This window comes from Halalkalibacter alkalisediminis (assembly GCF_028610705.1).
Lineage (GTDB): Bacteria > Bacillota > Bacilli > Bacillales > Bacillaceae_D > Halalkalibacter > Halalkalibacter alkalisediminis.
Genome location: NZ_JAQQWT010000003.1, coordinates 57,672 through 109,311, shown reverse-complemented (window position 1 = coordinate 109,311; position 51,640 = coordinate 57,672). Strand labels below are relative to the sequence as shown.

The following is a 51,640-nucleotide window of genomic DNA, read 5'->3' as shown; positions in this document are numbered from 1 at the left end:
AGTGATCTTCTCAAAAAGGCGTGCAACGAGAGAAGCCAATGCAACTTAATCAAAAAAAGGTTGGTCTTTACCTTTTTGATCAAACTCAGCAATGAGCGGAGCTTGCGTAAAACGACACCACTTCTTCCAAAACAAAGGAGTATGAACATGTTAAAAACAATCAATTTACAGCTAGAAAAGCGAATGCCATTTTTGACTCCAATAAGTGTCATAATCGGTTTATTACTAGCAAGTTTATTAGACTCTTGGGTCTTAATGGTTCCTTGGATATTTGCATTCATAACGCTATCAAGTAGTGTTGGTATTAAATTAGAGAAACTGAAAAATGCCATCATGCATCCAGGTCCCATTTTTCTTTCGTTATTCATCATCCAAGTAGTAATGCCATGTCTAGCTTTAGGGGTAGGCCATTTATTTTTTTCAACTGATCAGCTCACGATAGTAGGGTTAATTATAGCTTTTATTATTCCTACGGGTGTAATTAGTCTCATGTGGGTATCGATCTATAAAGGGAATGCATAAGTAACATTGTTAATTGTTTTAGTGAACACGTTGCTATCACCAATACTGATCCCGCTTTCGCTTGCTATATTAGTTGGTACAAGTGTAGAAATAAACACCTTAAGTTTAATGAGTAGTTTATTTTGGATGATCGTGGTTCCATCATTACTTGGAATCGCTTTAAACTATCTTCCCTATGTGAAACATAAAGATGTTAAATCCACATTTGCACCATTTTCAAAGGTTGGACTACTTTTTGTGATTGCGATTAATAGTTCAGTAGCTGCACCGGTGATTACGCTTGAATGGAAGTTAATGCAGATTACGTTCGCGGTTTTCTGTCTTGCATCAATAGGGTATGTATTAGGAGCCTTGACTGGGAAAATATTAAAGCTAGAGAACGAAGTGATCATTAGCTTGCTATTTAATAGTGGAATGAGAAATATTAGTGTAGGAGCTACGATAGCCATTTTATATTTCCCACCCCAAGTATCCGTTCCGATTGTGTTGGGTACTTTGTTTCAGCAAACATTAGCTGCAGTTTATGGACGTATTCTCTCAAACTATCTAGAGAATAAAGAGAATAAAGAGAATAAAGAGAATATTAATCATGAGATGAAAATGATTAATTAAAAAATTGACAATTTAATAAACCTTCTATAAAATCATAAATAACAACGTTGTTATTCCACTCTAAGAAAAAACAAACCTTAGGAGGTCAACATGAGCTCAACTTATATTCTAGTTAACAAGACTGATAATGTTATTGTTACGTTGAAGGACTATGAAAAAGGGGAAGCCCTTACATTTGAAGATAAAGACATCATCTTAAAGGAAGATGTACCAGTAGGTCACAAGGTAGCAATTGAAGCAATTAATCAAGGTCAGGATATTATGAAATATGGTTTTCCAATTGGTCATGCAAAAGAAGCCATAGAAGTAGGTCAATGGGTACACACACATAATACGAAAACCAACTTATCAGGTACATTGGAATATTCCTATGGTCAAAATGAACCGGCTATTTCAAAGAAAGCCACGCAAGAAAGAACATTTAAAGGCTATGTACGCGCAAATGGTGAGGTAGGAATTCGGAATGAAATCTGGATTATTAATACAGTGGGTTGTATTAACAAAACAGCTGAGCTACTTGCAAAAACGGCAGATAAACAATTTGACGGACAGGGTATTGATGGTATTTATCATTACCCACATTTATTCGGTTGTTCGCAGCTCGGGGATGACCTTCATAATACGCAGAAGATTTTAAGTAACTTAGTTCATCATCCTAATGCTGCTGGTATTCTTGTTCTAGGATTAGGTTGTGAGAATAACCATATTGCTGAATTTAAAAAAGTAATTGGTGATTATGATGAGAACCGAGTGAAATTCCTTGGGGTTCAAGAAGCCGATGATGAGTTAGACGAAGGCTTAGAGTTACTAGAAGAATTAGTGTTATACGCACAAACATTTAAACGAGAAGAAGTTCCCGTTTCTAAGTTGAAAGTAGGATTAAAATGCGGAGGATCGGATGGGTTCTCTGGAATTACCGCTAATCCACTTGTAGGATCGTTTTCTGATAAGTTGATCTCCCATGGAGGAACATCTGTTTTAACAGAAGTACCAGAAATGTTCGGTGCAGAAACGATCCTCATGAATCGTGCAAAAAATGAAAAGGTTTTCAATATGATTGTAGATTTAGTCAATGATTTTAAAGAGTACTTTATTAAGCATGATCAAGTAGTTTACGAGAATCCTTCCCCAGGCAATAAAAAAGGTGGAATTACAACGTTAGAAGAAAAGTCACTAGGCTGTGTACAAAAAGGTGGTTTCTCGCCTGTTAACGATGTATTGCCATATGGAGGTCGTGTTACATCTCCGGGGTTAAATTTAGTACAGGGTCCTGGAAATGACTTAGTTTCCGTTACGGCATTAGCTGCTTCTGGTGCTCATATTGTTATTTTCACTACAGGTAGAGGCACTCCGTTCGGTGGACCTGTACCAACAGTAAAAATGTCTACGAACACACCACTTGCGGAGAAAAAGAAGAACTGGATTGATTTTAATGCTGGAGAGCTCGTTCACGGTAAAGAAATGGATGAAATGACAGATGAGTTATTCGATTACATTCTCGCATTAGCCTCTGGTGATGTTCGTACGAATAATGAAAGAAATGGATTCAAAGAAATTTCTATCTTCAAGGATGGCGTCATTCTATAAAAACTGTGTGTTTAGAAATAGAGACGAAATTTTTTAAAACGAAGGAGTGCTTACAAATGCAACCGTTAAATCGATCACTAAAAGCAGAAGATTTACCAGTACATGTCACCTATGAATATCAAGAGCATTTACCAGAAAAAATCATTCAATTCGGAGAAGGGAATTTTATTAGAGGATTTGTTGATTGGATGGTCCATGAAATGAATAAGCGAGGTTTATTTAATGGAAAGGTAGTTGCGATTCAGCCGACTCCACATGGAAAAGTGGTTCCTAAATTAGAGGCTCAAGATGGTTTGTATACTCTTGCTCTAAGAGGAATTGAAAATGGCGAGGTTGTAAAGAGCAATGAGATTATTTCTTCCATTTCAAGAGGGATCAATCCTTATAAAGATTGGAATCAAGTATTAAATTTAGCAGAGTCTCCGGATTTAGAATTTCTATTTTCTAATACAACAGAAGCAGGTTTGACATATTTAAAAGAAGACTATGACCCAAACAAATCACCATTATCTTTTCCAGGTAAAGTTACTGCCTTTTTGTATCACCGATACGAAGTAATGAAGGGAAAACCTAATGCTGGATTGGTTTTAATACCTTGTGAGTTAGTAGAAGGAAACGGAGATGTTTTAAAGGAGCTTGTTTTACGCTATGCACGTGATTGGGATTTACCCGTTGATTATGTGAATTGGTTAGAGGAACACAACCAATTTTGTAATTCATTAGTCGACCGTATTGTTACAGGTTATCCGAAAGATACAATTGACGATTATCATCAATTACTTGGCTACGAAGATATCCTGTTAACCGCTGGGGAGCCTTATCATATGTTCGCAATTGACGCAGGAGATGATGTTGCGAATCGTCTTCCGTTTCATAAGGCGGAGTTGAATGTAAAGTGGGGAGATGTCACACCTTATCGTGAACTAAAAGTTCGACTTTTAAATGGACCTCATACCATGATGTTTGCTGCTTGTTATTTATCAGGAGTAGATACTGTACTTGAGGCAATGGAAGATGAAACACTTTCTGAGTTTGTGAGAAACGGAATGACTGAAGAAATTTTCCCAACTGTAAAAATGGATGATGAGGAAAAACAGCCATTTCTTGATTCAGTTGTAGAAAGATTTTTAAACCCCTACAACAAGCATTACTTAGCAGACATTGGTATGAATGCAGTTTATAAATTCAAATCAAGGCTAATTCCATCGCTATTGGATTATGTAGAATTGAATCAAAAACTTCCACGGTCTATTGTTTTTTCACTTGCCGCGCTCATTACCTATTACCGAGCAGATCGCGTTGAGGGAGATTTCCTAGTTGGGAAAAGGGGAACGGATGAATATACGATTCGTGATAATAAAGAAGCCATTACGACATTTACAAATGTTTGGAATGAATTTGATGGAAGTGCAGTAGGAATTCAGGAGCTCGTAACAGAAGTATTAGCTGATGTTGAACTCTGGGGAATGAATTTAAATGAGGTTGAAGGTTTAAATGAAATGCTCATTACAGATACGAGTAACATCTTGCAACTTGGTATGAAAGAAAGCTTAAAAAGGTTGACTGAAATAGCAACAAAATAAAGGGCAAAAGTCAGACTGGAGATAAGTATGAATTTATTAAAGCAAATCACTGAAAGTGGAATTGTAGCAGTAATCCGTGGTTCAAAACCAGAAAATATCGTTAAAATAGGTAAAGCACTTAGAGAAGGTGGCGTAAAGGCACTAGAAATAACAGTGGAAACCCCAAAAGCTATGGCGATCATAGAAAAGGTAGCCTCTGAACTCGCAAATGAGGATGTCATTGTTGGAGCAGGAACTGTATTAGACCCAGAAACGGCTCGTGCAGCCATTTTATCAGGGGCTCGATTTGTATTCTCTCCTACAGTAAATCCTGAAACGATCAAGATGTCAAAACGCTACGGTGTATTAAGTATCCCAGGAGCATTCACACCTACTGAAATCCTTACTGCTTATGAAAATGGAGCTGATCTCATTAAAGTGTTCCCTGCTGGAGTTGTAGGTCCTTCTTATATTAAAAATGTAAAAGGGCCGTTGCCTCACATCCCATTGATGGTAACAGGTGGCATTGATTTAGATAATGCAGGGGCTTATATTAAATCAGGAGCAGTTGGTCTGGGTGTCGGAAGCACGCTCGTTCCTTCGAAAATCGATGAGGAAGCTTTACTTGCGATTACGGCAAAATCGAAGCTTTTCGTTGAAGCCGTTCAACAAGCAAGAAAATAACAGGAAAAAAGCTCCTGAACAAGTTTCAGGAGCTTTTTTCCATTAATGACATTTGTCTTTATTGAGTAAATAAATAAAGGAAGAATTGTTCTAGTTGAAAGTGGACAAATTCGCAGTTATAATTCAAAAATGCAATTAACTGTTTACTTAGGATGAGAGCCTTACCAACGGGACAATTCAAAAAAAAAATACGAATTTACCTAGGTTAGCCTTTTCGATTTCACATTACAATGCGAATCGTGTACAATAAAGTGAATCTACCCAAAAATGGAGGCTATACATATGAAAAAAGGTTCTATCTCTTTTGAAAATGGTGAAAAGCTTGTGATCGAGTTCTTCCCAGAAGCAGCACCTGGACATGTTGAAAATTTTGAGAAGTTAGCAAATGAAGGTTTCTATAATGGATTAACGTTTCACCGTGTAATCCCTGGCTTTGTGGCTCAAGGCGGTTGCCCTACTGGTAATGGAACAGGTGGCGCTGGCTATTCAATTAAATGCGAAACTGCTGGTAACCCACATAAGCATGTTGCAGGTTCTCTTTCAATGGCACACGCTGGAAAAGATACAGGTGGCAGTCAGTTCTTTATCGTGCATGAGCCACAACCGCATTTAGATGGTGTGCATACTGTATTTGGACAAGTTGTTGAAGGTCTTGATTCTGTGTACCGCATTAAACAAGGCGATACAATGCAAGAAGTTAAGGTTTGGGACGAAGAATAGAATAGGATGTAAAAGAGAAGGGCAGACTAAGTCTGCCTTTTTTATTTTTGAATAGAAGTGAGCTACCTGTACGACCAAGCTTGGGAAGGGGTTTTTTAGAATGGATCAAAGAACGGTTGATGTTGTCATAGTTGGGGGCGGGCCAGGAGGCTTAAGTGCAGCCTTAGTACTCGGACGTTCAAGAAGAAGTGTAGTCTTAATTGACTCGGGTCATCCGCGAAATGAGGTGACATATGAATCACATGGTTTTTTAACAAGAGATGGGATTAAGCCTTTTGAACTTCGAGAATTGGCGCTTGAACAAATGAATACCTATGCTAATGTAACGATTTTAAACGACTTGGTCGAAGAGGTCGATCACGATCAAAGTCAATTTAAAACAACGACCCAAACTGGTACAGTGATGTTTAGCAGGAAATTGATTTTTGCAACAGGGTTAAAAGAAGATATTCCTGATATACCAGGACTTGATCAAGTTTATGGGAAGTCGGTCTTTTCTTGTCCTTATTGCGATGGGTGGGAACATCGAGATCAACCTATTGCCATGATTGGTAACAAAAAAAATCTCATTCACTATGTCAGATTAATTTATAATTGGAGTAAGGACTTAGTTGTAGCGACAAATGGTCCTGCTTCACTAACAGAAAAAGAAAAACTCGAGTTACACGAGCATAATGTTCGTTTGATTGAAACTCCGATTAAAGAGGTTCTATCACATGATGGATTTTTAGACCATCTCGTTTTCAATGATGGGGAGAAGATAAATCGTAAGTCTGGATTCATTGTGAATACAGGAGCTAGGCAAGCAACGATGCTTCCAGAAAAATTAGGAGTGAAATTAAATGATCAACATGGATTCGAAACAAAAGAGCATGGAAAAACAAGTGTAGATGGACTGTTTATTATTGGTGACGCTGCCAAACGCTTTACTGGGTTAATGGGTGCGGCAAGCGAAGGATATGAAACAGGTGTCTATATGAATAAAGAATTTGTCGAAGAAGACTGGAATAAGCAACAATAATGGCCTGAACCTCCTAAGGAGGACAGGCTTTTATAATGTTCAGAATGTCTAAAATTGGCTTAGTGTGACTTTCTTAGAATAAAAGTGTCCACCTACATAACTAAATAAACTAACGTGCAAGAAAGGAATAACGAAGCCTCCAGCAACAAAAATAGATGCTGTTTTTTCATAAAAACGAAATTGAACTAAAAGGCGATATTCCAATCTGAACCTATTACTAATAATAGCCCACTTACGGAAATAAAGGTTACGAAACCGAGTAGGAATGTCTTTAATATATAATGATCTCCATCATTCATTACTATTCTATTTTATAACAAATGGAGCTACTAGGCTCGTTAATAAGCGGATGAATACGACTATTTAAGGTGAAAAAGAGTAGCTTGATGCACAGATTTTTAGTATGATGTGGTAAATATGAATAGAGGATTAGCAATAGGGGAAAAATAGATGAATCTTTTGTTCTAATTAACTTGAACAGGCAGATCTTTGTGGTTAAAAAGGGCTGCCTGTTTTGATGAAACCTAGTGTTTACTAGAGAGTAGGTGCGAATTTGTGTAAATACCGATATCCTAATTATTGGAAAAAGAAAGTAAGGCAAGGGGACACTTGGCTTTCACCAAGCAATCAAATCTATAAACAGAATGATTTAATCTTTATAGGTCAGATTTTGAATTCTTATTCAGGTCAACAAGAATCAGTTCGTTTGCTTTTTGAAGATATTAAAGCGGTTACAGGATTTGTGCAATATATATTCCTGCCAACGGCCTTTATCGGCTATTTTATGATTGAAGAGATGGATCCGAAAACAATTATGATTGGTGACGATTCCTTTTCTGAAATTTTAGATCAACTTCCTTTGAGAGAAGAATTAGATTCAAATACGATTGGTAAGATGAAGGAAATATTAGCAACTCTTGAGTCAAGTTGGGAGTTGGGTGAAAGAGAAACATTTTTAAAGTTAGAACAAGCCTTAAGACTGCTTGAGACCTTCTCCATTGATCACGTGATTACATCGTTCAATGTCCTAAAATCTCCAAGTGGCTTAGCAACTTGGTTAGTGAATGAATATGAGAATGAGCCCATTCTTGGAGTTCATTCGCTTGAACAAGAAGTGAATATGAACATTAATGAATTCATCCAGTTGAGTAAGGAAGCGGAATCCGAGCCTTTTCAATCGAAACGTTTTTTTCATAGTTTAGATGGTGTCATGATCTTGTAATGGTTGCATAGAAACCCAGTCAAACTAGTTGTTTTCTCCATAGACTATAACCATATAGTAAATCTAATGGAAAAGGAGAATGCAGAATGTATGAACATCGCAACCCAACAATTGGGAGAGATATGACAATTCCAGGATCTATAGGGAAGAAACCAAGTAAACCAGTGGAGAGTAAAAAGCCAGTATGTGAACAACCTGTTGAAAAGCCGATAGAAGATAAGAAACCAGATTGTAAGCCGGTTAAGGATAAGAAGCCAGTTGAAGATAAAAAACCTGTAAAAGATGATAAAAAAGCCCCAGAGGATGAGAAAAAAGTCGATCCTTGGGCAAGGCTTTTATTTGGCCCACCTAGACCAGCGAAACCAGTACAAACAGAGCCGACAGACGATAAAACAGAGAAACGTCCAGGCTTTTGGTGGATTTAATATTTGAAGTAGTGGCATCAATTAAAAAGACAAAGAGAGAAGCTTTTGCTTTTCTCTTTGTCTTTTTTACATGATTGGAGCGGTGGCTTGAAGATAATTTATATAAACCTGTTCAGTGATAATGCGGTACCCTTGATTATTCGGGTGTCTATCAAAAGATAGCAATGATTTTTCTTGATGGAGAAAAGGGGTATATAGATCAACATACGTGATAGTGGGAGATACAAAGGAGTGCAAGATGTGATTGTATTTTTGGAGGATGTAATGACTGTTAGGAAGGTTAGGTAAAGGATTATAAAGGCCAAGCAGCAAGTATGGCTACTACGAAAAATAAGTTAATTAAGCTTTTTAAAAAAATCTATACATTTACCCAAACATGTCGTTTTTAACTCGCATATAGTAACGAAGAATAGTAGTTAACTGCTATTTACTTGCTGGTTAAGGGAGGTGTTCTACATGTCTGGATACGCACACGGAGGTGGCTTTGCATTACTTGTTGTATTGTTCATCTTGTTAATCATCATTGGCGCGTCATACTGTAGCTACGGCTACTAATATGACTATTGACATGTAGGAATTGCTCCACTTTGACCATGGGGCAATTTCCTACTCCAATAAGAGGAGGATTTATATTGTTTGGAAAAGGATTTTTTCACAACATTGAAAAGAAAACTGGTGTTAAAATGACGGATGTTCTTAAATTAGCAAACTCATTTCAAAATGCTAATTTTAATGATGAACAAACGGTTAGACGAATTGTTCAAGAGGTATCAAAAGTTGCCAATAAGACGGTTACAAAAGAGATGGAAGAACAAATCGTACAAACGCTAGTAAATGATTCAAAGTCAGTTAACTTTGATACGGTTGCTAAAATGTTAGATCAGAAAAAATAACTTGTAACGTGAATTTGGTTACAAGTTTTCTTTTATAATTTTAGCCGTAACTTAACGCTATGTGGTCACAAACACAAAGACGTTAAAAAATCTTGCCTTACGTGAATGGACTTGCCCAACATGCAAAAGTCATTACCAAAGGGATATTAACGCAAGTATCAATCTTCGTAATGAAGCATTACGATTAACCGCAGACAAAGTTTAGCATCTTAATAGAGAATAGAATGATAATAAGGAAGATAGATATATTAAGTAATATGTCAGGGATGCTGATTGGGAGTTTTAAATAAAAATTGCATGCCTTATCTTAATGAAAAGAACACAAATCACCCTGTGATTTGTGTTACTTTTTATTTAAACAAACTTAGAGATACTCTCAATATCTTTACAATTAATAATGGTGCGGAGAGCGGGTTCAGGTGGAGAAACCATTGCACGTTGGTCAATGACAACACAATTGTTTTTCTTAACTTTAGCTATTGTACCTGTAATTCCTTCTCCGGATTTTGTGCGTATGGACACTCTTTTGCCTTCGAATTTCTTAATGACCTCGCAAATACAATCTTTTTTTGATTTAAGATGCTTAAGCTTCTTTAAATGTTTGAGGTCGTCTAGGTCATCTAATTTATCGAGATCTTTCAAGGGTTTCAACTTTTTTAGATATTTAAGATCTTTTGCGTGTTCTTTTTTAGAACATTCAGGATCTTTTGATGGTTCTAGTTTGTTTGGCTTCTTAAGACATTCTTCTTTTTTGTTATCGAAAAGGTCTTTTAATTCAATAGGTTTTAAACTAATCAAATCCTTGGCCGTTTTTTTGAATCGTTTATTGATATCCTTTTTATCTTTTGAGCATTTAGGTTTATCTATATCCTTTTCTTTATCGTTTTTTTGCTTTTTTTTCTGGATCTTTTTCATACAAAGTTCAGTGAATTTCTCTTGAAAGTCAAAATCTTTATCGATTCCAAGGTCAAGATCGAAATCCAAATTAAGCCCTAAGTCAAAATCAAAATCAATTTTCTTCTTGGCCATCGTTTAACCCTCCTTTCTTTACCTCTCAGAATAGTCTATTCACAAATATCCCGGATGGAAGGGTGTATGTACCTGAGTAAATGACCTATTTTCTGGGTCTTTGAGGATAACCCCATACTTTCCTTTTAATATATATGTTAGAAAAAATGATTGAAGTTTAAATGAAGAGGCTTTATACTGTAAATGATAATGATTATCGATATTGGTTGTGGTTAACTGGGGATTGTCATTTCTCTATTAGGAGCGCTATATTCTCTTTTTTACTCATGAAGGAAATGAATTGGAGGTATTCGCATGGTTCAATTAGCAACAGAAAAATTAAGCATTTCATATGGTAGTGCGGATATTGTTAAAGGGTTGGATTTAGAGATTCCAGAAGGAAAGGTAACAACAGTAATTGGACCTAACGGATGCGGAAAGTCAACGATCTTAAAAACAATGGCTAGAATACATGCTTCGAAATCGGGGGCTATCTATTTAGATGGTAGAGCGATTCATAAGGAATCAACAAAGACGATTGCGAAAAAGATGGCAATTCTCCCACAAACTCCAGAGGCTCCAAATGGATTAACGGTAGCGGAACTTGTTTCATACGGGCGTTTTCCTCACCAAAAAGGTTTTGGGAAATTGACGAAGGAAGATCGTCAAATGGTAAAGTGGGCTTTAGAAGTTACAGGAATGATTGATTATCAAGAACGCCCAATTGACGCCTTATCAGGTGGACAACGCCAACGAGTGTGGATTGCGATGGCTCTTGCTCAAGATACGGATTTACTCCTTTTAGATGAACCGACAACTTATTTAGACCTGGCTCATCAACTTGAAATTTTACAATTATTAGAGCGCTTAAACAAAGAGCAAGGCCGTACGATTGTAATGGTCATTCATGACCTGAATCATGCAGCACGTTTTGCTGATCATATGGTTGCCTTAAATAAAGGAACGATAATAAAAGAAGGAACACCGAAGCAAGTTATGACATCTGATGTTCTAAGGGATGTGTTTCATATTGATGCAGAGGTTGTGACTGATCCGCGGACTCATAAACCGGTATGTGTTACGTACGACTTAGTAGGACAATTGGGATAACTATACAAAATACATGTATTGCTAGGGGAGAAGATGATGGATAAGGTAGTCTACAAGCAGTTAGTAGATAAACATTTTTTTCTATCTAGTAAAGATCAGGAATCTGTTTATTATGAGAGCAAGTTAATAGATTTATTTGAAACGAACCAAGCTACTCTTTTCCTAGAACTGTATAGCAAACAAATGAAAGCTCTAAAGCCTCAAGTGCCAGCCACGTATTTCTTTAGTATGTTTGGAATTACATGTTCAGGATTTATTACGATGCTCACGTTGCATCAAGTGGTAACCCCATTAACTCTTAGCACTGTGAGTACTCAGTTATATAGAAATGAGAAATATCAGTTGGATTCAATGGTCTTTACACTTAATGGCGGGGACTGGCAAAAAGGAGATGGAACGGTAGAGTGGAAAAGGAAGCATATTTCCTCTCTTTTCACATCAACGATTACCCCGCTTTTAGATCATTTAGCCGATATTGTTGATATTCGACCGCGTGAACTTTGGGGACAACTGCTTCATGGTTTAGAATATGGGTGGAAGGTTGCATTGAACCTAGCAGAGACTGAAGAAGAACGGAGAAGGTTAAATCAAGACTTTCAATGGATTACGAAAGAGGCAAGTCAGGTTCTTTTTAATAGTTTGAAAAATAGATTAGATTTCCCTTACATTGAAATTGAGAATCCTACAACCCCTGGTTTAATGCAGAGAATGAAGCCAACTTGTTGCCTTTACTATCAAACTGTGGGGGCAAAGGCAAAGTGTTATACGTGCCCACGAATGACGCCGACTGAAAGAGAACGACGAAAAAAAGAGATTATTGCAGAGATCACTCAGTAGAGAGGTCTCTTTTTTATATGTAGTGAGAAACGTTTAACATGGAATTTCGTACTATAATGGTTGTATAATTACTTGGGTGAAAATTGTTTATTGGTTTTGAAACATTCTGTTGGTGGAAACGAAAGGAAATTATCTTGGCTTCAGATACATAGAGGGGGCATAAAGTGGAAGAATTTCCGTTTCAAGATACAGTAGAAACGGAAGAAGAATTACGTGCACTTATTGGTATGGCAAGTGAATTAGTGCGTAACAAAACCATTTCTTGCTTAGATGATCATTGCAAAAATTCCTGGGACGACCGTAGAGGGAGTTAGTCGGAGGTTACAAGAAGGCTATACGAATCGTCTCTATTAATCAAAAACGTCGTATGGACCATTGACGATCTAAGTTTTGGTCAATAGTAAAAACACGTGCATAACCAATAATCATATGTAACCTCCAGTAAACTTGTATATTTATATTGATTGCTAAATATTACCTTTATGTAATTGAATAATAAGTAACGACTGGTTGTTACTTATTATTCAATTACACACAAAAGGGAGTGAAAGAGATGAAGAAACTTAAAAAGTTGGTATCAATTAACACATGTATAGATGTGATTATGAGGTATCAAGCTTGTCTGTCAATTGTTTAGACTAAAATTATTAAAAGCGGAAATTAGGAGATGAAAAAGACACTATCAGTTCTAAGTGTGTTTACAATCCTTCTGATTAGTTTATTCGGAAATAGTTCTAATTCTTATGCAGCAACATCAAAAAACATTTGATTATGAAACAGAAGATGACTTATGGGATGGGGAATTTACTACAACAACGACATATGATGACATTGATATCCATATAAGACCTTCATATCGAGCAAATTCCTATGCAGGAGATCCCTGCAGATCCAAGTTATTTAAAAATACGTCTTTTCCTTTAAATATATTTTACGGACATTTCAACTTTATTACATAATCTATGGTTAGAGACTCTTCTTCATTCCCCATTCTCAATATTGCCGTAAAAAATACCGTACTTTATCGAATGCTTAAAGGAAGCTAAATAACCTTGTTCGTCTTTGTCCGGACAAAATAAATAAATCGGTTACTTATTCCTTAGCAGCCATCTCATCATGAATCTTTTCGAGATGCTCCCAATTCAATACCTGCTTGATTTCCTTGTAAACTTCTTCACCACTAAGCGTCATCCCATTTTCGATCCACCAATTTAAAACGCCTAGAGTAGCTCCGGCAAACGCGGCGATCCCAATTTCAGAAGAAGTAGAAATGGATGGATTTATATCGTCACTCAAAATATCCTGCTTCAAACCCATAGTCAATTCGTTTCTTATGATATACCTCAATGAATCCCTTTCTTCTAAGAAGAGCTGGGATAATAATCGTTTATATTTAAGCCCCACATTAAATAACTTTAAATGCACCTCTTCAAAGTTACTATCCGCAAAATGAAACTCCTCGGCAATTTCCTTTAGTGAATAAGCCAACAAATCAGGTTGCCGTAGTTCGAAACTCAGGATCACGGTCAAGAGCATCCATTAACGGGTTATACCCATCTTCTCTTGCTAACTTTTCGCCAATAACCACCAGATTTGTATGAGCATAAATAAAGTCTTCGCGAAATTCTTGATGACATTAGTCAGTTGTCAGCAAAAGTAAAAGGGCTAATTGTCGCCCCTACAAATAACGAATTTGCCAATCAGATTCTAACTGAAGATAGTAACAAACTTAGAGAAGTGATCTATGATTAGATATAACTCTCGGTTCTCAAGGAACCGTAGAGTTTTTTTGTTGTTGTTCTTGTCAGGCTGTTCTATAGTAAAATGAAAAGATCGAATAAGGGGAGAGTATAAGAGATGGTTGGAGTTGTTACAGCGAATTTCAGCTAGTATCATCTCATAATGATTAGCACCAGTGTCACGATTATGTAAATCTTAAACATCTTATAAATCTGTAACAACATAAACAAGGGGGGAAAAGTATGTGGGAACTGATATTAGTCATGCTAGAAGGCCTAGGGATCATCGTTACTGTGGCTTTTGTCATGACTCGCTTTAAATTTATCAGACATCTAATCGAAAAAAGAGAGATTTCCACACGTAACCAAGTGAGTGTGATTTTGATGTTTGGTTTTTTCGGGATCATCGGTACATACACAGGATTGACGGTTAACCCCGATCAAGCAACTTATATCCGCTGGGCTGTCGACTTAGGAGAAGGAGAAGCCATAGCGAATTCACGAGTCATTGGTGTGGTCGTTGCAGGCCTTTTAGGTGGGTGGAAGGTTGGGATAGGTGCGGGGCTTATTGCCGGTGTCCATCGTTATTTCCTTGGAGGCTTTACTGGTATTGCTTGTGGCTTATCCACGATTATTGCTGGGGCAATGGCTGGATACTTTTATAAAAAAAATAAAAACAATCGCATCATTTCCTTACAAACAGCTTTAATCGTAGGAATGTTAGCAGAAGCCGTTCAAATGGGAATCATCTTACTTGTTGCTAGGCCTTTTGATCAATCATTAAGACTAGTAGAAAGCATTGGTATCCCGATGATTGTAGCAAACGGAATTGGAGCAGCAATCTTCATTCTTATTATCCGTAATGTGATTCATGAAGAAGAAAAAATGGGGTCCATGCAGGCTCAAAAAGCACTAAAATTAGCTGATCTCACATTGAAATATTTACGGAAAGGATTAACTTCTCAGTCTGCACAACCAACATGTCAAATTCTCTTGAAAGAAGTAAACGTGGACGCAGTTTCGATTACCAACAAAGAAAAGATTATTGCGTATGTTGGGATAGGTGAAGACCATCACTTAATCAACGAAGATATTAAAACAATTGCCACAAAACGTGTTCTGAAAGAGGGGCAATTAGTTATTGCAGGCCCAGATGAGATCCATTGTGGAGTAGAGAATTGCAAACTCCATTCAGCGATTATCTCTCCTCTTAAAATTAAAGATGAAACAATTGGGACCTTAAAATTTTATTTTAAATCAGAAAAGGATCCATCTCCTACGACCATTGAGCTAAGTAAAGGACTTTCCACCTTACTAAGTCATCAATTAGAGTTATCTGAAGTAGATCGTCATTTAGAATTAGCGAAGCAAGCTGAAATAAAAGCCTTGCAAGCGCAAGTAAGTCCTCACTTCTTATTTAATGCGTTAAATACAATTGTTGCTCTTGTTCGAACAGACCCATTGAAAGCAAGAAAATTATTAATTTCACTCTCTCATTTTTTTAGACAAAATCTAGCGGGAACTACGGCTACAGAAACGACATTAGAGGAAGAGTTAAAGCATGTAAAATCTTATTTAGAAATAGAAGAAACTAGGTTCTCGGATAGACTAACGGTACAATATGTAATTGATGAGGAGGCATTGCCTATCCAAATTCCTCCAATGACGTTACAACCAATTGTGGAGAACGCTATCAAACATGGGGTGAAACAATTACACAGTAACAGTCGGATTCTTATCCAAATAAAGAAAGACAAAGGGGCAGTTCTTCTATCGATTAAAGATAACGGCAAAGGAATGAACAAGAAACGATTGAAAGAGCTTGGAAAAGAAGGACTGGAATCTGTAACGGGAACAGGGATTGGACTTTATAATGTAAATCGGCGGTTGGAAATGATGTATACAGCTGAGTCGAGATTAAGAGTAGATAGTAAAGAAGGGGAAGGAACGACTGTTTCTTTTTATATCCCAATAAAAAAGGAGGAAAATAAATGACTAAAGTGATTAAAACAGTAATTATTGACGATGAACCTTATAGTCGAGATGAATTAAAATTCTTACTTGAACAATATGAAGACATAGACATTGTTGCTGAAGCAGACTCAGGTGAAAAAGGGTTAGAGATGGTGATGACAAAAGAGCCAGATGTGATTTTTGTTGATATTGAAATGCCACAAATGTCTGGATTAGAATTAGTAAAAGTACTACAAAATCTAAAAAAGATGCCTCTAATCATTTTCGCAACGGCCTATCCTGACTATGCTGCCAAAGCTTTTCGAGTTCAAGCATTAGATTATTTAGTGAAACCATTTGATGAGGATCAACTCTCAGAAACAATGGCTAGAATCACAGAGAGATTAACAACGAAAGAAACAAATGACGAAAGAGCGAAATCGAGTGCAAGGTTGGCTGTTGAACATGACGGTCGAATTGTTTATGTATCTCCTCTTGATATCACGTATGTTTTTCGCGAAGACCGTGAGACGATGATTTGTACGAAGGTTCGGACGTTCAATACAAAGACTCCTATAAAAGAGTTAGAGGAAAAGCTCAGAGGCTTTTCTTTCTATCGTACACATAAAAGTTATCTAGTAAATCTTGATAAGGTCGAGCAATTGATCCCGTGGTTTAATGGTGCATATCAAGTAAAAGTAGAGGGACAGAAAGAGGAAATACCAGTGAGTAGAAACTATGTGAAAGGTTTAAGGGAACGTTTGGAGCTCTAATGAATGCATTTGGTACTTCAATATAAGCATGTTGGTGGCCTCTTCTAACATGTTATCACAATTTCGACACAAAAACGTTCGAATGCAGTTATAATGAAAGCGTATTCAATAAAGGGAGAGGTGTTCGAAATGATTACATTTCTAGGATCTATTGCACTTTTAATTATAGCGTATTTCACGTATGGTAAATTCATTGAAAAAATGTTTGAAGTAAGATCGGCTAGACCAACTCCAGCTTATAGTATGAAAGACGGAGTCGATTATATCCCAATGGGAACCAACCGAAACTCGTTAATTCAACTATTAAATATTGCCGGTGTTGGACCGATCTTCGGACCAATTATGGGAGCTTTGTATGGCCCGGTTGCTTTCATTTGGATCGTTGTAGGTTGTATTTTTGCAGGGGCTGTCCATGATTATTTAACAGGGATGATCTCTATTCGTAATAAAGGAGCTCATTTGCCACAGCTTGCTGGTAAATTCTTAGGTAAATTCATGAAACATTTTGTTAATGCAGTAGCTGTTCTTCTGTTACTACTTGTTGGAACCGTTTTCGTAACGGCGCCTGCTGGATTATTATTTAACTTAATGAATGGTTGGGTTGCATTAAGCGTCATTACATTAGCTATTTTTGTTTACTATATCTTTGCAACTTTATTACCTGTTGATAAAATCATCGGTAAGGTTTATCCAATCCTGGGAGCACTTTTATTAATTAGTGCAATTGGTATTGGAGGAATGTTAATTGTTACAGGAGCACCGATTCCTGAATTAACGTTTGAAAATATGCATCCTGCTGGAACGGCTATTTTCCCAATTTTATTTATTACAATTGCTTGTGGAGCTGTTTCTGGATTCCATGCTACACAGTCACCGATCATTTCACGTACTCTTGAAAATGAGAAAAATGGACGTAAAGTTTTTTATGGCATGATGATTGTTGAAGGGATTATTGCAATGATTTGGGCAGCTGCAGCAATGAGTCTTTTCTATGGAACAGACTTAAGCGAATTGATTTCAACTGGTGGAGCAGGTCTTGTTGTAAGTGAAGTAGCATTTACGTTACTTGGTGCAATTGGTGGAACATTGGCTGTACTTGGTGTAATCGTTTTACCAATCACTTCTGGAGATACAGCATTCCGCTCAGCACGAATGATCATTGCTGATTATATTAAAGTACCACAGCTAAAAATTGCTAGTCGTCTTTGGATCGCATTGCCGCTATTTGTGATTTCATTCATTCTTACTACAATGGATTTTACGTTATTATGGAGATATTTTGGTGTAACAAATGCAGCGCTTAGTGCCATTGCCTTATTTGTTGGAGCGATGTATCTAGCGATTCAAAAGAAATTCCACTGGGTTGCGACGATTCCAGCTACATTCATGACAATGGTCTCACTAACGTTTATCTTTAGTGCACCGATTGGATTCGGGTTGCCAATGTCAACAGCTTATCTTGCAGCATCTGTTGGAACAATGATCATCCTAGCGCTTTTCGCTTATAAAATTAAGCTGAACCGCGCAGTAGCTAATTTTGAGTTGGATGATGATATGGATAAAGCAGCTTAATATTTTTAAAAGCGTAATCCTACTAGGGTTACGCTTCTTTTTAACTGTTCGTGTAAAATGGAAGAGAATGAAGGCCTACGTTGTGATTTAGGAGGGAAGAAGGTCGTAAACAGCTACGTATAGTAAAATATAATATAACGACTCTGTACAATGATAGGAGGTCAACAATGGAAATCAAATTATGGGAAGAACAAATTCCATATGCACTAGGAGAAAAAGAAGAGGATTCCCCCACACTCATTCCTTATTTAGTATCGTCAGAGCAACAGGCTCCTGCTATGATTATTTGTCCAGGTGGTGGCTATGTGAGACGAGCATCACATGAAGGCGAGCCTATTGCGTTATGGTTAAACTCAATAGGAATATCTGCTTTTGTGTTGAATTACCGAGTGTATCCTTATAAGCATCCTGCTCCGTTAACGGATGCTAAGCGTGCGATTCGTTACGTACGGACGAATGCTCGTCGGTGGAAAATTGATGAAACAAAAGTTGGTATTTTAGGCTTTTCAGCTGGAGGACATGTTGCATCAACAGCAGGAACCCTATTTGATCTAGGAAACAAAGAAGCCGAAGAAGAAATTGAAAGGCAAAGCAGTCGACCTGACTTAATGGTATTATGCTATCCCGTTATAACCTTTGGTGAATTTAAGCATGAAGGATCAAGAAATCATTTAATTGGTGAAGATGCTCCCCGTATTTTAGAACGAGCATTATCAATTGAGACACAGGTGACAAAGCAAACACCGCCAACGTTCATTTGGCATACATCAGATGATGCAAGTGTCCCTGTTGAAAATGCACTGCTACTCGCTACTGCTTTAAGTCGAAATCAAGTTTCATTTGAGCTTCATACATTTGAAAGTGGTCGTCATGGACTAGGGCTTGCTACAGAACACCCAGAAGCTCATACATGGACAAAGCTCTGTCAATTGTGGTTGACAAAGCACTGGAATAATAACAAAAGTTAATATTAGAGAGGGTTGAATGGAAAGCTCATTCAACCTTTTTGGGTGGATCGGATCTACAATCTATAAAAAAAATTAAAAACATGTAAAATTATTTAAATGTAGGAGGGAATTGTCGTTAAAATGAAATGTAAATGAAACTTCCTACCCAAAAAAAATTTGTTACAATATCGGGATAAAGCTAGCCCGATTTTAATATATTTATTTTTGGGAAGAAATTTTGTCTCATTCACGAGAGATTGTTTGGTAAAATGAAACAATCTTTAAAATATCGGGGAAGGAAATGACTATGATACTAGAAAATGAATTAATCAAAAAAATGTACTTTAAAAAATTTATAAACAAAGAAGAAAATACAGATCTCGTTAAGGTGTTGGCAGAAGTTTCTCTAGAGGAATTAAAAAATGAATTACCAGATCTATCATATATTCGCTATTCACAAGGGGAAGTATATTATTTTTATAAAGATTTTGAAGCGGCTATTTTCAAATGGGAAAACATTCACAACGAATTACAACCTTGGGCTAGAAAGAATATGGCTGATTCATATTATGAACTTGGCATGCTTCAAGAAGCTGAAGAGATCTATTTATCGGTTGAAACAGACAACTTAACGCTTAAAACAGAGAAAGCCTTACAACTTTTCTCACTCTATATGGACCAAGAACAGTTAGAGAAAGCAGCTGAAGTCATCAAAGATACAGTGGCTTTGAACCCAGATTATCCAAATGTCACAGCAATAGCGAGATCCTTTTTTGAGGAATATAGAGATTACAGCAATGTCATTGAATTAACTGTAAATGAAGCGTTACGTACGGAGGAGTTTGAATGGTTCGATACACTCGATGCGTACGTGAATAAAAGGTTAACAAAAACCATTGAGCCTGATTACTTTCATGCAGTACTAAGTAAGTTAGCGGAGAAGGACCAGAAACGATTTGAACGACTAACTCTATCGTTCTGGAAAAGTTATCAGAACGGTCCATTTTATTTTGATTGGATCTATCAAGTTAACCAGCTTTTCCAAACGATTGATGTGTATCAAACAGATGAATGGGTTAATCTATCGAAACAGTTTGAAGAAACGTATTTTCATTTAATTGATGGAACTTATTACATAAATGAGATCGCAGATGTTGTACCGAACCTACTAACGAATTGGTTGAAAATTACACATATTAAAGTCGTAACAGCGGCGGCAGTCGTTGCATGGGAGGATATATTCCCAGCAAAGCTTACATCTATTGTGCTAAAAGAGGCTGAAACAATTCTCAGTCAATCTAGCAAATATACAAATCAATTAGAACAATGTCTAGAGTTATTTGAATCTATTGTACAGTGGGCAGCAAATCACGAGATTGAAGTTGGCAATCAGTTTAAATGGATCATGCAAGAACTAACTGCTACAGAGGTCAACCATCTTTTAATTGCTGGAAGCGCAGGAAACGGAAAATCAACATTCATCAATTCAATCATAGGTGAACCGATTTTAGAATCATCATCTCATTCAACGATTGTTATTAAAGATCATTCAGAATTACAAATTAATAAATTAACAGACTCAAGCGAAGAAATAGGTCTAACGTTAGAAGAATTTCAATCCATTAGTGCATTGCGCCGTCAACCTCATCTAATTGACATGAGACTTCCTTCACGTTATTTAAGAGAGAATCATCTTGCATTGCTTCATACAACGAATTACTTGAATAATAGTGAAAGCAAAGATTCACATATGATTGATTTAGCGGATGGTCTGTTATTCGTTCTAAGTGCTAATACACCATTCACAGATGATGAGAGAAAAATGCTTTTGAACGTTCATCAGCAGGCACCTGATTTACCGATTCATTTCATTTTAAATAAAATAGATGTTTTTAATGACCAAGAATCATTGAGAATTTTAGAAGAGACAGAATCTAGGATTCACAGCTATTTTCCAAATGCTAAGGTTTTGGCTTATTCCTCTATTTTGACTCAACCACATCTAAGAGGCCTAACGGAATTAGTAGAATCGATCGCAGTTTATCGAAACAAAGAAAAGCAACGAAATAAAAAACGATTACTCTTAATTCGTAAAACGATTACCCATCTTCTTCAAAAACGAGTGGATATGGAAAATGAATTGATTGAGTCTATTCACTGGAATGAAGAAGTTGTCACGAAATTAAATGGTGCGATTCATCAATTAAGTGATTTGGAAAAAGAAAAAATTCAAGTCATTAAAGAATCTTATCAAACAGTAAAAGAAGAAATGAAAAGCAACTTACAAGCAGCTATTCCAGAATTGCTAAGAGAGTGTTCCAATTTTGTAACAGAAGCGAGTGATTTCAAAAAACTTCATATTGAATTGAACAAAGAAATGAATCACCGAATTCAACAATACATTCAAGGTTCACTACTCCCCTCCTATTCGAATTCGATCCAACAATGGCTTGAAACCTCGAATGTGGAATTTATTCGAACTCAATCTTATTTAAAGGAAATGTGCGAAGGGTTCAACCGGTTATATCGAGAGGAGCGTTTTAAATTTAATTGTGATTTTAGAATACTTGATGACTGGTATCGTGATATGGATCGAATGACAAATGGTGTTCGGTTAGATGAGGTAAATGTTTTGCTACGTTTAACACCATCACAGTTGCTGTTAAAGAGTTCGGGAAAATTATTTGGCGTATTGCCATCGAATAAATCAATGTTATTTACCATGTATAAAAAATTCATAGAGAATGAAAACTATGAACAAGTGACGGAAACTATAGTGAATCAGTTTATGATGCAGTTTGAACTATTTGAACGAGGGCTAGAAAGAGATATCTCTATGTCTTTTAGAAATCCATTTACCGACATAGAAGAAGGCATTAAAGAAGCTGAATTACAAATAACTGCTCATCATGAATCTTTAAATAAATTAAAATCAAATCCTGAAATTTACGTAGATCCTTTAACTTTATTCAAAGTAAAACTACGGCAATATGAACTAATCGGGAAGGGAAGCAAGATGCTTCTACCTGCGACGTAACAGTCATAATTAAAACTCATTCATTTTCTAGATGAATGAGTTTTAAAATTATTCATACATTGTTCAATGTTTCACAATGTTTTTCTTGATCGTTAGTGCTATATTTAAACTAGAAATAAAAGGAGGGGATGGAAACAAAAGCAGCTCATTTATTTTATTATTTTATGTGAATGTTTTCACAAAAATGCAGTGTATAGCTTTACTGAGTAGGCGTATAACTATTTTATTAAAAAGAATTGCTTTTGTGATAGAAATCACATTTTTTTAAGAGGCTAGCACTTAAAATCATCTTATAAGCTAGAAACAAGAGATAAAGGAGTGAGAGAAAGATGATGTTATGTGAATGGAAGGATTTTTCAACTGATACAGAAATCTATACACAAGCTGCTTTTGAAGAGGTAGTAAATGATGAATTTGAAGCAATGATGTTTGAAGATGATGACATTCCAGCCTATATATGGACAGTCAATTATGTATGTATTATTAAAAAAGGAACAAGAATGATTGCAGATATATCTATTACAAAGATTCCTAGAAATCCAGTGTGTGCATAATTTTTCTAAAATCACTTGTGAAGAACTTCACAAATAGGAGGCTTTAACATGGTTGTAGATCAAAAACAGTTAGTAGAAAAAACAGAGGTATTAAAAGCAGTTGATCAATTAGTCACTAATGGTCAAAAGGCACTAAAACAGTTCTTGCAGTTTGATCAGGATCAAGTAGATAAAATTGTAAAGCAAATGTCATTAGCCGGTCTTGAGCAACATATGGGGTTAGCAAAACTAGCGGTTGAGGAAACGAAGCGCGGTGTATTTGAAGATAAGATTATTAAGAACTTATTCTCAACGGAATATGTGTATCATAATATTAAGTATGATAAAACCGTTGGTGTGATTAACGAAAATGAGTTTGATGGTCTGATTGAAATTGCTGAGCCAGTTGGAGTCGTAGCCGGTGTAACTCCTGTTACAAATCCAACATCTACAACCATGTTTAAAGCACTGATTGCCATTAAAACGAGAAATCCGATCATCTTCGCTTTTCATCCTTCTGCTCAAAAATGCAGCAGCGAGGCAGCAAGAATCTTGAGAGATGCAGCGGTTTTAGCAGGAGCACCAGAACACTGCATTCAATGGATTGAAGCTCCGTCAATAGAAGCAACGAAAGCATTAATGAACCATGAAGGTGTGGCTCTTGTACTAGCAACCGGTGGTGCTGGGATGGTTAAATCTGCTTATAGCACTGGAAAACCTGCATTAGGTGTAGGACCTGGTAACGTACCGTGCTATATTGAGAAAACGGCTGATGTCAAGCGTGCGGTGAATGATTTAATTTTATCTAAAACGTTTGATAACGGAATGATTTGTGCATCTGAACAAGCGGTTATCATTGATGATGCTATTTATAATGAAGTAAAGAAAGAGTTAATTGATAATAAATGCTACTTCTTAAATGATGCAGAAAAAGCAAAAATAGAAAAGCTTGTTATTAACGAGACGACTTGTGCCGTTAATGCAGACATCGTTGGGAAATCAGCTTTCTTCATTGCAAATCTTGCTGGAGTTACAGTTCCTGAAGATACAAAGATCTTGCTTGCAGAGTTAAAAGGAGTGGGACCAAAACACCCATTATCAAGGGAAAAATTAAGTCCTGTTCTTGCATGCTACCGTGTTCGTTCAACAACTGAAGGGTTAACACGTGCAGAGGAAATGCTTGAATTTGGCGGCTTAGGTCATTCAGCTGTCATTCATTCTGAAAATGAAGAAGTGATTAGACAATTTGGTATTCGCATGAAAGCATGCAGAATTATTGCAAATGCTCCATCTTCTCAAGGGGCGATTGGAGACATTTACAATGCGTTTCTTCCATCTTTAACACTAGGTTGTGGATCTTATGGGAAAAACTCTGTGTCTACCAACGTAGGAACGGTTCATCTAACTAATGTCAAAAAAATAGCGCGGAGAAATGTGAATATGCAATGGTTTAAAATTCCATCAAAAATCTACTTTGAGAAAAATTCAACGCAATATTTAGCAAAAATGCCGAACATCACAAAAGCCTTCATTGTAACCGATCCTGGTATGGTTAAGCTTGGCTATGTTGATAAAGTATTGCACTATTTACGTCAGCGTCCAGATTATGTACACTGCGAGATCTTTTCTGATGTAGAGCCGGATCCATCAATTGAAACAGTTGAAAAAGGCGCTGAAATGATGAGAACCTTCCAACCTGATTGCATTATTGCCCTTGGAGGAGGATCAGCAATGGATGCAGCTAAAGGAATGTGGTTATTTTACGAGCATCCTGATACTGATTTTACAGGCTTAAAACAGAAGTTCTTGGATATTCGCAAAAGAGTATTTAAGTATCCTAAGCTTGGGAACATTGCTCAGTTTGTTGCAATTCCAACAACATCTGGAACAGGATCTGAGGTAACTTCATTCTCAGTTATTACTGATAAAAAACAAAACATTAAATACCCGTTAGCTGATTATGAATTGACACCTGATGTGGCCATTATTGATCCACAGTTTGTGATGACTGTTCCTAAACATATAACGGCTGATACAGGTATGGACGTTCTAACCCATGCAATTGAAGCCTATGTGTCTATTATGGCCAATGATTACACAGATGGCCTTGCAATGAAAGCTATTCAACTTGTGTTTGAATATTTACCTCGAGCATATCGGAATGGTAGTGACGAAGAAGCACGTGAAAAAATGCATAATGCATCAACAATTGCTGGGATGGCATTTGCGAACGCATTCCTTGGTATCAACCACAGTTTGGCGCATAAGTTAGGAGCTGAGTTCCATATCGCTCATGGTCGTTCTAATACGATCTTAATGCCACACGTGATTCGTTATAATGCAACGAAGCCGACAAAATTTGCTGCATTTCCGAAATATAAGAATTTCATTGCCGACAAACGCTACGCAGAAATTGCTAAAGTACTAGGCTTAAAAGCAGATACGACGGAACAAGGTGTTGAGAGTCTCGTTCAAGCCATTATTAAGCTAGCAAAAGAAATGGATATTCCAATGAGCATTAAGGACAATGGAGTAGATGAAAAAGTGTTTGAAAGCAAGGTTGACTATTTAGCTGAACGTGCTTTTGAAGATCAATGTACCACGGCTAACCCTAAGCTTCCGTTAGTGACAGAATTAGCAGAGGTGTATAGAGCAGCATATAAAGGGGTTTAAAGAAGTGAGGAGGTTGTCTCTTAGAGACAACCTCCTATTCTTTATTGTTTAGTTCTTTATGATACAAGCACATTTTTAATAGACATAGGACAAGAATGGAGACCCCTTTCACTCTACCTTCATAGATTATTAAGATCATAAATCTAAGGAGGTTATTAGATGTTTGGGTTTTCAATGGTGAGAATGGCTCGTACACACTCTCATAGATTAGATAAACCGTTGCGTGAGAGAATTGTAAATTTATATAAGCCTTTTAAATGGACACCTTGTTTTATGCATAATATGTTTGAAGGTTTTATTAAAAAAACGAGAAAGCTGTCTATTATTATTGAATTCGAACACTATGAAGAAGGCTATGTGGAAGCGAATGAAATGGTGACAAATCACTTTGGTTGTAAAATGAAAAATGAATTTTCGAGTATATCTTGCTGTAGCGCAGAGGTTACTCCAGTCGTATTAGAAAAGATGCTTACTAGCTGTGATCATATTAAGAAAATCTACTTAAATCGCGAAGTGCATGCTCTATTAGACACAGCGGTTATATCAGCTAATGCAAGAAATATAGTGCGAAATCAAACGGAATTAACAGGACGAGGTATTACAGTTGCTGTTATTGATACAGGTATTTATCCGCATAGAGATCTTGGAGGAAGAATCGTTGACTTTGTTGACTTTATTAATCATCGTACAGAACCGTATGACGATAATGGACATGGGACCCATTGTGCAGGAGATGTAGCAGGAGATGGATCATCGACATCAGGCGTTTATATAGGTCCGGCACCGAGTGCTAATGTCGTTGGAATTAAAGTTCTAAATAAGATGGGTTCAGGCTCATTGGAAACGGTAATGCAAGGAGTTGAATGGTGCATCAATTATAATGCAACTCAGCCAGAGAATCGAATTCAAGTGATTAATATGTCTTTAGGCTCGCAAGCACAACCATATGAAAATGCAAGTGATGATCCAATGGTGCAGATTGTCGAAAAGGCATGGGAGAGTGGAATTGTTGTGTGCGTGGCTGCGGGAAATGAAGGTCCTGAAGCGAGAACAATTGCGAGTCCAGGGGTAAGTGAAAAAGTGATTACAGTTGGTGCACTTGATGATCGAAATACAGCTGATACAAGATCCGATGATGAAGTTGCTTCATTTTCGAGCAGGGGGCCGACAATTTATGGAGCCGTTAAGCCAGATATTTTAGCTCCTGGTGTAAACATTGTGTCGTTGCGATCACCTAGATCCTATTTAGATAAACTACAGAAGAGCAACCGGATTGGCTCAGATTATTTTGTCTTATCTGGTACCTCAATGGCAACCCCTATTTGTGCAGGTATTGTAGCGCTTATTTTACAGCAAAAACCGAGTGCTACTCCTGATGAGGTAAAAGAGCTGTTAATGAATGGGGCGGACTTATGGAGAGAGAAAGATCCAAACGTTTACGGTGCAGGATATATCAATGCGGAGAAGGCAATTCCTAAGTAGAGAAAAAGAAGGTGTATTTTGGGGTAACGGGTTTGGTTGTGAGCTAGAAAAACAAAAAAAATATTACAAATGGGATACTAATACTAAATCGCAGTTGTCTTTAGTTCATCATATTGCTGCCATTTAGGGTGTTAAAAGGTCTGCTATTTGGGTTACGGTTGCGATGCTTTCATGACAAGAGCATTGCTTTTCCCTGTTCGACGTAAAGGCTGCTTTTAGTTCTAACATCAAATAGAATTCCTATTTGGTACGTTATTTAAGTTTTCTATCTCTGACCGAACCCATTAATTGGGGCTAGTCTTCTTATTTAATTTCATTTACCTTAAATTAAAATATAATTTCTGTAAGACCCCCTAAAAATAAAATCACCTTCGTATAGATTAGGGATCGAGTTTTTAAATGAAATTTATGTACATATATGTGAGGTGGCCACCATTGCTAAAAACCCGATTATTTTCGTTATGTATCGCATTAACGCTATTTGTCGTGGCAGCATGTGAGTCTGTGCAGGTTGAAGGTACAGAGAAGCCCGTAATCTATGAGAATGAAGAAGCTGGAATTCAAATATTTGAATCAGGCAATTGGATATTAGATGCAGAAGTAACAACTGAACCGTTTAATGCAACTTTTAAGCAAGATGATCTTCGAGTAATCGTGTCGATTATTCCGAGTATTAAAACGCTTGATCAAATAAAAAAAGAACTAAACCTAAACGGAAATTTCGTTGAAATGATTAATGAAACGGAAGAAAGTCTCTCATTTAAACTTAATCAAACGGAAAATACTCGTTCAGATCTTTTTGTCGAGACATCTGAAAATGAAACACTCGTCTTGACGTTCTTTACACCTGAGAATGAGCATCAAACGAATGTCAAAGAAATAGAGGAATTTAGAAAAAGTATTTTACGACTGTACTAGAGAGGAAGGTTAGGTATGAAAAAAATGCTAGCACTTCTAGTAGTGGGTTTGTTTTTTACTGGGCAAACTGCCTATGCGAATGAAGTAACAGTGGCTTATGAACAAAAAATTAATGCAAGTGAGGTAGATTCAATTAAAACGGAGGACGTTTTTGTTGATTCTGAATTAATTGGATTTGTCGATATTTTTCAAGAAGTAGCCTTAGAATTATCAAGTTCTGAGAATGAGAGACTGATGCTTTTAGTTGAATTTATAGCTCAAAAAAATAATCGACTACAAGTTCTAATTACGGAAGAAAGATTCGCAGAGGCTACGGCTATGCTTCAAAAATACAATAATGAAATTGATGAAATTCAAGAGCTTCTGGATAGACCATATAAAGAAGAATTAGAAGCAGAGGAATTAAACGTGTACAAAAAAACAGAAGAACAATTGGCTGAAAAAATATCTATGCGTGGTGTGAACTTAAAAGAGTTACTTGAGAGTGGAGACCTCCCTGCACCGGCATTAGCAGGAATTGAGAAGGCGCTAGCTAATCAAGAGCGTGCAGAAGAAAAGCGTCAATTAGCTCAGGAACGAAAAGAGCACCGTAAAGCAGAAAAGAAAGCATCAAAGCAAGGAAATGAAGAGGAAGTAGTAGTAACAACAGGTGAAGAGAAAGAAATAACGGGTACATCTGTTCAAAAGCAAAATGGAAAAGCAGAAAAAGCTCAAAAGGCACAGGATCAAGTAGGCAACCAAGCTGAAAAAGGAAAAGAAAAGGCTGCAAAAGCTCAAGAAAAAGGGAAAGACAGAGCTGAAAAAGCACAGCAAACATCAGGTCAACAAAGCAAAGGAAACAACGGAAAAGACAAATAATATCTATTACGCAAGCGATTCGATTAAGAGAAATAGAAGATGGGTAACAACTACTAGCAGTTGTTACCTATTCTCTAGAGCTCTTGAACGTGCTATCTTAGATAGATCAATATAACGGTCACTAAGTAGGTGTCTAAAATGAATGCAGTTGATTTACAAGTAATAGAACAGATTCAAAATGGAGATGAAGTAGCGCGCGAACGAGTGATTCAACATTACAAACCATATGTAATCAATGTTGCTGGACATATTACTCATAAGTTTGTTACTTGGAGTGATGAAGAAGCGAGTATTGCCTTACTTGCGTTTAATAAGGCAATTGATACATTTGATGCAACAGCTGGACGTCAATTTTTAAACTATGTTTATTTATTGATTAAAAGAGACTTAATTGATTTCTATAGAAAAGAGAAAAAGGAAGCTCACTTGTCCCTTCATTTAACCAATGAAGAAGAATCGACGATTGAACAAGAAAATAATCAGGCAATGGAGCTGTACGAGAAACAGGTTCAAACAACTGAGTTAGTTGAAGAAATATTAGAACTAGATGCTTTACTAAGACAGTATCAAATCTCATTTGAGGAGCTAGAGCAGCATTCACCCAAACATAAAGACAGTCGAATTTCGTTATTGGAATTGGCCTCTTTGATTGCTGAAGATCAAGAATGTACTGAATTATTGCAACGTAAAAAGAAATTACCTATCACAATCATTGTGAAAAAATATGGCGTCAAGAAAAAAACGCTAGAACGACATCGAAAATATCTTATTACATTAATCATACTTACACTCAACCGGCAATGGGAACAGTTATCACAATTTGTGAAGAAGGAGGGAAAATCATGAAGAAGGAAATCATAAATGGGACTGTAGTAAAAGTAACGGAAACTCAAATCGTCTTAATAACAGAAGAAGGATCATTTAAAAATGTTCCTAAGCTAAAAACTGAAGTCCCTTTAATAGGGCAAGCCTATTCCTATACAGAAAACAAAATGATCAACAAACGTTGGCTACCATATAGTGCGATGGCAGTAGCGTTATTGTTCCTCATCTTCACTTCACTCACATTTCCTTTTGGTGGTAGTGCGGAAGAAGCATTTATCATTACCATTGATATTAATCCTAGTATTGAGGTAGCGACAGATGACCAGTATCAAGTCATTCGTGTTGAAGGGTTAAATGAAGATGGTCAAAACATTCTAGCAGATTTACAACTTGAAAATGATTTATCTGATGTTTTGAGACAAATTCTAGAAAAGACGATAAATAGTGGCTATGTTCAGGTCGAGGAACCGCTAATTGCTACATCGGTTGTTCCCCTTGAAAAGGAATCTGAAGAAATGATCTCCCTTTTAGAAGAAGTGATTTATGTTTCTTTAGAAGAGCATCATGTTGTTTCGGAAGTGATTATTTCGAATGAGAAAATAGAGATGTATGAAGAAGCAAAGGAGCATAACCTTTCGTTGAATTACTATAAAGAATACAAAGTATTAGAAGCAAGTGGGGTTGTGAAAGACCAAGCGGAGATTAAAGGGAAGACGCTTGCAGAACTTAAGCGTATGGAAAACAAAGAACGAAAAGAGGAAAAGCAAAAAAGTGAAACCAAGAACTCCCGTAACAAAGAGCAGTCTCCAGCAGCTGAGCAATCTAAATCAAACGATCAAAAGAAGAATAAAGAAACGAAACCAGAAACGAAACCAGTATCAGAAAAGAATGGCAAGCTAGCTGAAAAACAAAAGGACCAGAAAGGAATTGAAAAGAAACCATCGAAAGCTGAAAAAGCAAAGGACGATAAGAAAAACCAACAAGAAAGCAAAGCGCAAGGGCAAGGTTCAGAGAAAAAAGCTAACCCAAACCCTAAGAACTCTCAGGCAAATGAACGGAATGTAAGGAATTAATACTAGTTGGAGGAGTGCTAAATCAAATTTAGCACTCTTTTTTATGGGATTTTAGGGAAAGGACTAAATGTCGTAAACTAAGTTTTTGATCATATTGAACAGTAGCCTTTTTGTTCTCAGGATTTATTTCGAACAGCTCTCCTTCATCTGTTATTCTAGACAAATTGCTCAAATGATCATCATGTTGAAGAAGACTTCTGCTAATAACATCACGTTGACATGTTTTTTCAGATCTGTATGTTTGAATGAATACTTCCTCTGTGTTTTATAGTTAATGATTGAGGAAGCCAATAACTAAAGTGGGAAAGTTCGATCAGTACGTTCAGGGTTAGGGAAATAACCAGTGGGTCTTATCTTTTAGACCACTGCTTCATTAATTGAATTTCCTGTCGATGTGATAGGCTTTCATCTTTCGGTGTTTCTAGTATGAAGGGGACAGAAGGTAAGGAGACTGAGGTTAATATGTGTTTTAGTTGTTCCTCAGTGATATGACCTGCTGACAGATTTGCATGTCGGTCCTTCCGCATACCAGATCGATATTTAGAATTATTAAAATGAATGGCTTTCAGCTCTTTGAAGTATTGTAACTCTTCTCCTTTCTTTTCTAGTTCATCCCAATTGTCACCTGTCCATATTCCACTAGCGAAGGCATGACAAGTATCAAAACAAAAACCAATTTTTTCAGGATAATCAGTTAAATTGCGAATCTGAACCATTTCCTCTAAGGTAATGCCCATTTCGCTTCCTGAACCCGCATTGTTTTCAATAAGAATCTTTGCTTCGCCATTCCAATTGGAGAGCACAAGATTTAAAACATGGATCATTTTTTTATAACCTTCTAAAGGATCCATTTTTGTGGTCGCCCCAAAGTGAACGACAACCCCGATGGATCCACATGTATCTGAAATCTGTAAATCATTGAGTAGAGACTCGGTCATTTTTTGCTCTAGTGCCGTGCTATCAGGTATGAGCGTGGTTGGATAAGGGGTATGGGCAATGGATACGATGTTATGTTCTAAGCAGAACTGAGAGCAGGAAATGGCATCCTCACGATCCAATTCTTTTATGCCAATTTTTCTAGGGTTCTTCGGAAAATACTGAAAGGCTGTTGCTCCTATTTGAAATGCAGATTTAGCTGCTTGTAAAAAGCCTTTTCGAATGCTTACATGACTACCAAAAAACATGAACGTGACCTCCGGATTTAGTTTACTATCTTTCGTTTCCCCGATATTAGTCTTAATTATGTTGGCTAAAATTCGCTTGTTGATTAAAATAGACTAAAAGAGGATCGAGGCGAAGTAGATGAAAGCATTTGTACATGAAGGAATACAAGGGATAGCAGGAACTTATTTACGCGAGCATAAGGAATTAGATCCAAAGGAGAATGAAGTAAGGGTGAGGATGAAGTATGCTGGTGTAAATCACAGAGATTTATTTGTGTTAGATCGCCATGCTCTAACAGATCCACCTTTAGTCATCGGCTCAGATGGTGCAGGTATTATTGAACTAGTTGGTACAGCGGTGTCAGATTTTAAGGTGGGTGATGAAGTTATCATTAACCCTAGTTTAAGATGGTTACAAAAGACTGACGCTCCACCCGTTGATTTTGAAATTTTAGGATTGCCTGATGATGGAACTTTGGCAAAAAAGGTAGTCATATCTTCTGATAATATCGAACGAAAGCGTGAACATTTATCGTGGGAAGAGGCCGGCGTGTTATCTTTAGCTGCATTAACTGCTTATCGAGCGCTGTTTACTCAAGCAGAGGTGAATCCTACTGATACGATATTATTACCAGGAATCGGGGGGGGGGAGCGGTCACGTTTTTATTATTATTTGCTAAGGCGATAGGCGCACGTGTGATCGTTACATCACGCTCACAATACAAACTCCAGAAAGCACTAGAACTTGGAGCTGATAAAGCGATTTACACAAATAGTGAGTGGAGTGAAGAACTTAAAGAAGAGAAGGTGGACATTGTTGTTGAAACTGTTGGAGCAGTAACATTTAATAAGTCCTTGAGGCAACTTCGTAAAGGCGGAAAAATGGTCACATTTGGTGCGTCCGCTGGAGATGAAATACAGTTGAATTTACGCGAATTTTTTTATGGACAATATAAAATGTTCGGAACTACAATGGGAAGTCGTGAGGAATTTCGAGAGATGCTTCAATTTATTCAACTGCATCAAATTAAACCAGTAATTGATCAAGTGTTTCCATTGAGTGAAACAAGGGGGGCTTTAAGTCGATTAAATGAAGCAGAACAATTTGGTAAAATTGCCATTAAAATAAGCTGTTAAAAAGTACAAAAGACCTAGGTGGCCGTCGTATTAATGAGTCTAAAGTAATGAGTTTGGTGGTTGAGGTTGTCAGAAATTGTTGACAACCTCTTAACATGCGTGTAGTGTTTGGTATTATAAGAAATACCAAAAAACTCTATTTATACAATTTAAAAGAAAGTGAAGATATGGGCAGTTTATGAAGAATTTTGCGAGGTCATTGAAAAGCACTGACATTTACATAATGATTGTCTCCATTATAGGCTGTAGTCTGTTCTATTTACTTTATGAAGTTTCTCTAGAATTGAGTTTTAATAAATTACTAGTTATTTTGCTGCTAAGTACGTCTATTTTTCTGTTGGTCCATTTTACAATCATCCTTCCCCCTTCAGGGAATGCGCTAACGTTGGCATCAACTATTTACCTCGCTTCTATCTTTATTTTCGGTCTAAACATGACATTAACATTGTTATTCATCAGTAGTGTGTTACATGTTTTAATAAACCGGCAAACCATATTTCGCCGCAAGCTTTTTAACTTTTCAATGTACGCCATAATGATCATTGGGGCTTACTCGGTATTTGTATTAACAGGTGGAACCGCAGGAGAAATCCATCTAAGTCAAATTTTCTCTTATATGCTTACAATAGCTAGCTATTCGGGTATAAATATTTTGATGATTGGACTCTATTTTTTAGTCGCTGGTTCAGATGTATTTAGAATTACGAAGGAAAGTATGAAAGAAACCTTATACCATTACTTGGTAACACTGGGCTTAGCTTTAATGTTAGCGATGCTAATTGAGTCGAACACGATCTTGGGAATCATTGTTTTTACATTGCTTCTAGTAACGATAACAATTGTCTTTCGAAAATACTTCTACTTATATCAGGAATCTCTTAAAGCACAAAAATTTAGAGAGCAAATCCTAAACTCTTTACCCGTAGGAATCATTACGATAGAAAAACAATTTGCCGATCTTTCCTTGAATACTTCTGCAGAACGGCTTTTAGAAATGAACGCTGAAGATTTAAAAGTGACTGTTGCGGACCCTCTCAAGGCGTCTAACGATGAACTTTGGCATATATTAAGTTCACAAAAGATCTGCCACAATGTTAAAGTGCGCTTTACAAAAGGAAAGGATGATTATCTTCTATTAGTCTCTCAATCTGAATTATTTGATATAGATGAGAAGTTAATAGGGACAATTTTCTTTTTTATCGATATAACAAACACTGAAAAATTAGAAAAAAGGATTCATCAATCTGAGAAATTAGCACTGCTTGGTGAATTATCTGCTGGAGCTGCTCACGAGATTCGTAATCCTTTAACAGTTATCCAAGGCTTCTTTAGCCTGATCAAAGAGTCTTTGTCTGAGGAGGATAGAAATAAATTTCAAGTACCATTAATTATTACTGAATTTAGCCGTATTAATTCGATTATTGAAGAAATGTTAATGCTTGCAAAACCAGGTGCTCCTGTACTAAAGGTTATGACTTTTAAGGACGTCCTTGACGAATTGCCTTACTTATATAATAAATCAGACGAGCTAAAATTCGAAGTGAATTTAGATAATCATCTATTACTGATAGATCCAAAGCAAATGAAGCAGGTCTTGTATAATCTCATCCGTAATAGTAGTGAAGCAATGAAAGGAAAAGGAACGATCTCGATGTATTCTAAGGTGGATCATGAGCATTTCTATTTTTTCTTTCAAGATACAGGTCCTGGAATACCAGTTGAAACAAAGGAATCCCTCTTTAATCCTTTTTCCACGTCAAAGGATACAGGAACAGGGTTAGGGTTGACCATTGCTCAACGTATTATTGAATATCATAATGGGACAATTGAACTTTTTTCCAGTTCTGAAAAGGGTACGACGTTTTTAATTACATTGGAGTTAATGAAAAAAGTTGACTAGGTAAGGCCTACTGAAAGTAAAGCCACTGAGAAAGGTAAAACCAATCTTTGAGAAAGGTAAAACCAATCTTTTTCAGTAGCCTCTTAAAATTAGGCCTTTTTGCCGTGTATTCTCGAATTTAGGTTATCATTTCTAGTTTCTTCTCATATGAATCATGACAAGCTGAATGAGGGGAGTAGGGGATGTGTCTTTTTTGTATGAACATGGCTGGATGCTTTTTGTTGTTTCGGAAGGACTAACATGGGTCTTAGTTGGTTTGTTTTTCTTCTGCCGCTATTGGTTGCGGTTTGAGCGGGTAAGTCAGTGGTGTTTTGTATTCATTGTTATCATTAATGTTTTTCAAATTTTCTTAGGTTGGATTGATTATTATTTCACAGGAGAGATCTCCTTTTTCCAAATTGTAATTGTTTTGTTTATTACTTATGCAAGTACATTAGGTCGTTCAGATTTTCAACGAATGGACCAGTTTATAAAAAGGAAATTTAACATCAATAGTAAACGTCTTGACCAGTTTGAAGGTCAAGAAGGCTGGGACCGACATCTTCCGTATAGGTTTACCTTGTTTTTCACTCATACATTTGCTTTTATAATGATTCATTATATATGGTTTTTACTAGAAAAAATGACTTTTAACAATTTAGCTGAGTATACCTCACTCTTAGCTAGTTCCTGGTTTCAATCCATTGATGCTTCTTTTTTCTCTTTGTCCATCTATATGAAGACAAGTTATTTTTGGAGTATAATCTATCTTTTTGACTTGATAGTCTTTCAAATGTATCTGTTGATTTTTCTGTCCTTGAAACTAGGAGTGTTAAGCAAGAATTGAAGGGATCTGTTAAAATAAGAATAAACTGATAATAGAACGGGGTGCTTATATGATAGAAAAGAAAGAGATTAAATTAATAGCGATTGATATGGATGGAACGCTCTTAAATGATCAACATGTGATTTCTGATGAAAATCATCAAGCGATTAAAGAAGCTGAAGAAAAGGGAATTCATGTGGTCATTAGTACCGGCCGGACAAGGATGACATGCGATGAATTAGTCAATTCATTAGAGCTTAATGCTCATTTGATTACCGTTAATGGAAGTGAGATTTGGGATGAAAAAAGAGAGCTAGTTGAAAGGCAGTTACTTGATATTAAACATATTGAACAAATGTGGGGACTGACGCAAAAGCATCAAACAACTTGTTGGGCAGCTACGGTCAATCAAGTGATAAGAGAAGAATTTCCCAGTGATATTTCTGCACATGAATGGATGAAGTTTGGCTTTGATGTAAAGGAAGATAGCATCAGGGAGTTGATTTTAGCAGAACTAAAGGAAAACCCAGCTCTTGAAGTGACCAATTCGAGTACAACTAACCTTGAAATTAATGCTGCAGGAGTAAATAAAGCCAAGGCATTAGAAAAAGTATGCGAGCGACTAGGTATTACAATGGACAATGTACTAGCAATGGGAGATAGTCTTAATGATTTAGCTATGATTAAAGAAGCTGGTATTGGAGTTGCCATGGGAAATGCTCAGCCTTTCGTGAAGGAATCAGCTGACTGGGTGACATCAACTAATATAGAGGATGGAGTGGCAGTAGCCATTCGTAAATGGGCGTTACTATAAGAAGGAAGAAGGCTTATTCCAATGTTGTTGGAGTGAGCTTTTTTTGTTTTTGAAATGTTAGGAGATTTAAAACATTTTTTATTTTTTGTCTCCCTAGTTGTGTTGTATGATCGGTTTATTAAATTAATCTCGATACATATAAAGCTAATGACTTTGCAAAAAATTAACGAACTTTGAAGATCTTATTTAGTAAGGTTTTTTAAATGATGAATGTTTGACAGTTCTACAATGCCTATTTATAATAATGAATGGATATGTAATAGTTGAAAAATCAAATTGGAGATAGCTCTTGCCAATGTCAGTCGATAAGGGTAACAGAAATCACATAGAAATTTGTTTTATCATTTTATTTATTCTTAAGAAGATTAAATGAATAAATGGTTGCTTACGTAAACACGAGAGTGAGTACAAAAGAGACCAACGCTGATGCAAGAACATCAACGTTGGTCTCTTTTTTTATAAATTTGCACTATTTTGAATTATTTTGGCAGTTTAGTTAGGAGAGATTTCATGAGTAAGTGGTTAGTTGTATTAGGTGCAGTTATGATTCAAATTAATTTAGGGGCGGTGTATGCATGGAGCTTATTTAATCAGCCTCTTATTGATAAATTTGGTTGGGCAAGGGAAGATGTAGTTGTCACCTTTTCCATTACCATTGCGACATTTGCCTTAGCAACCATTTTTGCAGGTAGGCTTCAAGATCATATTGGACCTAGGTGGGTTGCGACAATTGGTGGGTTCTTACTTGGAATTGGCTTAATTCTTTCAAGTCAAGCGACATCCTTGTTTCAACTATACGTTTACTATGGGATCATTGGTGGAATTGGAATAGGTATGACTTATGTTTGTCCTTTATCTGCATGTGTGAAGTGGTTTCCAGAGAAAAGGGGTTTTATTAGTGGAGTAGCTGTTGCGGGATTTGGTTTAGGTGGCTTAATCTATAAACCTATTATTGGTTTTTTTATAGAATCGACTGGTGTTTCTTCAGCCTTTTTATACTTAGGAATCATTTACTTGTTGTTAGTCGTTGCTGGTGCGCAGTTGTTAAAAAATCCTCCTACGGATTTACAGCTTCCTACGAGTACGCAAGTAGGGAAGATAACCGATTCTCTTCTTGATTTAAAAACAAGCGTTCAGTTCTCACCTAGACAAATGCTAAGAACGTATCAATTTTACTTACTATGGTTTATGTTCTTATTTGGGAGTATGTCTGGACTTATGGTTATTAGTTTTGCTGTTGATATTGGTGTTGATTTAGTGAGTTTAGATCTTGAAAAAGCGGCAAATGCTGTTATGGTCATTGCATTATTTAATGCAGCTGGACGAATCGTCTTAGGGAAACTTTCTGATCGTTTGGGACGAATAAATACGTTGATGGTGATTTACGGATTAACAGCGCTGATCATGTTTTATATGAGTACGGGTTTAATGAACTATTCTTTGTTTTTAGTTTCTGTTTCCTTAATTGGTTTTTGTTTTGGAGGATTTCTAGCTCTTTTTCCTTCAGTAACAGCTGATTTTTACGGTACAAGAAACATGGGCAGCAACTATGGATTTATGTATCAAGCATATGGGCTTTCAGCGTTTGTTGGACCACTGATAGTCAAGGCTATTCCACTGACACAAGCGTTCTTATTTGCTGGTTTAATTTGTATTTTATCCATGATTATGGCTAAATTAATAACCATTCCAAAACAGGTGCCATCTACGAGAATGGTAGAAAGAGAAGCGGTAAAGAACTAAAAAGATAATGTGCTTTTCTTTTAGGAGTGAAAAATGGGTTGGGCTATGCAACGCTAAATACAAAAAAATGGCAGCTTGTAAAATGAAAATTTCAATTATGAGCCCCGTCTCAGACACGAATGTAAATAAGGCAGCTTAACAGCTGCCTTATTTACATATAATCCAACTATTTATAACTGCCCTTATATTAATAAAAAGATGATTATGAATATAAAGATATTTGTTAGAATAAATTTAATATTAAGGTAGCAGGAGCCTTGAGTAGGATTGTTGAAAAAGTAAAGAAGCTAAAAACTAATTCAGGTCATGTTAAATATTATTCGAATGTACGTCCTATGGGAGTTCGACATGTAAAAAACAAAGGAGGTAACAAATGGACTATCTCATGTTTTGTGATCATTGTGGAATGCCTAAACCTATTGAAGAGCACATCTTGAGGGAGTACTTTTGGATAGCAAGCCATGTATATTGTAATAACTGTGAGATGCCTAATAACATACCTAGATATTTACAATCACTAGCATTAGATATGAGGAACGACCGTTACGATAGGAAGGAGTAATCAATCTAGAAGAAGTTAACCATTTTTATGGACAAGCGAATTAAACCTAGAGAAAAATAATATACATTTAGCTCATGAACCAGAGTCTATTTGATTTATTGAATAGACTCTGGTTTATTTTTTAGGTTAAATGGGAAACTAATTAGTAATCTTTTCATTAGGAGGACTAAAATTATATGGGTAGACTCTTTCGATTCATTAAGTGGGGATTTGTCATCTATCCCGTCATCAAAAAAATAATGGCGAATAAGCGTTCTTAAAAACAGGTGTCTATCCCTGAATAAGAAAGAACCAATTAGCAACAAGCATATTGGTTCTTACATATACTACTATTTAAATACAGTTACTTTAACGTCACGGACACCCCAGTTGATGGCATCCTCTTTATTTGGTATAAAAATGTCTATTTTATTACCAACAATTGCTCCACCTGTGTCTCCAGCAATAGCATGTCCATATCCTTCAACATAGACTTCTGTACCAAGTGGAATGACAGAAGGATCCACAGAAATCACTTTTTTGTTAGGATTGTCGATTAAGTTAATTCCAGTAGCTGTAATACCTGAACAACCGTTACAAGACGCAGTATATGCAGTTGCTGACATTGTAAGCTCTTGAGCTACCGCTTCACTAGGTTTATCTGCTTCTTTTTCAGGTTCTTGTTGATTCAGATTCTGCTCTTCCTTAGTTGATTCTTCAGTTGGAGTGACTGCTTCTTCATCTTTCTTGGTTTGAACCTGTATTTCTTTTGTATCTACCGGTTTTTCTTGTGTTGGTACGGATTCAACTATAGGCTTTCCATTTATGTAGATGTCTAAAATTTGACCGGTCACAATTAAATTAGGATTATCCACCTTATTCCATTGTTGAATCATTTTCCATGTGACCCCTTCATATTTACTAGCAATCCCTGATAAAGTATCGCCTGCTTGAACTTGATACTTTTCTGAAACAGCTACTTTTAAACGATCATTTGGAAAAATTAGATTGCTAGTTAGGTCGTTCCATTCTTTTAAATCTTCTATTGATAATTGATGTTTATTAGCAATTCCCCATAATGTATCTCCTTTTTGGACCGTCACTTCTTCAGCGGAAGCGCTAAAACCAAAACCCAATGTTCCTGTAAGGACTGCAACAGCTGCTAGTGATTGAATGCTTTTCTTCATGTGATACCTCCAGAAAATATGTTGTAACTACTCTAGCGCCTTTACTATAACATGTTTCTATTTGAGACAAAGAACAGGCTTGTAACAATTAGATTACAGACATGACAGGCTAATGATAGAAAGGTTACGAGCCTTAAGAAGTTTTACATTTTGTAGCCATTCTAACCTCATAGTTACATATTTCCATGAAAAATTATGGGCAAAAAAACAGGTATCACTGCGTGAACAGTAATACCTGTTGTCTTTAGAAGGTAGAATTAAGGCTTTCTTACAATTAATACATCACATTTAGCTCTTCTTGTGATATTTTCAGAGACACTACCAATAAAAAGTCTTTCTACAGCATTAATACCAGTTGCGCCGGCAACGATTAAATCAGCATGAAAACTTTTGGCAATATCTCTAGGGATTTTTACTTTAGGTGAACCATATTCGAGTACGGTTTCTACATCTTTGATACCCGCCTCAACCGCCGCATGTAAATATTGTTTTAACAAGTCCACACCGAATTTTTCTGTTTGTTCAGTAAGAGTCCTGTCATAATGCTCAATGGAAGCCGAAGTTCTGTTATCGATTACATAAGCAATCACAAGTTTTGCTTCGTCTCTTTTGGCTAATTTAAATGCTTTCTGTAAAGCTAATTCAGACTCAGTTGACCCATCGATTGCTACAAGTATCGTTTGATAATTCAAAGACATTTTGATCACTCCCTGTAAATTAATGTTATATTTGAGTTAAGCATAATCGATTTTTCTTGTAGGTTATGTGATATTGATCACATGAATAGAATTCAAGGTTGGAAATTTTAAAAATAAATGAAGTGAAAATTATGACTTGTTACAGTTGTATTTCCTTCTTATAAGGCGAGTTCTTTTTAATCTCGTGTGCATCAAGATTATGACAAGTGTAGATTTGAAATGGAAGCTAGAACATGAGATAAAAATACATTGTTTTCCCTTGTTCAAAATTTGAAAAAGTTGGTGCAAAACTTGAAAATTATCATAGCATCAGATTCATATAAAGGTAGTTTATCTTCTATAGATGTATCAACCTCGATGAAAAGAGGTATTTTGAATGTGTTACCCAATGCAGATGTTGAATGTGTTCCTTTAGCTGACGGCGGAGAAGGGACAATAGATGCATTAATTGCCTATACGAATGGACGTATTTACTCAGAAAGAGTAAAAGGCCCGTTAGGCGATTTAGTTCATGCAAAGTGGGGACTATTAGGTGATAAAAAAACAGCTGTTATTGAAATGGCTGAAGCGTCAGGGTTAACATTAATTAATAAGGAGCAATTAAACCCTTTAAAGGCAACGAGTTATGGAACGGGACAGTTGATAAAAAAGGCTCTTGACCAAGGTTGCGAGAAAATTATTATCGGGATTGGTGGTAGTGCAACAAATGATGGTGGAGCCGGGATGGCAACTGCATTAGGAGTGAAATTTCTCGATGTAGCGCAGAGGGAATTACCTCTTGGTGGAGAACGGCTCATTGATCTTGAAACGATTTCGATGAGTGACCTCGATCCCAGGCTAAGAAATGTTGAAATTGTCGTCGCGTGTGATGTGACGAACCCTTTATGCGGTGATAGCGGTGCTTCAGTTGTATTTGGTCCTCAAAAAGGTGCTACTCCTGAAATGGTTAATCTATTAGATTCAGCTTTAGAACACTATGCCGAAAAGATCAAGGCAGATTTGTCTAAAGATATTATGAGTGTACCTGGGTCTGGAGCTGCAGGTGGATTAGGGGCAGGACTGATGGCCTTTTTGAATGGAAGTCTACAATTAGGCATTGATATTATTTTAGAGCAAATCCATTTCGAGAGTTATTTGATGGATGCCGATCTGATTATAACCGGTGAAGGTAAGACGGATAGACAAACGAGTTTTGGAAAGGTACCGATGGGTGTTGCGATACGAGCAAAAAAATATGGTGTTCCAGTTGTTTGTATATCGGGCAGTTTAGAACAGGGGTATGAAGATCTATATGAACAAGGGATAAGTGCTTTTTTTAGTATTGTTAACTCGCCTATGCATCTACAAGCAGCGATGAAACAAGCAGACCATCTTATTGAATCGACAACTGAAAACGTGATTAGGCTGATGTCGGTAAAAAAAAGTTGACGAATTTATAACACTAGCTTATGATAAAGCAAATAATATTTTCATATTTCTCCTAAAGGGGAGTAGCTTTTACAATAAAGTCGTCATTACGGAGTGTTTGCTCCCGGCTTTGTTGGCGACGTTTACGTTGTTAGCAAGACCTTTACAATAGTAAGTAAAGGTCTTTTTTTGCATGTTGAGAAACCTTTACCGATTCTATGGTAAAGGTTTTTTTAGTTAAAGGTGGTGATCGAATGCTTAGGTTTTTCAAAAGATTGACGTTTATCTTTAAATTTTGGAAATTTATCCCGTTCTTAGTAGACTTTTTTTCGTCAAAAGAAGTACAAGTACAAAAGAAAATTTTAGGAGTCTCGCTTATTGTTGCTTATGCCGTATTTCCTTTTGATCTCATCCCAGATTTTATTTCTTTTTTTGGTATTCTTGATGATGTGATGCTAGCCACTTTTATTTTAACGAGAATAGTAAAAATAGCTCCTCAGTCTTTAAAAATAAAACATCAGTTACCTACTTAGCTAAAAAAATGTAGTTTCAACAGATTCTTTTTTTAAGGTTGCATCCGGCATTTCAAATTAAGATAAAGATCAGAGAGGATTTTGTTAGATGGAGATCTCCCTATTATTAGAATATAGCTGGGTGTTGTTATTATTAATTCTTCTTGAAGGACTTTTAGCAGCCGATAATGCACTGGTGTTAGCCATTATGGTTAAACATCTCCCAGAAGAGGAGAGAAAGAAAGCTTTATTTTACGGACTTGCAGGCGCCTTTGTTTTTCGATTTGCATCACTGTTTGCGATTTCATTTCTTGTCGGAGTATGGCAAGTTCAGGCAATAGGGACTTTATATCTTTTATTTATTGCATGTAATCATATTTTTAGAAAAGTAATCATAAAAAAGGCAGAAGGAAAGACAGAGGATTTAAAAGAAGGAAAGAAGTCGAGTTTTTGGGTCACTGTTCTTAAAGTAGAATTGGCTGATATTGCATTTGCAGTCGATTCCATTTTAGCAGCTGTCGCATTAGCGGTAGTTCTTCCTGATACAGGCTTACCTCATATTGGTGGTTTAGATGGAGGGAAATTTTTAGTCATTTTCACAGGAGGCTTCATCGGTTTAGTCATTATGCGCTTTGCGGCTACATTATTTGTAAAGTTACTTCATGCAAGACCAGGGTTAGAGATTGCTGCATTTATGATAGTTGGTTGGGTAGGAGTGAAACTCGCGGTCTATACGTTGTCACATCCTGAATTGGCTGTCTTACCAGAAGCTTTTGCGAAATCAACCGGTTGGAAAGCGACCTTTTATGTAGTGTTGATTTTTATTGCTTTAGGTGGATGGTTTTTATCAAAAGAAAAAACCATTGAAGAAGAACGGGCTAATCAAAGTGCGTAATCGTTAAAGAAGGGTGGGATTGTATTGAGTTGGGATCATTTGGCTGAAGCGATTAAGCAGATTGAGGTAGTAGCAAATCAAGAGAACGAGCCTGTTACAGTAAAACGGATCCCAAATCAGATAGAATGTATCGGTATAGGTACAGATGCTGCTGTCTTTCGTTCTTTCGATGAACCTAAACTTGCTTTCAAAGTTTTCACTCCAGAGAAACTCGAAAAAGTCGAAATTGAAAAAAAAGTATACTCAAAATTAGGTCACTCACACTACTTTCCAAGATTTTATGGAAATGGTACAAATTATCTTGTCATTAGTTATGAAGAAGGGTTAACGTTGTATGAATGCTTAGTACGAGGAATTCATATACCTGAGCAAGCTATTCAAGATGTGGATGATGCGCGAAACTATGCACAAAGCAGAGGATTAAATCCTCGAGATATTCATTTGAAGAACATTCTTCTTTATAAGGGTAGAGCCAAATTGTTAGATGTCTCTGAATATCTGAAACAAGGAAACGATTATAGATGGGATTATTTGAGACGGGGATATCAGGAGTATTATAACATGATTCGAGGAAGGGCAATTCCTTATTGGGTGATGGAAGTCGTTAGAAAAAGATTTAATCAATCTCAACCAAGTCATTTCCACTACCAAGACTGTGTGGAAAAACTTAGTAAGTTATTGTAACTTTCTAATCAAATTTTTCGTTTTATCACTAGAATGGCAGTCTTGTTCTTGTGAGAGAATGGTAGATCCTAGTTTAGAGGTGAAGTGATGGGAATGATAGTTCTGTTATTAGCTCTGTTTCTTATAATTGGAATGGTTGCTTTACTTTCTTTAGGGGCAAAACGCGCTTCAACTATGTTAAATGACGAGGAGAGGGAAGGTATGATTAAACAGGTATATCAATACGCTGTAGCATTCATTACGTTGATCATGGTAATTGGCGGAGGGGTCTTTGCATTTATGTCCATTGCTGATTATATTTCACCTAATACGTATATGGAATCATTTGAAGATTATAAGAGTATGAGGGAGTATAAATCAGAAAATGATAACGCAACTAAAGTGTATTCTGAGGAAGAACTGCTGGCGCAATATGAATCCATGGCTCAACAACAAATTGATAATCAAAGGCAATCGGCTTTAAATAGTTTCATTAAGAGCTTAGGGTGGATCATTATCCCACTTCCGATATTTATTTTCTTCCAACGTCGTATTAATCAGGGTCGAAAACAGATTAACTAGAAAATAGATGAGCGAACTTCCAGTTCGCTCATCTATTTTTGGTTTATGATGCTATTGTGACTAGAGATATTTGATCTTCAAAATTGGTATCTCTTTTTAAACTATAATGATGAACTTGGTTTTTTTCATGCACATAAATATCAATGTCTTTCTCATTCCCTACAAATTCAACTTGGATTCCTTGTGAGTTAGAGAGTTGAAAGGCTTGTAGACAGTGAGTAGGATTCGTTTCTGTAGGTAATTTATGTCTACATAATCCACTCTTAGTACTGTGTAAAAATCCACGTTCAGTAAGATGACTAATGATGTTATCGATAAGTGGGTCAACCACATCAAAATCATGCGTTTCAATGGGATGACTAAAGTAGCTAATATCTAATTCCGTTTGTATATGAACTTTTTGATCGCGAAATGTAACAGGTGTATAAAATGGTAACGTAAATGAAAACGGAATAATCTTTTCTTCATGAGGTTTAACGACAACCGGATCGGTAATTTTTATCTCTATAATTGGTTCTGTAACATCACGAAACTCAGTCATCTCATCATCAAATTTATGGAATTCTGTGTCAACATGAATGTAAATTTCCGAAATGGTCTGTTCCACCTTGCCACCATATACATGTACTTCGCCGTGCACTTCCTTACCTCGTTCAATTTTCCCTTGATACAGAACAGTATTTACTTTTGCAGACCCAATTCCTATTGAAGAAAATAGTCTTTCAAACATAAACCCCTCTCCTTCCAAAAACGTTTCTATAATTATATGCAACTTTCAAAAAAATTCTTGTACGCAAGTTGGTTAACATAATAATACTAATGATAGAATACCAATTTTTTTAATTTCAAACTACTTAAAAATGAAGAAATATGTGTTTAATTATTACCAATTAAATTAAGAAAAGCTGATCTATAGAGTGGACACTATAAATCAGCTTTTTTTTATTTAGCCCAATGGTTAATGATCACGTTAACGGCACCATCGCCAGTCACATTCGTGGCCGTACCAAAACTATCCTGAGCCATATAAAGAGCAATCATCAAACCAATAGCTGCTTCATTAAAACCAAGCATTGAAGTCAACACACCTAGTGCTGCCATTATCGCTCCACCAGGTACACCTGGAGCTGCAACCATAATTAAACCAAGCATAAAAATAACAGGTAACATTTGAGTAACAGAAGGCTGTGTCATTTCTGGTGACAGCATGATAACGGCCATGGCACACATGACAATCGTAATGACGCTCCCTGATAAATGAATGGTCGCACAAAGTGGGACACCAAAGTTGGCTATATCCTCTTTGACATCATTTCGTTTAACCGATTTAAGAGTTACAGGAATCGTAGCAGCACTACTCATCGTACCAATTGCAGTGAAATAAGCCGGTAGCATATTTTTTAGTAGCATAAAAGGATTTTTTCTAGAAATCATTCCGGCTACAGAGTATTGAATGAGCAACCAAACCCAGTGAGTTACAATAGCAAGTAGCAATACAACTCCAAACACTTTAAGCGTACCAAAAACGGTTCCTTCAGAAGCCATACCAGCAAAGATACCAGCAATATAAACGGGTAAAAATGGGATGATAATCTTTGCAATCACTAACTCAATAATCGCTTTTCCCTCATCAAAAAACTTCTTTAACCATTCTCCATTCGTTTTGGCAATCCCAATTCCGAAAACAAAGGCCGTTAACAGCGCGGTCACAACGCCCATTAAGGGAGCAATTTCAATCGTTAGGAACGGTTCTAGAGCGGAACCTTCCGTTACACTTGTCGATTCTGTTGTTAAAGCTGGTAGGATCATTGTTGCCAAAATGAAGGCAAAAAGGCCAGCAATGATTGTAGAAACATAGGCAGTCCCGACGGTCATTCCGACAAGACGTCCAGACCCTTTTCCGAGACCTGCTACCCCGCTAGCAATAAAAAATAAGATAATGAAAGGAATAATAAAGCCAATAAAACTTCCAAATAAAACTTTGAGCGTGATCAATACTCGAATGAAAAATTCAGGACCGAATAAACCCAATATGATCCCAGCGATAATTCCAATAATTAGTTTAACAATTAAATTCATTTTAAAAACTCCTTTGAAGTAATGTCCGTTTGAAAGAGACAAATGTATATTCCTATTTTACATATCTTTTGAGTTTACACAATAGATTTTATTGTATTCAGAATTATTAATTTAATATACTAAGAAACTAATAAGAAATACGAAGGGGAAATAATCGGCTTGTTTATTTAAAAACGTAAAAATAATAAACATTTTTCATAGGGGCACTGAAGGTTACATTGAAGCAAATGAGAAGTGAACTGTAGTAATTCCTTCTATTTATGGAATTAAAAGCGTTTAATTCCTTGGATTTAAGGTACAAAAAATCTGAGGAAAATAATACTATTTAATTAATCAAATAATTTCAAATGCAAGATTACACAGGAGGGCTTAATGTGACCATGATGATAGGAGTAGTAGGATCAGGGACGATGGGTGGAGCCATTGCTCATCAAACAGCGATTTCAGGATTTAAGGTTATTCTACGAGATGTGGAACAACGTTTTTTAGATAATGCTTTAGCTCGCATGCAAAAATTAATGGATCGCCAAATTGCCAAAGGAAAGTTAACGGAGGAACAAAAAGCAGAGATTACTGAACGAATTACATTCACTACTAAATTAGAGGATATGAAAGATTGTGGAGTGGTCATTGAAGCGATCATTGAAGACTTAGAAGCGAAAAAAGCTGTTTTTCATAGTTTAGATGAAATTCTTAGACCAGAAGCCATTATTGCTTCGAATACATCTTCTATGTCTATCACAGATATTGCTTCGGCGACAAATCGTCCTGACCGTGTAGCGGGGATGCACTTTTTTAATCCACCTCAGGTAATGAAGTTAGTAGAAGTCGTTAGAGGTTATGAAACTAGTGATGAAACCGTAAAAGAATTAAAGAAATTATCGATTGATTTTAATAAAGAACCAATTGAAGTAAAGAAAGATACTCCTGGCTTTATTGTGAATCGAATCATGATTCCACAATTTATTGAAGCCATTCGTTTAGTAGAAGAGGGAGTGGCTAGTCCAGAGGATATTGATAAAGCTGTCACACTTGGGCTGAACTATCCAATGGGACCATTTACACTTCAAGATTACGCAGGTGTAGATATTGGCCTTCATGTAATGGATTATTTTTATGAAGAGTTTAAAGATTCACGTTTTGCTGCACCACTTACACTGAGAAATCTAGTACGTGCTGGGCGTGTTGGTAAAAAGTCTGGAGCAGGTTGGTACGACTACAACAAGTAAAAGGAGATGGAAAAATGGAAACTGTAGAATACATTCTTGATGAAAATCATGTGGCGACGGTTTATTTAAATCGTCCGCCTTATAATCCACTAAATACCCAATTGTATCAAGAGCTTGCCAATCTTTTTGAAGAGTTAGAGAAGGATCCTCTTGTTCGAGCTATTATCATTACAGGGAAAGGGGACCGCGCTTTTGCTGCGGGAGCCGACATTAATGAAATGATGAATTTGAATGGAGCAGAGATGCTAGAGATGTCAAGAGTATCGAGAGCGGCGTACGACAAAGTGGAAGCGATTAACAAACCAGTCATTGCAGCTGTAAATGGTCTTGCTTTAGGGGGAGGCTGTGAATTAGCGCTCGCCTGTGATTTTCGAATTTGTTCATCCAATACTAAATTTGGACTACCAGAAATCAACCTAGGTATTATTCCAGGTGGTGGTGGAACGCAGCGATTGCCTCGTTTAATTGGTCATTCAAAAGCAAAAGAATTACTATACTTTGGTGAAATGATTGATTCGGAACGAGCTGTTGAAGTTGGTCTTGTTAATAAATCTGTTGAATTAGAAGATTTGCTTACCGAAGCGACAAATTGGGCGGAGAAATTGGCGGGAAAACCTAGCATTGCTATGCAAATGCTAAAGAAATCTATCAATCAAGGTACAAGTGTTGATTTGAAATCAGGACTTGATCTTGAAGCAGCCTGCTTTGGAAATGCATTTGCAAGTGAAGATCGTAAAGAAGGTATGCAATCTTTTGTAGATAAAAGAAAGCCACAATTTACTGGCAGATAAGGTGGGGTTAAAAATGAATAAAGAAATTGTTGTCATTGAGGGTGCACGAACGGCGTTTACGGAATTTGGTGGCTCTTTTCGTGATGTGTCAGCTATTGATTTAGCAACAGCAACAGCAAAAGAAGCCATGAAACGCTCATCCATTGAACCTGAAGAAGTGGATCAAGTCATAATGGGAAATGTCATTCAATCGAGCACGGATGCGATTTATATGGGCAGACATGTTGGATTAAAAGCGGGGGTTCCTGAGCATGTACCAGGACTCACGGTTAACCGCTTATGTGGATCAGGTTTACAAGCAATAGTGAATGCAGCTCAATCCATTCAGTTAAATGAAGGAAGAGTGGCTATAGCAGGTGGGGCAGAAAATATGAGTCAAGTACCTCATGTCGTAAGAGGAGCGCGTTGGGGATTGCCACTAGGTAAGGCACCAATGGAAGACTATTTATGGGAAGCGTTATATGATCCCTATGGAAAATGTTCAATGGCCATCACTGCTGAGAATCTTGCAGGAAAATTTAAGATTACACGTGAGGAAATCGATCAATTTGCAGCAAATAGTCACAAGAAAGCACTAAATGCAATGGAAAAAGGCTATTTTGCTAAAGAGATTGTCCCTTATACAATAAAGAGTCGAAAAGGAGAAAAAGTTATAGATGAAGATGAGCATCCAAGAGAAACGACAACAGAAAAACTAAGTACATTACCAGCCCGTTTTAAAGAAAATGGAGTCGTTACGCCTGGAAATGCAAGTGGAATTAACGATGGAGCTGCTTCACTTGTCGTCACGTCAGGTGAGTATGCCGAAAAACGGAACCTTCGGCCGATCGCACGTCTTGTCTCATGGGGGATTGTTGGCGTAGAACCTAAGTATATGGGAATTGGCCCCGCACCTGCCATTCGTCAAGCTTTAGAGCGAGCAAGTATGAGGGTAGACGATTTGGATTTAATTGAAATCAACGAAGCTTTTGCCGCTCAGTATCTGGCTTGTCAAAAAGATCTCGGATTTAACCCTGAGATTGGAAATGTAAATGGTGGAGCAGTTGCCCTAGGACACCCATTAGGCGCTAGTGGTGCAAGAATTAGTCTATCCCTACTATACGAGTTGAAGAGAAGAAATAAAAAGTATGGAGCATCAGCATTGTGCATCGGTGGTGGGCAAGGAATTGCTGCCATCTGGGAAGTGTTATAAAAAGGTAAAGGGATGATGATATGTATAGAGAACTTGGTCAGCTAAGTGTTTCACAATTATTTGAAAACGCTACCAATTTCGGTCCAGAGCGTGAAGCTCTTTTTGACCGATTTTCGAGAATGTCCTATAAAGATCTCTGGGATCATTCGATTAGCCTCGCTTCCTCTTTACAAAACCTTGGAGTGAACAAAGGAGATAAAGTAGCGGTTTGTTTACCTAATTGGAATGAGTTTGTCGTGATTTATTTGGCTGTAGCTCATTTAGGAGCTGTTCTTGTTCCATTTAATACTCGTTATCGAACGGATGAAGTAGAGTATATTCTAAATAATTCTGAAGCGAAAGTTGCCTTTTTTACAAAAGAGTTCAGTGGCATTACTCACTCAGAACAGTTTATTCAGGCAAAGAAAACGGTGAAAAGTCTGGAGCTGCTTATCACTGTACGTTACGAAGAAGATGGTTTATTAAACTATGAAAAGTTACTAGAATCTGGAAATTGGGCCTCTTTTACACCCGTTCAAATTCATCCTGCCGAAGATGTCCTCTCTATTCTTTATACTTCTGGATCAACTGGAGCACCAAAGGGAGCTATGTTAACACATGCAAATATCGTGAAAACAGGCGTCATTTCCGCAGAGGAAATGAACTGTACAGCTGACGATGTCTTTTTAGTGGCTGTGCCAGTCTTTCATGTGTTTGGAATGGTTCCAAGTATCATAAGTTCGATTGCTTCTTGTGCAAGAATGGTCTTGATGGATCAATATAAACCGAAAGAAACGTTAGAGGTTGTGCAAGCTGAAGGAGTAACGGTCAAGCATGGTGTCCCAACTATGTTTATTTTAGAGCTTAATCAACCAGATTTTTCGAAATATGACTTATCAACGCTACGAACGGGAATTATTGCGGCAGCCCCGTGCCCGGTTGAGATCGTCAAGAAAATTCGTACTGACATGGGTTGTGACATTGTTGTTGCCTATGGGCTTAGTGAGACGTCACCGACATTAACTATGACGAAATTTGACGACAATGATTTAGTCCGTGCCGAAACGGTGGGAAAAGCACTTCCAGGTGCTGAAGTGAAAATCGTAAACGAAGAGCGCGAAGCAGTAGCTACCGGAGAGGTTGGAGAGATTGCTTGTAGAAGCTTTGGTGTAATGAAAGGGTACTACAATATGCCTGATAAAACAACGGAAGCATTAGACGAGGCAGGCTGGTTTTACACTGGCGATCTCGGAACTCTTGATGATGAGGGTTATCTTCGAATTGTCGGTCGTAAGAAAGAAATGATTATTCGCGGTGGATATAATATTTATCCGCGTGAAATTGAAGAAGTTTTTTATACTCATCCAGATGTTTTAGAGGTGGCCATTGTAGGCTTGCCAGATACCGTATTAGGGGAAGTTTCTTGTGCTTGCATTAAATTAAAACCGTCAGTTGAAATGGATGAACAAAGTTTGATTGAATTCATCCGACCTAGAGTTGCGGATTACAAGGTACCGGATAAAATATTAATTGTTGATGAACTTCCGATGACGGCAAGTGGAAAAATCAAAAAAGTCGCTCTTCAAGACCAATTAAGGAATGAATTAAAAGCAGAATTAAGGTAAACCGATCCCGGATTAGAAAGGGGGATTTATGTGAATCCACAAAATGTAAAAGAAAGCCGCTTTGTGTCAGCGGATAAAGAGTGGAAGCCACTGCCTTTTGAGGGAGTATCTA

At 36.9% G+C, this 51,640-nt stretch carries 47 protein-coding genes and 3 pseudogenes (1 of these 50 running past the window's edge); 42 read left to right on the top strand and 8 right to left on the bottom strand.

The annotated features are described in order from the left end of the window. Positions 1 to 141 precede the first annotated feature (141 nt). The 11 genes and pseudogenes from PQ474_RS05385 to PQ474_RS05335 all read left to right on the top strand — a co-directional run. Positions 142 to 1,134 (top strand): annotated as a pseudogene (locus PQ474_RS05385) (bile acid:sodium symporter family protein). A 90-nt stretch (positions 1,135 to 1,224) separates the two neighbouring features. Then, a complete protein-coding gene (locus PQ474_RS05380) occupies positions 1,225 to 2,721 on the top strand; it encodes a UxaA family hydrolase (RefSeq protein WP_273841017.1) in 1,497 nt (498 codons plus the stop codon). A gap of 56 nt (positions 2,722 to 2,777) precedes the next feature. Continuing rightward, positions 2,778 to 4,304 (top strand): tagaturonate reductase, encoded by a 1,527-nt coding sequence (locus tag PQ474_RS05375; RefSeq protein ID WP_273841016.1) that lies wholly within the window; start codon positions 2,778 to 2,780, stop codon positions 4,302 to 4,304. Between the two features lie 27 nt (positions 4,305 to 4,331). Beyond that, positions 4,332 to 4,967 carry a bifunctional 4-hydroxy-2-oxoglutarate aldolase/2-dehydro-3-deoxy-phosphogluconate aldolase gene (locus PQ474_RS05370; RefSeq protein WP_273841015.1) on the top strand — a complete coding sequence of 212 codons (636 nt, stop codon included), beginning with the start codon at positions 4,332 to 4,334 and terminating at the stop codon, positions 4,965 to 4,967. A gap of 282 nt (positions 4,968 to 5,249) precedes the next feature. Further along, positions 5,250 to 5,687, top strand: coding sequence for a peptidylprolyl isomerase (locus PQ474_RS05365; protein WP_273841014.1), 438 nt, complete (start codon positions 5,250 to 5,252; stop codon positions 5,685 to 5,687). 100 nt (positions 5,688 to 5,787) lie between these two features. Further along, positions 5,788 to 6,708 carry an NAD(P)/FAD-dependent oxidoreductase gene (locus PQ474_RS05360; RefSeq protein WP_273841013.1) on the top strand — a complete coding sequence of 307 codons (921 nt, stop codon included), beginning with the start codon at positions 5,788 to 5,790 and terminating at the stop codon, positions 6,706 to 6,708. A 553-nt stretch (positions 6,709 to 7,261) separates the two neighbouring features. After that, a complete protein-coding gene (locus tag PQ474_RS05355) occupies positions 7,262 to 7,930 on the top strand; it encodes a hypothetical protein (RefSeq protein ID WP_273841012.1) in 669 nt (222 codons plus the stop codon). An 86-nt stretch (positions 7,931 to 8,016) separates the two neighbouring features. Further along, positions 8,017 to 8,355 (top strand): hypothetical protein, encoded by a 339-nt coding sequence (locus tag PQ474_RS05350; protein WP_273841011.1) that lies wholly within the window; start codon positions 8,017 to 8,019, stop codon positions 8,353 to 8,355. Between the two features lie 456 nt (positions 8,356 to 8,811). After that, positions 8,812 to 8,910 carry a YjcZ family sporulation protein gene (locus tag PQ474_RS05345; protein ID WP_273841010.1) on the top strand — a complete coding sequence of 33 codons (99 nt, stop codon included), beginning with the start codon at positions 8,812 to 8,814 and terminating at the stop codon, positions 8,908 to 8,910. A 77-nt stretch (positions 8,911 to 8,987) separates the two neighbouring features. After that, positions 8,988 to 9,248, top strand: a complete 261-nt coding sequence (gene spoVIF, locus PQ474_RS05340) for a sporulation-specific transcription regulator SpoVIF (protein WP_273841009.1) — start codon at positions 8,988 to 8,990, stop codon at positions 9,246 to 9,248. Between the two features lie 60 nt (positions 9,249 to 9,308). Continuing rightward, a pseudogene (locus tag PQ474_RS05335) lies at positions 9,309 to 9,453 on the top strand (zinc ribbon domain-containing protein); the annotation flags it as partial. Positions 9,454 to 9,602: 149 nt separating this feature from the next. Here the strand turns inward: PQ474_RS05335 and PQ474_RS05330 are convergent. Further along, on the bottom strand, positions 9,603 to 10,277 hold the full coding sequence (locus PQ474_RS05330; protein ID WP_273841008.1) for a hypothetical protein: 675 nt from the start codon (positions 10,275 to 10,277) through the stop codon (positions 9,603 to 9,605). 294 nt (positions 10,278 to 10,571) lie between these two features. Here PQ474_RS05330 and PQ474_RS05325 point away from each other — a divergent pair, with 294 nt between their 5' ends. The 3 genes from PQ474_RS05325 (at position 10,572) to PQ474_RS05315 (ending at position 12,517) form a co-directional block, all read left to right on the top strand. Continuing rightward, positions 10,572 to 11,366, top strand: a complete 795-nt coding sequence (locus PQ474_RS05325; RefSeq protein ID WP_273841007.1) for an ABC transporter ATP-binding protein — start codon at positions 10,572 to 10,574, stop codon at positions 11,364 to 11,366. 36 nt (positions 11,367 to 11,402) lie between these two features. After that, positions 11,403 to 12,203, top strand: a complete 801-nt coding sequence (locus PQ474_RS05320; RefSeq protein WP_273841006.1) for a (2Fe-2S)-binding protein — start codon at positions 11,403 to 11,405, stop codon at positions 12,201 to 12,203. A gap of 164 nt (positions 12,204 to 12,367) precedes the next feature. After that, on the top strand, positions 12,368 to 12,517 hold the full coding sequence (locus tag PQ474_RS05315) for a hypothetical protein (protein WP_273841005.1): 150 nt from the start codon (positions 12,368 to 12,370) through the stop codon (positions 12,515 to 12,517). Positions 12,518 to 13,295: 778 nt separating this feature from the next. On the opposite strand, the gene PQ474_RS05310 is transcribed toward PQ474_RS05315, so the two are convergent. Together PQ474_RS05310 and PQ474_RS05305 are read right to left on the bottom strand one after the other, a co-directional pair. After that, positions 13,296 to 13,739 carry a TetR/AcrR family transcriptional regulator C-terminal domain-containing protein gene (locus PQ474_RS05310; RefSeq protein ID WP_273841004.1) on the bottom strand — a complete coding sequence of 148 codons (444 nt, stop codon included), beginning with the start codon at positions 13,737 to 13,739 and terminating at the stop codon, positions 13,296 to 13,298. Continuing rightward, positions 13,699 to 13,837 (bottom strand): annotated as a pseudogene (locus PQ474_RS05305) (Ger(x)C family spore germination protein); the annotation flags it as partial. The gene PQ474_RS05310 and the pseudogene PQ474_RS05305, both read right to left, overlap by 41 nt. 348 nt (positions 13,838 to 14,185) lie before the next feature. Here PQ474_RS05305 and PQ474_RS05300 point away from each other — a divergent pair. From PQ474_RS05300 to PQ474_RS05245, 12 genes are all read left to right on the top strand, one after another. Next, positions 14,186 to 15,937 carry a sensor histidine kinase gene (locus PQ474_RS05300; RefSeq protein ID WP_273841003.1) on the top strand — a complete coding sequence of 584 codons (1,752 nt, stop codon included), beginning with the start codon at positions 14,186 to 14,188 and terminating at the stop codon, positions 15,935 to 15,937. After that, on the top strand, positions 15,934 to 16,668 hold the full coding sequence (locus PQ474_RS05295; RefSeq protein ID WP_273841002.1) for a LytR/AlgR family response regulator transcription factor: 735 nt from the start codon (positions 15,934 to 15,936) through the stop codon (positions 16,666 to 16,668). The genes PQ474_RS05300 and PQ474_RS05295 overlap by 4 nt, the downstream gene beginning before the upstream one ends. A 129-nt stretch (positions 16,669 to 16,797) precedes the next feature. After that, entirely contained in the window at positions 16,798 to 18,240 is a 1,443-nt protein-coding gene (locus tag PQ474_RS05290) for a carbon starvation CstA family protein (protein ID WP_273841001.1), read from the top strand. Between the two features lie 167 nt (positions 18,241 to 18,407). Further along, complete coding sequence (locus tag PQ474_RS05285; protein WP_273841000.1) at positions 18,408 to 19,208, top strand: alpha/beta hydrolase; 801 nt, start codon at positions 18,408 to 18,410, stop codon at positions 19,206 to 19,208. A 280-nt stretch (positions 19,209 to 19,488) separates the two neighbouring features. Next, positions 19,489 to 22,224, top strand: a complete 2,736-nt coding sequence (locus PQ474_RS05280) for a GTPase domain-containing protein (protein ID WP_273840999.1) — start codon at positions 19,489 to 19,491, stop codon at positions 22,222 to 22,224. 329 nt (positions 22,225 to 22,553) lie between these two features. Next, positions 22,554 to 22,778, top strand: coding sequence for a hypothetical protein (locus tag PQ474_RS05275; RefSeq protein WP_273840998.1), 225 nt, complete (start codon positions 22,554 to 22,556; stop codon positions 22,776 to 22,778). A gap of 48 nt (positions 22,779 to 22,826) precedes the next feature. Next, positions 22,827 to 25,430: a bifunctional acetaldehyde-CoA/alcohol dehydrogenase gene (adhE, locus tag PQ474_RS05270; protein WP_273840997.1), complete on the top strand. Its 2,604-nt coding sequence runs from the start codon at positions 22,827 to 22,829 to the stop codon at positions 25,428 to 25,430. A gap of 159 nt (positions 25,431 to 25,589) precedes the next feature. Then, positions 25,590 to 26,912: a S8 family peptidase gene (locus PQ474_RS05265; protein ID WP_273840996.1), complete on the top strand. Its 1,323-nt coding sequence runs from the start codon at positions 25,590 to 25,592 to the stop codon at positions 26,910 to 26,912. A gap of 435 nt (positions 26,913 to 27,347) precedes the next feature. Next, on the top strand, positions 27,348 to 27,830 hold the full coding sequence (locus PQ474_RS05260) for a hypothetical protein (RefSeq protein ID WP_273840995.1): 483 nt from the start codon (positions 27,348 to 27,350) through the stop codon (positions 27,828 to 27,830). A gap of 15 nt (positions 27,831 to 27,845) precedes the next feature. Next, the gene (locus tag PQ474_RS05255; RefSeq protein WP_273840994.1) at positions 27,846 to 28,688 is read left to right on the top strand and encodes a hypothetical protein; all 843 of its coding nucleotides are present in this window, start codon (positions 27,846 to 27,848) and stop codon (positions 28,686 to 28,688) included. 138 nt (positions 28,689 to 28,826) lie between these two features. Beyond that, the gene (gene sigI, locus PQ474_RS05250; RefSeq protein WP_273840993.1) at positions 28,827 to 29,534 is read left to right on the top strand and encodes an RNA polymerase sigma-I factor; all 708 of its coding nucleotides are present in this window, start codon (positions 28,827 to 28,829) and stop codon (positions 29,532 to 29,534) included. Beyond that, on the top strand, positions 29,531 to 30,586 hold the full coding sequence (locus tag PQ474_RS05245; protein ID WP_273840992.1) for an anti-sigma-I factor RsgI family protein: 1,056 nt from the start codon (positions 29,531 to 29,533) through the stop codon (positions 30,584 to 30,586). The genes sigI and PQ474_RS05245 overlap by 4 nt, the downstream gene beginning before the upstream one ends. A gap of 350 nt (positions 30,587 to 30,936) precedes the next feature. On the opposite strand, the gene PQ474_RS05240 is transcribed toward PQ474_RS05245, so the two are convergent. Then, the gene (locus tag PQ474_RS05240; RefSeq protein ID WP_273840991.1) at positions 30,937 to 31,770 is read right to left on the bottom strand and encodes a deoxyribonuclease IV; all 834 of its coding nucleotides are present in this window, start codon (positions 31,768 to 31,770) and stop codon (positions 30,937 to 30,939) included. A 118-nt stretch (positions 31,771 to 31,888) separates the two neighbouring features. On the opposite strand from PQ474_RS05240, the gene PQ474_RS26335 reads away from it, so the two are divergent. The 6 genes from PQ474_RS26335 (at position 31,889) to PQ474_RS05215 (ending at position 38,148) form a co-directional block, all read left to right on the top strand. Then, positions 31,889 to 32,437: an alcohol dehydrogenase catalytic domain-containing protein gene (locus PQ474_RS26335; RefSeq protein ID WP_337956324.1), complete on the top strand. Its 549-nt coding sequence runs from the start codon at positions 31,889 to 31,891 to the stop codon at positions 32,435 to 32,437. Positions 32,438 to 32,445: 8 nt separating this feature from the next. After that, positions 32,446 to 32,886, top strand: coding sequence for a zinc-binding dehydrogenase (locus tag PQ474_RS26330; RefSeq protein ID WP_337956323.1), 441 nt, complete (start codon positions 32,446 to 32,448; stop codon positions 32,884 to 32,886). Positions 32,887 to 33,169: 283 nt separating this feature from the next. Further along, positions 33,170 to 34,786 carry a two-component system sensor histidine kinase NtrB gene (locus PQ474_RS05230; RefSeq protein WP_273840990.1) on the top strand — a complete coding sequence of 539 codons (1,617 nt, stop codon included), beginning with the start codon at positions 33,170 to 33,172 and terminating at the stop codon, positions 34,784 to 34,786. Positions 34,787 to 34,970: 184 nt separating this feature from the next. Beyond that, a complete protein-coding gene (locus PQ474_RS05225; RefSeq protein WP_273840989.1) occupies positions 34,971 to 35,612 on the top strand; it encodes a hypothetical protein in 642 nt (213 codons plus the stop codon). Between the two features lie 49 nt (positions 35,613 to 35,661). Further along, positions 35,662 to 36,405, top strand: a complete 744-nt coding sequence (locus PQ474_RS05220; RefSeq protein ID WP_273840988.1) for a phosphoglycolate phosphatase — start codon at positions 35,662 to 35,664, stop codon at positions 36,403 to 36,405. 510 nt (positions 36,406 to 36,915) lie between these two features. Further along, the gene (locus PQ474_RS05215; protein WP_273840987.1) at positions 36,916 to 38,148 is read left to right on the top strand and encodes an L-lactate MFS transporter; all 1,233 of its coding nucleotides are present in this window, start codon (positions 36,916 to 36,918) and stop codon (positions 38,146 to 38,148) included. 891 nt (positions 38,149 to 39,039) lie between these two features. Here the strand turns inward: PQ474_RS05215 and PQ474_RS05210 are convergent. Then, positions 39,040 to 39,876: a LysM peptidoglycan-binding and 3D domain-containing protein gene (locus PQ474_RS05210; RefSeq protein WP_273840986.1), complete on the bottom strand. Its 837-nt coding sequence runs from the start codon at positions 39,874 to 39,876 to the stop codon at positions 39,040 to 39,042. 257 nt (positions 39,877 to 40,133) lie between these two features. After that, positions 40,134 to 40,574, bottom strand: coding sequence for a universal stress protein (locus PQ474_RS05205; protein WP_273840985.1), 441 nt, complete (start codon positions 40,572 to 40,574; stop codon positions 40,134 to 40,136). A 291-nt stretch (positions 40,575 to 40,865) separates the two neighbouring features. Here PQ474_RS05205 and PQ474_RS05200 point away from each other — a divergent pair, with 291 nt between their 5' ends. The 5 genes from PQ474_RS05200 to PQ474_RS05180 all read left to right on the top strand — a co-directional run bounded on the left by PQ474_RS05200 (position 40,866) and on the right by PQ474_RS05180 (position 44,633). Next, complete coding sequence (locus PQ474_RS05200) at positions 40,866 to 42,002, top strand: glycerate kinase (RefSeq protein ID WP_273840984.1); 1,137 nt, start codon at positions 40,866 to 40,868, stop codon at positions 42,000 to 42,002. Between the two features lie 233 nt (positions 42,003 to 42,235). Beyond that, entirely contained in the window at positions 42,236 to 42,514 is a 279-nt protein-coding gene (locus tag PQ474_RS05195) for a YkvA family protein (protein WP_273840983.1), read from the top strand. A gap of 88 nt (positions 42,515 to 42,602) precedes the next feature. After that, entirely contained in the window at positions 42,603 to 43,388 is a 786-nt protein-coding gene (locus PQ474_RS05190) for a TerC family protein (protein ID WP_273840982.1), read from the top strand. 24 nt (positions 43,389 to 43,412) lie between these two features. Beyond that, the gene (locus PQ474_RS05185; protein ID WP_273840981.1) at positions 43,413 to 44,072 is read left to right on the top strand and encodes a serine/threonine protein kinase; all 660 of its coding nucleotides are present in this window, start codon (positions 43,413 to 43,415) and stop codon (positions 44,070 to 44,072) included. A gap of 87 nt (positions 44,073 to 44,159) precedes the next feature. Next, positions 44,160 to 44,633 carry a hypothetical protein gene (locus tag PQ474_RS05180; protein WP_273840980.1) on the top strand — a complete coding sequence of 158 codons (474 nt, stop codon included), beginning with the start codon at positions 44,160 to 44,162 and terminating at the stop codon, positions 44,631 to 44,633. Positions 44,634 to 44,676: 43 nt separating this feature from the next. Here the strand turns inward: PQ474_RS05180 and PQ474_RS05175 are convergent, their stop codons facing one another. Next, complete coding sequence (locus PQ474_RS05175) at positions 44,677 to 45,363, bottom strand: sporulation protein (protein WP_273840979.1); 687 nt, start codon at positions 45,361 to 45,363, stop codon at positions 44,677 to 44,679. A 212-nt stretch (positions 45,364 to 45,575) separates the two neighbouring features. After that, complete coding sequence (locus PQ474_RS05170; protein ID WP_273840978.1) at positions 45,576 to 46,712, bottom strand: dicarboxylate/amino acid:cation symporter; 1,137 nt, start codon at positions 46,710 to 46,712, stop codon at positions 45,576 to 45,578. A gap of 380 nt (positions 46,713 to 47,092) precedes the next feature. On the opposite strand from PQ474_RS05170, the gene PQ474_RS05165 reads away from it, so the two are divergent. The 5 genes in view from PQ474_RS05165 to PQ474_RS05145 are tightly spaced (at most 30 nt apart) and all read left to right on the top strand, a layout consistent with a single transcriptional unit that may run on beyond the window. Next, a complete protein-coding gene (locus tag PQ474_RS05165) occupies positions 47,093 to 47,941 on the top strand; it encodes a 3-hydroxyacyl-CoA dehydrogenase family protein (protein WP_273841341.1) in 849 nt (282 codons plus the stop codon). A 14-nt stretch (positions 47,942 to 47,955) separates the two neighbouring features. Continuing rightward, the gene (locus PQ474_RS05160) at positions 47,956 to 48,732 is read left to right on the top strand and encodes an enoyl-CoA hydratase/isomerase family protein (protein ID WP_273840977.1); all 777 of its coding nucleotides are present in this window, start codon (positions 47,956 to 47,958) and stop codon (positions 48,730 to 48,732) included. 13 nt (positions 48,733 to 48,745) lie between these two features. Next, positions 48,746 to 49,924, top strand: a complete 1,179-nt coding sequence (locus tag PQ474_RS05155) for an acetyl-CoA C-acetyltransferase (protein ID WP_273840976.1) — start codon at positions 48,746 to 48,748, stop codon at positions 49,922 to 49,924. A 20-nt stretch (positions 49,925 to 49,944) separates the two neighbouring features. Then, on the top strand, positions 49,945 to 51,528 hold the full coding sequence (locus tag PQ474_RS05150) for a long-chain-fatty-acid--CoA ligase (protein ID WP_273840975.1): 1,584 nt from the start codon (positions 49,945 to 49,947) through the stop codon (positions 51,526 to 51,528). A 30-nt stretch (positions 51,529 to 51,558) separates the two neighbouring features. Further along, a protein-coding gene (locus tag PQ474_RS05145; RefSeq protein WP_273840974.1) for a cupin domain-containing protein crosses the window boundary here: on the top strand, positions 51,559 to 51,640 show its beginning. 260 nt of this gene lie beyond the right edge of the window; only the first 82 of its 342 coding nucleotides appear in the window; it begins with the start codon at positions 51,559 to 51,561; its stop codon lies beyond the right edge, outside the window.

Bases quoted from the DNA above. Each gene is read 5' to 3' on its own strand.
- PQ474_RS05325 (WP_273841007.1), top strand. From the start codon at position 10,572: ATGGTTCAATTAGCAACAGAAAAATTAAGCATTTCATATGGTAGTGCG.
- PQ474_RS05160 (WP_273840977.1), top strand. From the start codon at position 47,956: ATGGAAACTGTAGAATACATTCTTGATGAAAATCATGTGGCGACGGTT.
- PQ474_RS05150 (WP_273840975.1), top strand. From the start codon at position 49,945: ATGTATAGAGAACTTGGTCAGCTAAGTGTTTCACAATTATTTGAAAAC.
- PQ474_RS05285 (WP_273841000.1), top strand. From the start codon at position 18,408: ATGGAAATCAAATTATGGGAAGAACAAATTCCATATGCACTAGGAGAA.
- PQ474_RS26335 (WP_337956324.1), top strand. From the start codon at position 31,889: ATGAAAGCATTTGTACATGAAGGAATACAAGGGATAGCAGGAACTTAT.
- PQ474_RS05350 (WP_273841011.1), top strand. From the start codon at position 8,017: ATGTATGAACATCGCAACCCAACAATTGGGAGAGATATGACAATTCCA.
- PQ474_RS05370 (WP_273841015.1), top strand. From the start codon at position 4,332: ATGAATTTATTAAAGCAAATCACTGAAAGTGGAATTGTAGCAGTAATC.
- PQ474_RS05245 (WP_273840992.1), top strand. From the start codon at position 29,531: ATGAAGAAGGAAATCATAAATGGGACTGTAGTAAAAGTAACGGAAACT.
- PQ474_RS05330 (WP_273841008.1), bottom strand. From the start codon at position 10,277: ATGGCCAAGAAGAAAATTGATTTTGATTTTGACTTAGGGCTTAATTTG.
- PQ474_RS05345 (WP_273841010.1), top strand. From the start codon at position 8,812: ATGTCTGGATACGCACACGGAGGTGGCTTTGCATTACTTGTTGTATTG.
- adhE (WP_273840997.1), top strand. From the start codon at position 22,827: ATGGTTGTAGATCAAAAACAGTTAGTAGAAAAAACAGAGGTATTAAAA.
- PQ474_RS05220 (WP_273840988.1), top strand. From the start codon at position 35,662: ATGATAGAAAAGAAAGAGATTAAATTAATAGCGATTGATATGGATGGA.
- PQ474_RS05375 (WP_273841016.1), top strand. From the start codon at position 2,778: ATGCAACCGTTAAATCGATCACTAAAAGCAGAAGATTTACCAGTACAT.
- PQ474_RS05195 (WP_273840983.1), top strand. From the start codon at position 42,236: ATGCTTAGGTTTTTCAAAAGATTGACGTTTATCTTTAAATTTTGGAAA.
- PQ474_RS05155 (WP_273840976.1), top strand. From the start codon at position 48,746: ATGAATAAAGAAATTGTTGTCATTGAGGGTGCACGAACGGCGTTTACG.
- PQ474_RS05175 (WP_273840979.1), bottom strand. From the start codon at position 45,363: ATGTTTGAAAGACTATTTTCTTCAATAGGAATTGGGTCTGCAAAAGTA.
- PQ474_RS05275 (WP_273840998.1), top strand. From the start codon at position 22,554: ATGATGTTATGTGAATGGAAGGATTTTTCAACTGATACAGAAATCTAT.
- PQ474_RS05255 (WP_273840994.1), top strand. From the start codon at position 27,846: ATGAAAAAAATGCTAGCACTTCTAGTAGTGGGTTTGTTTTTTACTGGG.
- PQ474_RS05365 (WP_273841014.1), top strand. From the start codon at position 5,250: ATGAAAAAAGGTTCTATCTCTTTTGAAAATGGTGAAAAGCTTGTGATC.
- PQ474_RS05190 (WP_273840982.1), top strand. From the start codon at position 42,603: ATGGAGATCTCCCTATTATTAGAATATAGCTGGGTGTTGTTATTATTA.
- PQ474_RS05300 (WP_273841003.1), top strand. From the start codon at position 14,186: ATGTGGGAACTGATATTAGTCATGCTAGAAGGCCTAGGGATCATCGTT.
- PQ474_RS05265 (WP_273840996.1), top strand. From the start codon at position 25,590: ATGTTTGGGTTTTCAATGGTGAGAATGGCTCGTACACACTCTCATAGA.
- PQ474_RS05240 (WP_273840991.1), bottom strand. From the start codon at position 31,770: ATGTTTTTTGGTAGTCATGTAAGCATTCGAAAAGGCTTTTTACAAGCA.
- PQ474_RS05205 (WP_273840985.1), bottom strand. From the start codon at position 40,574: ATGTCTTTGAATTATCAAACGATACTTGTAGCAATCGATGGGTCAACT.
- PQ474_RS05170 (WP_273840978.1), bottom strand. From the start codon at position 46,712: ATGAATTTAATTGTTAAACTAATTATTGGAATTATCGCTGGGATCATA.
- PQ474_RS05380 (WP_273841017.1), top strand. From the start codon at position 1,225: ATGAGCTCAACTTATATTCTAGTTAACAAGACTGATAATGTTATTGTT.
- PQ474_RS05320 (WP_273841006.1), top strand. From the start codon at position 11,403: ATGGATAAGGTAGTCTACAAGCAGTTAGTAGATAAACATTTTTTTCTA.
- PQ474_RS05360 (WP_273841013.1), top strand. From the start codon at position 5,788: ATGGATCAAAGAACGGTTGATGTTGTCATAGTTGGGGGCGGGCCAGGA.
- PQ474_RS05210 (WP_273840986.1), bottom strand. From the start codon at position 39,876: ATGAAGAAAAGCATTCAATCACTAGCAGCTGTTGCAGTCCTTACAGGA.
- PQ474_RS05310 (WP_273841004.1), bottom strand. From the start codon at position 13,739: ATGCTCTTGACCGTGATCCTGAGTTTCGAACTACGGCAACCTGATTTG.
- sigI (WP_273840993.1), top strand. From the start codon at position 28,827: ATGAATGCAGTTGATTTACAAGTAATAGAACAGATTCAAAATGGAGAT.
- PQ474_RS05180 (WP_273840980.1), top strand. From the start codon at position 44,160: ATGGGAATGATAGTTCTGTTATTAGCTCTGTTTCTTATAATTGGAATG.
- PQ474_RS05280 (WP_273840999.1), top strand. From the start codon at position 19,489: ATGACTATGATACTAGAAAATGAATTAATCAAAAAAATGTACTTTAAA.
- PQ474_RS05290 (WP_273841001.1), top strand. From the start codon at position 16,798: ATGATTACATTTCTAGGATCTATTGCACTTTTAATTATAGCGTATTTC.
- PQ474_RS05165 (WP_273841341.1), top strand. From the start codon at position 47,093: ATGATGATAGGAGTAGTAGGATCAGGGACGATGGGTGGAGCCATTGCT.
- PQ474_RS05295 (WP_273841002.1), top strand. From the start codon at position 15,934: ATGACTAAAGTGATTAAAACAGTAATTATTGACGATGAACCTTATAGT.
- PQ474_RS05215 (WP_273840987.1), top strand. From the start codon at position 36,916: ATGAGTAAGTGGTTAGTTGTATTAGGTGCAGTTATGATTCAAATTAAT.